Source organism: Actinocorallia longicatena (assembly GCF_039534125.1).
GTDB lineage: Bacteria > Actinomycetota > Actinomycetes > Streptosporangiales > Streptosporangiaceae > Actinocorallia > Actinocorallia longicatena.
The window spans coordinates 1-44,388 of record NZ_BAAAUV010000040.1; the positions used below are offsets into that span (position 1 = coordinate 1).

44 protein-coding genes are annotated in these 44,388 nt (G+C 71.4%); 16 read left to right on the plus strand and 28 right to left on the minus strand.

All coding sequences use genetic code 11. The annotated features are described in order from the left end of the window. The 4 genes from ptsP to ABD785_RS38065 all read right to left on the minus strand — a co-directional run. Positions 1-1,656, minus strand: a 1,656-nt coding sequence (gene ptsP, locus ABD785_RS38050; RefSeq protein ID WP_344838770.1) for a phosphoenolpyruvate--protein phosphotransferase, incomplete at its 3' end; no start/stop codon positions are given. Further along, positions 1,649-1,912: an HPr family phosphocarrier protein gene (locus ABD785_RS38055; protein WP_344838773.1), complete on the minus strand. Its 264-nt coding sequence runs from the start codon at positions 1,910-1,912 to the stop codon at positions 1,649-1,651. The genes ptsP and ABD785_RS38055, both read right to left, overlap by 8 nt. Continuing rightward, complete coding sequence (locus tag ABD785_RS38060) at positions 1,905-2,354, minus strand: PTS sugar transporter subunit IIA (RefSeq protein ID WP_344838775.1); 450 nt, start codon at positions 2,352-2,354, stop codon at positions 1,905-1,907. The genes ABD785_RS38055 and ABD785_RS38060 overlap by 8 nt, the downstream gene beginning before the upstream one ends. Positions 2,355-2,356: 2 nt before the next feature. After that, positions 2,357-2,587, minus strand: coding sequence for a PTS sugar transporter subunit IIB (locus ABD785_RS38065; protein WP_344838777.1), 231 nt, complete (start codon positions 2,585-2,587; stop codon positions 2,357-2,359). Between the two features lie 171 nt (positions 2,588-2,758). Here ABD785_RS38065 and ABD785_RS38070 point away from each other — a divergent pair, with 171 nt between their 5' ends. Continuing rightward, positions 2,759-3,493, plus strand: coding sequence for a GntR family transcriptional regulator (locus tag ABD785_RS38070; RefSeq protein ID WP_344838778.1), 735 nt, complete (start codon positions 2,759-2,761; stop codon positions 3,491-3,493). A 3-nt stretch (positions 3,494-3,496) separates the two neighbouring features. Here the strand turns inward: ABD785_RS38070 and ABD785_RS38075 are convergent, their stop codons facing one another. After that, complete coding sequence (locus tag ABD785_RS38075) at positions 3,497-4,168, minus strand: Uma2 family endonuclease (RefSeq protein WP_344838779.1); 672 nt, start codon at positions 4,166-4,168, stop codon at positions 3,497-3,499. Between the two features lie 116 nt (positions 4,169-4,284). Between ABD785_RS38075 and ABD785_RS38080 the strand changes: the two genes are divergently transcribed. Together ABD785_RS38080 and ABD785_RS38085 are read left to right on the plus strand one after the other, a co-directional pair. Beyond that, on the plus strand, positions 4,285-5,397 hold the full coding sequence (locus ABD785_RS38080) for a PTS transporter subunit EIIC (protein WP_344838781.1): 1,113 nt from the start codon (positions 4,285-4,287) through the stop codon (positions 5,395-5,397). A gap of 95 nt (positions 5,398-5,492) precedes the next feature. After that, the gene (locus ABD785_RS38085; protein ID WP_344838783.1) at positions 5,493-5,975 is read left to right on the plus strand and encodes an Rv3235 family protein; all 483 of its coding nucleotides are present in this window, start codon (positions 5,493-5,495) and stop codon (positions 5,973-5,975) included. A 62-nt stretch (positions 5,976-6,037) separates the two neighbouring features. Here the strand turns inward: ABD785_RS38085 and secA are convergent, their stop codons facing one another. The 8 genes from secA to ABD785_RS38125 all read right to left on the minus strand — a co-directional run bounded on the left by secA (position 6,038) and on the right by ABD785_RS38125 (position 15,553). After that, positions 6,038-8,782, minus strand: coding sequence for a preprotein translocase subunit SecA (gene secA / locus ABD785_RS38090; RefSeq protein WP_344838785.1), 2,745 nt, complete (start codon positions 8,780-8,782; stop codon positions 6,038-6,040). A gap of 229 nt (positions 8,783-9,011) precedes the next feature. Beyond that, positions 9,012-9,869, minus strand: coding sequence for a maleylpyruvate isomerase family mycothiol-dependent enzyme (locus ABD785_RS38095; protein WP_344838787.1), 858 nt, complete (start codon positions 9,867-9,869; stop codon positions 9,012-9,014). Beyond that, the gene (locus ABD785_RS38100) at positions 9,866-10,432 is read right to left on the minus strand and encodes an RNA polymerase sigma factor (protein ID WP_344838790.1); all 567 of its coding nucleotides are present in this window, start codon (positions 10,430-10,432) and stop codon (positions 9,866-9,868) included. The genes ABD785_RS38095 and ABD785_RS38100 overlap by 4 nt, the downstream gene beginning before the upstream one ends. Before the next feature lie 104 nt (positions 10,433-10,536). Beyond that, the gene (locus tag ABD785_RS38105) at positions 10,537-11,829 is read right to left on the minus strand and encodes a DUF58 domain-containing protein (RefSeq protein WP_344838793.1); all 1,293 of its coding nucleotides are present in this window, start codon (positions 11,827-11,829) and stop codon (positions 10,537-10,539) included. 4 nt (positions 11,830-11,833) lie between these two features. Beyond that, on the minus strand, positions 11,834-12,805 hold the full coding sequence (locus ABD785_RS38110; RefSeq protein WP_344838794.1) for an AAA family ATPase: 972 nt from the start codon (positions 12,803-12,805) through the stop codon (positions 11,834-11,836). Continuing rightward, entirely contained in the window at positions 12,802-13,965 is a 1,164-nt protein-coding gene (locus ABD785_RS38115; RefSeq protein WP_344838796.1) for a DUF4350 domain-containing protein, read from the minus strand. Before ABD785_RS38115 ends, ABD785_RS38110 begins: the two co-directional genes overlap by 4 nt. Next, on the minus strand, positions 13,962-14,597 hold the full coding sequence (locus ABD785_RS38120) for a DUF4129 domain-containing protein (RefSeq protein ID WP_344838799.1): 636 nt from the start codon (positions 14,595-14,597) through the stop codon (positions 13,962-13,964). The genes ABD785_RS38115 and ABD785_RS38120 overlap by 4 nt, the downstream gene beginning before the upstream one ends. Continuing rightward, positions 14,594-15,553, minus strand: coding sequence for a hypothetical protein (locus ABD785_RS38125; protein ID WP_344838801.1), 960 nt, complete (start codon positions 15,551-15,553; stop codon positions 14,594-14,596). The genes ABD785_RS38120 and ABD785_RS38125 overlap by 4 nt, the downstream gene beginning before the upstream one ends. A 302-nt stretch (positions 15,554-15,855) precedes the next feature. Between ABD785_RS38125 and mtrA the strand changes: the two genes are divergently transcribed. The 6 genes from mtrA (at position 15,856) to ABD785_RS38155 (ending at position 22,579) form a co-directional block, all read left to right on the plus strand. After that, entirely contained in the window at positions 15,856-16,533 is a 678-nt protein-coding gene (mtrA, locus tag ABD785_RS38130) for an MtrAB system response regulator MtrA (RefSeq protein ID WP_344838804.1), read from the plus strand. A gap of 23 nt (positions 16,534-16,556) precedes the next feature. Then, positions 16,557-18,155 (plus strand): MtrAB system histidine kinase MtrB, encoded by a 1,599-nt coding sequence (mtrB, locus tag ABD785_RS38135; RefSeq protein ID WP_344838808.1) that lies wholly within the window; start codon positions 16,557-16,559, stop codon positions 18,153-18,155. Further along, positions 18,152-19,951 carry an LpqB family beta-propeller domain-containing protein gene (locus ABD785_RS38140; protein WP_344838811.1) on the plus strand — a complete coding sequence of 600 codons (1,800 nt, stop codon included), beginning with the start codon at positions 18,152-18,154 and terminating at the stop codon, positions 19,949-19,951. The genes mtrB and ABD785_RS38140 overlap by 4 nt, the downstream gene beginning before the upstream one ends. Then, the gene (locus ABD785_RS38145) at positions 19,948-20,595 is read left to right on the plus strand and encodes a ComF family protein (protein ID WP_344838813.1); all 648 of its coding nucleotides are present in this window, start codon (positions 19,948-19,950) and stop codon (positions 20,593-20,595) included. The genes ABD785_RS38140 and ABD785_RS38145 overlap by 4 nt, the downstream gene beginning before the upstream one ends. Positions 20,596-21,122: 527 nt before the next feature. Beyond that, positions 21,123-21,797, plus strand: coding sequence for a ribosome hibernation-promoting factor, HPF/YfiA family (gene hpf, locus ABD785_RS38150; protein WP_344838815.1), 675 nt, complete (start codon positions 21,123-21,125; stop codon positions 21,795-21,797). Between the two features lie 71 nt (positions 21,798-21,868). Further along, on the plus strand, positions 21,869-22,579 hold the full coding sequence (locus ABD785_RS38155; RefSeq protein ID WP_344838818.1) for a response regulator: 711 nt from the start codon (positions 21,869-21,871) through the stop codon (positions 22,577-22,579). A 3-nt stretch (positions 22,580-22,582) separates the two neighbouring features. On the opposite strand, the gene ABD785_RS38160 is transcribed toward ABD785_RS38155, so the two are convergent. After that, the gene (locus ABD785_RS38160; protein ID WP_344838821.1) at positions 22,583-23,578 is read right to left on the minus strand and encodes a stage II sporulation protein M; all 996 of its coding nucleotides are present in this window, start codon (positions 23,576-23,578) and stop codon (positions 22,583-22,585) included. Between the two features lie 44 nt (positions 23,579-23,622). Here ABD785_RS38160 and ABD785_RS38165 point away from each other — a divergent pair, with 44 nt between their 5' ends. Together ABD785_RS38165 and ABD785_RS38170 are read left to right on the plus strand one after the other, a co-directional pair. Further along, entirely contained in the window at positions 23,623-24,549 is a 927-nt protein-coding gene (locus ABD785_RS38165; RefSeq protein WP_344838824.1) for an RDD family protein, read from the plus strand. A gap of 67 nt (positions 24,550-24,616) precedes the next feature. Further along, positions 24,617-25,993 (plus strand): cellulase family glycosylhydrolase, encoded by a 1,377-nt coding sequence (locus tag ABD785_RS38170; RefSeq protein WP_344838827.1) that lies wholly within the window; start codon positions 24,617-24,619, stop codon positions 25,991-25,993. Between the two features lie 10 nt (positions 25,994-26,003). Here the strand turns inward: ABD785_RS38170 and ABD785_RS38175 are convergent, their stop codons facing one another. From ABD785_RS38175 to ABD785_RS38185, 3 genes are all read right to left on the minus strand, one after another. Next, entirely contained in the window at positions 26,004-26,963 is a 960-nt protein-coding gene (locus tag ABD785_RS38175) for a hypothetical protein (protein ID WP_344838829.1), read from the minus strand. Between the two features lie 42 nt (positions 26,964-27,005). Next, positions 27,006-28,295 carry a hypothetical protein gene (locus tag ABD785_RS38180; RefSeq protein ID WP_344838832.1) on the minus strand — a complete coding sequence of 430 codons (1,290 nt, stop codon included), beginning with the start codon at positions 28,293-28,295 and terminating at the stop codon, positions 27,006-27,008. A gap of 293 nt (positions 28,296-28,588) precedes the next feature. Continuing rightward, complete coding sequence (locus ABD785_RS38185; RefSeq protein ID WP_344838833.1) at positions 28,589-29,134, minus strand: hypothetical protein; 546 nt, start codon at positions 29,132-29,134, stop codon at positions 28,589-28,591. Positions 29,135-29,192: 58 nt separating this feature from the next. Between ABD785_RS38185 and ABD785_RS38190 the strand changes: the two genes are divergently transcribed. Beyond that, entirely contained in the window at positions 29,193-29,348 is a 156-nt protein-coding gene (locus ABD785_RS38190) for a hypothetical protein (protein ID WP_344838836.1), read from the plus strand. A 5-nt stretch (positions 29,349-29,353) separates the two neighbouring features. Here ABD785_RS38190 and ahcY (ABD785_RS38195) read toward each other — a convergent pair whose 3' ends face one another. Next, a complete protein-coding gene (ahcY, locus tag ABD785_RS38195) occupies positions 29,354-30,604 on the minus strand; it encodes an adenosylhomocysteinase (protein ID WP_344838838.1) in 1,251 nt (416 codons plus the stop codon). 12 nt (positions 30,605-30,616) lie between these two features. Next, positions 30,617-32,041, minus strand: coding sequence for an adenosylhomocysteinase (gene ahcY / locus ABD785_RS38200; RefSeq protein WP_344838840.1), 1,425 nt, complete (start codon positions 32,039-32,041; stop codon positions 30,617-30,619). 93 nt (positions 32,042-32,134) lie between these two features. Here ahcY (ABD785_RS38200) and ABD785_RS38205 point away from each other — a divergent pair, with 93 nt between their 5' ends. Beyond that, the gene (locus tag ABD785_RS38205) at positions 32,135-32,488 is read left to right on the plus strand and encodes a MerR family transcriptional regulator (protein WP_344838842.1); all 354 of its coding nucleotides are present in this window, start codon (positions 32,135-32,137) and stop codon (positions 32,486-32,488) included. Beyond that, positions 32,485-32,862, plus strand: a complete 378-nt coding sequence (locus ABD785_RS38210) for a hypothetical protein (RefSeq protein ID WP_344838845.1) — start codon at positions 32,485-32,487, stop codon at positions 32,860-32,862. The genes ABD785_RS38205 and ABD785_RS38210 overlap by 4 nt, the downstream gene beginning before the upstream one ends. 16 nt (positions 32,863-32,878) lie before the next feature. Here the strand turns inward: ABD785_RS38210 and ABD785_RS38215 are convergent, their stop codons facing one another. The 3 genes from ABD785_RS38215 to ABD785_RS38225 form a co-directional block, all read right to left on the minus strand. Next, positions 32,879-34,408 carry a serine/threonine-protein kinase gene (locus ABD785_RS38215; protein WP_344838848.1) on the minus strand — a complete coding sequence of 510 codons (1,530 nt, stop codon included), beginning with the start codon at positions 34,406-34,408 and terminating at the stop codon, positions 32,879-32,881. Positions 34,409-34,435: 27 nt separating this feature from the next. Beyond that, positions 34,436-35,107, minus strand: a complete 672-nt coding sequence (locus tag ABD785_RS38220) for a response regulator (RefSeq protein WP_344838851.1) — start codon at positions 35,105-35,107, stop codon at positions 34,436-34,438. Positions 35,108-35,182: 75 nt separating this feature from the next. Next, positions 35,183-36,706 carry a sensor histidine kinase gene (locus tag ABD785_RS38225; protein WP_344838854.1) on the minus strand — a complete coding sequence of 508 codons (1,524 nt, stop codon included), beginning with the start codon at positions 36,704-36,706 and terminating at the stop codon, positions 35,183-35,185. Between the two features lie 359 nt (positions 36,707-37,065). Between ABD785_RS38225 and ABD785_RS38230 the strand changes: the two genes are divergently transcribed. Further along, the gene (locus tag ABD785_RS38230) at positions 37,066-37,971 is read left to right on the plus strand and encodes a hypothetical protein (RefSeq protein ID WP_344838857.1); all 906 of its coding nucleotides are present in this window, start codon (positions 37,066-37,068) and stop codon (positions 37,969-37,971) included. On the opposite strand, the gene ABD785_RS38235 is transcribed toward ABD785_RS38230, so the two are convergent. The 5 genes from ABD785_RS38235 to ABD785_RS38255 all read right to left on the minus strand — a co-directional run bounded on the left by ABD785_RS38235 (position 37,968) and on the right by ABD785_RS38255 (position 41,979). Beyond that, positions 37,968-38,909: a cation diffusion facilitator family transporter gene (locus ABD785_RS38235; RefSeq protein WP_344838860.1), complete on the minus strand. Its 942-nt coding sequence runs from the start codon at positions 38,907-38,909 to the stop codon at positions 37,968-37,970. The two genes, ABD785_RS38230 and ABD785_RS38235, sit on opposite strands and share 4 nt — an antisense overlap. Continuing rightward, positions 38,910-39,947, minus strand: coding sequence for an SIS domain-containing protein (locus tag ABD785_RS38240; RefSeq protein ID WP_344838863.1), 1,038 nt, complete (start codon positions 39,945-39,947; stop codon positions 38,910-38,912). An 8-nt stretch (positions 39,948-39,955) separates the two neighbouring features. After that, the gene (locus tag ABD785_RS38245) at positions 39,956-40,102 is read right to left on the minus strand and encodes a Trm112 family protein (RefSeq protein ID WP_425547867.1); all 147 of its coding nucleotides are present in this window, start codon (positions 40,100-40,102) and stop codon (positions 39,956-39,958) included. Between the two features lie 22 nt (positions 40,103-40,124). Then, positions 40,125-41,492 carry a phosphomannomutase/phosphoglucomutase gene (locus ABD785_RS38250; RefSeq protein WP_344838868.1) on the minus strand — a complete coding sequence of 456 codons (1,368 nt, stop codon included), beginning with the start codon at positions 41,490-41,492 and terminating at the stop codon, positions 40,125-40,127. A 121-nt stretch (positions 41,493-41,613) separates the two neighbouring features. Then, the gene (locus ABD785_RS38255; protein WP_344838871.1) at positions 41,614-41,979 is read right to left on the minus strand and encodes a DUF3499 domain-containing protein; all 366 of its coding nucleotides are present in this window, start codon (positions 41,977-41,979) and stop codon (positions 41,614-41,616) included. 136 nt (positions 41,980-42,115) lie between these two features. On the opposite strand from ABD785_RS38255, the gene ABD785_RS38260 reads away from it, so the two are divergent. Continuing rightward, the gene (locus ABD785_RS38260; RefSeq protein WP_344838874.1) at positions 42,116-42,523 is read left to right on the plus strand and encodes a metallopeptidase family protein; all 408 of its coding nucleotides are present in this window, start codon (positions 42,116-42,118) and stop codon (positions 42,521-42,523) included. A gap of 204 nt (positions 42,524-42,727) precedes the next feature. Here ABD785_RS38260 and ABD785_RS38265 read toward each other — a convergent pair. Beyond that, a partial coding sequence (locus tag ABD785_RS38265; protein WP_344838877.1) for a DUF5719 family protein occupies positions 42,728-44,388 on the minus strand: 1,661 nt, incomplete at its 5' end.

The following is a 44,388-nucleotide window of genomic DNA, read 5'->3' on the forward strand; positions in this document are numbered from 1 at the left end:
CCCGAGGGCGCGGAGCTCGGCGAGGGCGGCGGCGCGGGCGGCCGCGGCGGTGCGGGCCTTGCGGGCGGCGGCCGCGGCGGCCTGGCACTCGGCCAGGGTGTGGGCGGCCAGCGCGTCCCTGACCAGCGGCAGCGAGGGCGCGCTCATCGACAGTGAGGTCACGCCGAGCCCCGCCAGGACACAGGCCATGATCGGGTCGGCGGCGGCCTCGCCGCAGACCCCGCAGCCCTTGTCCGCGGCGCGGGCCGCGTCGGTGGCGATGCGCATCAGGTCCAGCAGCGCGGGACGCCACGGGTCCTGGAGCCTGGTCAGGCTCGAGACCTGGCGGTCCACCGCGAAGACGTACTGGGCGAGGTCGTTGGTGCCGAGGCTGAAGAAGTCGACCTCCTCGGCGATGTCGCGGGCGCGGATCGCCGCCGCGGGAACCTCGATCATGATCCCGGACTGGGTGAGCCCGGCCTCACGGCAGGCCGCGGTGAAGAAGCGGGCCTCCTCGGCGTCGGTGACCATGGGGGCCATGACCCGGAGGCGTCCCGGCAGGCCGTCGGCGGCCTTGGCCAGCGCGCTGAGCTGCCCGCGGAGCACCGGCGGATGGCGGCGCAGCAGCCGCAGCCCGCGTTCGCCGAGGGCCGGGTTCGGCTCGACCGCGGCGGGCGGCAGGAACGACAGGGGCTTGTCGGCGCCCGCGTCCAGCACCCGGACGACCACCCGCGGGAAGGCCTCGAGGACCTTCCGGTAGGCGTTGATCTGCTCGGCCTCGGTCGGCGGGATGTCGGCGTCGAGGAAGAGGTACTCGCTGCGGTACAGGCCGACGCCCTCGGCGCCGCTGGCCAGCGCCGCCGGGATGTCCTTGGGGCCGCCGATGTTGGCGAGCAGCGGGACGGGATGGCCGTCCTTGGTCGCGCCGGGGCCCGTCGCGCTGCCGACCGCCTCCGCCCGGGCCAGAGCGGCGGCCTGCGCCCTGGCGACCTGCTCGTCGGCCGGGTCGACGATCAGGCGTCCCGAGGCGCCGTCGACCAGGACGTGGTCGCCGTCCTTCAGATGGAGCACGCCGGGGCAGGACACGATGGCGGGGATGCCCATCGCGCGGGCGAGGATGGCGGTGTGGCCGATCGGCCCGCCCTCCTCGGTCACGAACGCGACCACCCGCGCCGGGTCGAGCAGGGCCAGGTCCGCGGGAGCGAGGTCCTGGCAGATCAGCACGTAGGGCTCGTCGGCGACGGGCATGCCGGGGACGGCGACCGACATCAGCCGGGCCACCGTACGGTCGCGGACGTCGTCGAGGTCGGCGACGCGCGCCGACATGTAGCCGCCCGCGCCCGCCAGCAGATCGCGGAAGAACCCGAACGACTCGTACACCGCCCGCTCGGCCGTCAGGCCGGCGGAGACGCCGACCGTGACCTCGCCCGCGAGATCGGGGTCGCGCGCCATGAGGGCCTGCGCGGTGAGGATGTCCCGGGCGTCGCCGCCGGCCGCGTCGGCCCGCGACTCCAGCTCGCTCCCGACGTCCTCGAGGGCCGTGAGAGCGCGCGCCGTCTCGGCGACGCGGTCACCGCGGAACGGCTCGGCGGGGGGTTCGGGAACGTCGCCGCTCACCACCCGGACGGGGCCCACGCCCACGCCCGGGCTCACCCCGGTGCCGAGAAGCTCACGCATCCGGCTCCGCAATGACCTTCGCGAGCGCGTCGAGGATCTCCTCCGCGCCGTCGCCCTCGGCCCGCAGCCGCAGCTGCTCGCCGTGCCGCGCGTCCAGCGCCAGCACCGCGAGGATGCTCTTGGCGTTGACGGACTCGCCGGTGAACCGTCCTATCGAGACGTCCATCGGCGCCTTCGCGGCGGTCTTGACGAACTCCGCGGCCGGGCGGGAGTGCAGGCCCACCACGGACTCGACCTTCACATGACGCTCAGCCATGATCCTCCTTCGAGGGTGAATTGTTCCAGACGAACAGCCGGTCGCCGACCTGGACCGTTCCCGCGGCGGTTCGGGTCACCTCGGGAGCCTCCAGTGCGATCACCGGGCACAGCGGGGACCGTCCGGCCAGGGCCGTCAGGTTCCAGCGGGTGACCGGTTCGCCCACGCGGATCCGGTCGCCCTTGGCCCGCAGCCGCGTGAACCCGCCGTCACGCAGCCCGGCCGTGTCGATCCCCAGATGGACCAGGACCGCGCGGCCCTGATCGTCCAGGATGGCGAAGGCGTGTGAACGCAAGGTGAGCAGCGTCCCCGAGATCGGTGCGCGGGCGGTGACCTCTCCTTGACCGGCCGGCTCGACGGCGACTCCGGCGCCGAGCAGCCCGAAGGCCGGATCCGGGACCTCCGCGAGAGGGATGACGGAACCTGCCAGGGGCGCGTACACGTTCAGAGCAGGCTCTTGATCCTCGTCGCGACCGTGTCGGCCTCGAGACCGAGCACGACCTGGACGATCCTGCCGGACCTCAGCACCCCGACGGCACCGGCCTTCTTCAGTGCCGCCGAGTCGACCAGGGCCCCGTCGCGCACCTCAGTGCGCAGCCGGGTCACACAGGCCTCGAGGTCGACGATGTTCGCCTTCCCGCCGAGCCCTGCCAGGATCGTTTCCGCCCTGCTCACCGATTCCTCCGGGATCTTGGGACCCCAGGGTATACGCCCGTCTGCACGAGGATGTCCTTCACGCGTTGACACCCCGGACGACTCATGGTCCAGTCCGGACTAGACCGGTATGAACCATACCCTTGTGGTAGCAATATCCGAAAGTCCCCGACCCACCCGAGGCGGCCCCCTTTGCCCGCGATCGACGCGTCCAGCCCGGTGCCGAAGTACGTCCAGCTCCGCGGCCTCCTCCTGGACCTGGTGGACGAGGCCGACCTCCAGGTCGACGCCCCCATGCCCTCCGAACGCGACCTGTGCGTCCGGTACGCGCTGTCGCGGATGACGGTCCGGCAGGCCGTCGACCAGCTCGTCGCCGAGGGACGGCTCTACCGGGTCCCCGGCAAGGGCACGTTCGTCGCCCGGCCCAAGATCGACATGCCGCTGCGGCTGTCCAGCTCGTTCACCGCGGAGATGCGCTCACGCGGGCTCGCACCGGGCGCCGTCGACCTGTCCCACCGCACGATCCCCGCCACCGGCCACATCGCCCGCGGCCTCAATCTCCCCCAGGGCGCCTCCGTGCACGTCCTGGAGCGCCTGCGCACCGCCGACGGCACGCCCATGGCCATCGAGCGCTGCCACATCCCGGCCGCCCTGGCCCCCGGGCTGCTCGACATCCGCCTCACCGGCCAGTCCCTGTACACCGTCCTCGAACGGACGTTCGGCATCGTCTTCGACTCCGGCGACCAGACCGTCGAGGCCGCCATCGCCGATCCCGCCGACGCCGACCTGCTGAACCTGCCCCACCCCAGCGCGGTCCTGCTGCTCCGCCGCCGCTCCTACCAGGCCGCCACCTGCGCCGAACTCACCGAGTCCACCTACCGCGCCGACCGCTACCAGCTCCACACGGCCCTGGAACACCGCCGCTGAGGCTTATTGCCAGTCGTACCACTTGCTCGTAGGGATCTCGAGGTTGAACGGCTCGGGCAGGGAGATCGTCTCGCCGAACGCCCAGGACTCGTTGAGCGCGTAGATCTGCCGAGCCGGGTCCGGCACCGAGTAGAGCGTGGTCCGCCGCACCTTCGGATCGCGGTCGATCAGCAGGTAGTAGGGGATCTCCATGCTGACGTACCCCTCCCACTTCCCGCCGCCGGACTTCGGGCGCGGCCGGTCGTTCTGGGCCGATCCTCCGGAGGTCACCTCGACCACCATCTCGATCTCGTCCGACGTCAGCCGCCGGACCTGCGCCTCGGCCGCCGCATAGTAGATCGACGACTCGACGACGACCAGGTCGGGGATGTAACCCGCGAGAGCGTCGGGGAACACGATCCCGCTCGTGCCGACCGCCTCCCACGTCGACTCCGCCGCGGTGCGGGCGAGGCACTTGGTGAGCTCCAGCGCGATGAAGTTGTGGCCGAACTCGGGGGCGGTGGTCACGACGATCTTCCCATCGATGATTTCGACTCGGGTTCCGTCATGAGGGAGGTTCAGGAGGTCGTGCAGTTCGCCGCGTTCCCACAGCGCCAGCGCCGAGTCGGGCAGCTCGAACTGCACTCCGGCCTCGAATTCCACGGCGACCTTCACTTTGGGCGACCCTTCTCTCACGATCAGCTCCCATATCGTAGAGAAAACCTCGACTCAGAGTAGCGGGGTATGTGGAAAACCGGATCGGATCCGCGTGCCCGGCTCCCGGCCGGCGGGCCTGCTGGGAGAGTGGGCGCGTGGAGGCTCTGCTGGGGGTGCTGCAACGGCTCGGGCGGAGCCTGGTGACGCCCGTCGCCGTGCTGCCCGTGGCCGTGCTGCTGGTCCGGCTCGGCCAGCCCGACCTGCTGGACGTCGCGGTGCTGCGGGCCGCCGGCGAGGGGATCCTCGGGGCGCTGCCGCTGCTGTTCGCGCTCGGAGTCGCGGTCGGGTTCGCGCGCAGGGCCGACGGGACGACCGCGCTCGCCGCCGTGGTCGGGTACCTCGTGTTCGACGGGGTCGCCGAGGAGGTCGGGGGCGGGCCGAGCCCGGCGGGGATCCTCGGCGGGATGGTCATGGGGCTGGTCGCGGCGGTGCTCTACGAGCGGTTCCACGCGGTCGAGCTGCCCTCGTGGCTGGCGTTCTTCGGCGGGCGGCGGTTCGTGCCGTTCGCCACCGCGCTCGCGGGCCTCGTGCTGGGGATCGCCGCGGGACTGGCGGCGCCGCCGCTGGTGACGGCCCTCACCGGACGGCCCGACCCCGGATGGCCGATGGCCGGGCTGTACGGGCTGGTCAACCGGGGGCTGCTGCCGTTCGGGCTGCACCATCTGCCGAACTCGGTGGTGTGGTTCGTCTCCGGGAGCTACGAGGGGACCGAGGGCGAGATCCCCCGGTACTTCGCGGGCGACCCCCACGCGGGCGGCTACCTGGCGGGGTTCTTCCCGGTGCTGATGTTCGGGCTGCCGGGCGCGGCCCTGGCCATCTGGCACTGTGCGGAACCCGCGCGGCGCAAGCGGGTGGGCGCGATGATGGGGGCGGCGGCGCTGGCGAGCTTCGTGACGGGTGTCTCCGAGCCGATCGAGTTCGCGTTCGTCTTCGCGGCGCCGCTGCTGTACCTCGTCCACAGCCTGTTGACGGCCCTCTCGATGGGCCTGCTGAACGCGCTCGGGGCGCAGCTCGGTTTCGGGTTCTCGGCCGGCCTGATCGACCTGCTGCTGAACGCCACCGCGCCGAACACCCGGCGGCTGCCGTTGATCGTCGCGCTCGGGGTCGTGTACTTCTTCGCCTACTACGGGGTGTTCCGGCTGCTGATCACCCGGTTCGACCTCCCCACTCCGGGAAGGGCCGCAGACGAGGAGGAGAGCGAGGACTAGCCGTCCCGCCACACTTGGGCCGCCCAAGGTATCAAACGGGCCGCCCGGGCCTCTTGTGGGTGCGCAGATCGCGCATCGACGAGAGGAGGCCGCCCATGCCGCGGTCGCGAGTGCTCCGCCTGGTCTCGGCCGACGAGGTCCAGGCCGATCTGGAGGCCGTCCCGACGGCGTCCGGTTCGCCGACGTTCGGTTCGCTGGCGCTCCGGCTGGAACCCGCCCCCGGAAGCGCGCGCGGCACCCCTCCGGGACCACCCGACGACGACCTTCCGGCGGCCGCCGACAGGATCCTCTGGATCACCGCCGAGATCTTCGCGGGCCGCCGGGCGTTCCGGCAGCTCGCCGCCCTGTCGACCGCCGAGCTCGCCGAGGTCCTCCAGCGGCAGGAGCAGCCGGCCATCCCCACCAGGCCGGGCCCGCCGCGGATCAGGAACCGCCGGATCCAGCGCCCCGGCGACGGCGTCGCCGAGGTCACCGCCACCGTCATCATCGGCGGCCGCATCCAGCCCATCGCGGTCCGCCTCGTCCTCCTGCGCGGCCGCTGGCGCTGCGCCGCCCTGGAGACCGCCATCCCCTCCTGAACGGGGAACGGCGAAGGCCGCCGCCCCGTGATCTTCACGGGACGGCGGCCTTCGGCGTCGAGCTAGCGGCCGCCGTGGCAGCGCTTGAACTTCTGGCCCGAGCCGCAGGGGCACGGGTCGTTGCGGGAGACGCCCTCGTACTTGTCGGCGCCCTCGGTGTGGTGCTCGACCGAACCGTCCTCGGCCGGGCCCGAGTAGTCGAGCTTGCCGGTGTCGGGCTTCTCGCCGACGGCCGCGGAGCCCGCGATGGTCTTGGGCGCGATGGCGACCTTGGCCTCCGGCTGCTCCTCGACCTCGACCTCGAGGTGGTAGAGGTAGCCGACCGACTCCTCCTTGATGGCCTCCATCATGGAGACGAACATGTCGTAGCCCTCGCGCTGGTACTCCACCAGCGGGTCGCGCTGCGCCATCGCCCGCAGGCCGATGCCCTCCTGCAGGTAGTCCATCTCGTACAGGTGCTCACGCCACTTGCGGTCGAGGACGGTCAGGACCACGCGCCGCTCGAGCTCGCGCATGACCTCCTCGCCCAGCTCCGACTCGCGCTTGTCGTAGGCGGCCTGCGCGTCCTCGCGGATGCGGTCGGCGAGGGTCTCGGCGTCGAGCTTCTGGACGTCGCCGCCGATCTCCTCGATCACGTCGTCGGACGACAGCGCGATCGGGTAGAGCTGCTTGAACGCCTTCCACAGCTTGTCGAGGTCCCACTCCTCGGCGAAGCCCTCGGCGGTGGCGCCGGCGACGTAGCCGTCGACGACCTCGTCGATCATGTGGCGGATCTGCTCGTGCAGGTCGGCGCCCTCGAGCACCCGGCGGCGCTCGGCGTAGATGACCTGACGCTGCCGGTTGAGGACCTCGTCGTACTTGAGGACGTTCTTGCGGATCTCGAAGTTCTGCTGCTCGACCTGGTGCTGGGCCGACTTGATCGCCGAGGAGACGATCTTCGCCTCGATGGGCTGGTCGTCCGGGATGTTGAGACGGGTCATGATCATCTCAACGCGCGCGGAGTTGAACAGGCGCATCAGGTCGTCCTCGAGGGACAGGTAGAACCGGGACTCGCCCGGGTCGCCCTGACGGCCGGAGCGACCGCGCAGCTGGTTGTCGATGCGGCGCGACTCGTGCCGCTCGGTGCCCAGCACGTAGAGGCCGCCCGCCTCGACGACCACCTCGTGCTCGCCGGCGACGGCGTCCTTGGCCTTCTCCAGGGCGGCGGGCCAGGCGGCCTCGTACTCCTCCGGAGTCTCCAGCGGGGACAGGCCGCGGGCGTGCAGGTCGAGGTCGGCCCGGAACTCGGGGTTGCCGCCGAGCATGATGTCGGTGCCTCGGCCGGCCATGTTCGTCGCGACCGTGACGGCGCCCTTGCGGCCCGCCTCGGAGACGATCGCCGACTCCTTGTCGTGGTACTTGGCGTTCAGCACCTCGTGCGGGATCCCGCGGCGCTTCAGCAGCTTCGACAGCCGCTCGGACTTCTCGACCGAGGTGGTGCCGACCAGGACCGGCTGGCCCTTCTCGTGCCGCTCGGCGATGTCGTCGACCACGGCGTCGAACTTGGCCTGCTCGGTCTTGTAGACCACGTCGGCGACGTCGTCGCGGAGCGGCGGCTTGTTCGTCGGGATCGGGATCACGCCGAGCTTGTAGATCTTGTTGAACTCGGACGCCTCGGTCTGGGCGGTACCGGTCATGCCGCCGAGCTTGGCGTAGAGGCGGAAGTAGTTCTGGAGGGTGATCGTGGCGAGGGTCTGGTTCTCGTCCTTGATCGCCACTCCCTCCTTCGCCTCGATGGCCTGGTGCATGCCCTCGTTGTAGCGGCGTCCGTGCAGGATGCGGCCGGTGAACTCGTCGACGATCAGGACTTCGCCGTTCATGACGACGTAGTCCTTGTCCTTCTTGTAGAGCTCCTTGGCCTTGAGGGCGTTGTTCAGGAACCCGACGAGAGGGGTGTTGGTGGCGTCGTAGAGGTTGTCGATGCCGAGCCAGTCCTCGACCTTCTCGACACCGGACTCCAGGATGCCGACGGTGCGCTTCTTCTCGTCGACCTGGTAGTCGCCGTCGTCGCCCTCTTTGTCGGTGGTCTTCTTGAGCCGAGGGACGATCTTGGCGAACTCGCCGAACCACTTCGAGTTCTGGTCGCCCGGGCCCGAGATGATCAGCGGCGTGCGGGCCTCGTCGATGAGGATCGAGTCGACCTCGTCGACGATCGAGAAGTAGTGCCCGCGCTGGACGCACTCGTCGAGCGACCACGCCATGTTGTCGCGCAGGTAGTCGAAGCCGAACTCGTTGTTCGTGCCGTAGGTGATGTCCGCGTTGTAGGCCTTGCGGCGTTCCTCGGGGTTCATGTTGCCGAGGATCACGCCGACCTCGAGGCCGAGGAACTGGTGCACGCGGCCCATCCACTCGGCGTCGCGCTTGGCCAGGTAGTCGTTGACCGTGACCACGTGCACGCCCTTGCCGGCGAGCGCGTTGAGGTAGGCGGGCAGCACGCAGGTGAGGGTCTTGCCCTCGCCGGTGCGCATCTCGGCGATGTTGCCCAGGTGGAGGGCGGCGCCGCCCATGACCTGCACGTCGAAGTGCCGCTGCCCGAGCACGCGCTTGGCGGCCTCACGGGCGGTGGCGAAAGCCTCGGGAAGCAGGTCGTCGAGGGTCTCGCCGTCGGCGAGACGCTCCCGGTACTTCTCCGTCAGGGCGCGCAGCTCGGCGTCGCTCATGTCGGTGAAGTCCTCTTCGATGGAATTCACCTGGGCGGCGATCCGCTTGAGCTTGCGCAGGACCTTGCCTTCGCCCGCGCGAAGGATCTTGTCGAATACAGCTGGCACTCTCGGAAGCTCCTTGCAGATCGGATAGCCGCACAGTGAGTGATGGGGCCCACTGTCGCGCATACCACTCGTAGCCCATCCATCTTAGGTGAGCTACAGGATGGTGCAGCTCACGCTCGTGCGCAATTCGCGGCCACATTCCAGCGTCTCAACGTCGTTCCCTCCGTTCTGGTTCCCGCACCGGCGTCCCGCCTCCGGGCGTGGCCCGGACCCCGGGGCCCTGGAGTCCCTAGGGGCCGGACAGGGCCGGAGCGGCCTCCAGGAGCGTGCGGGCCAGGAGGGTGTCGCCGGTGATCGTGACCGGGAGGGCGGAGGGAGGAATCCGGTCACCCATGAGAAGACAGAAGTCGATCACGTCGAGGCGCAGGGAGAAGGCCGGGGTGAGCGGGGCGTCGGGGGCCAGGGCGATCGTCCAGGTGCCGCCGCCGGGGCCGTCGAGGGTGATCATCGCACTCGCGGGTGCCGCCGCTCCGGTGGCCACGCTCAGTGCGCTCGGCAGGAGCCGGACGCCCAGGTCGGCCAGGGGATGCAGATGCTCGGGGAGCGGCGGCGGCAGGCTCCGGCCGACGGCGTCGGCGATGTCGGTGGTGTGGACCCAGGTCTCGAAGGCCCGGGACGTCATCAGATCGGCCAGCGGAAGCGGCAGCACGAGATCCGTCGGCAGGTCCTGGGGGCGGCCGGCGAGCGCGCCGCAGAGCGCGGCGGCGCCGTCCCGCCAGTGGCGGTGGGTGCCGTCCGGGCTCCTCGTGGAGGACTGGGCCGCGGCCGTGCGGCGGTCCAGCTCGGCCTGGCCGTTTGCGGCCAGGGGGCCCGCCAGGAGCTCGGCGACGGCCTCGTCGACCGCGCCCAGATGTTCCACCAGGTCCCGTACGGTCCAGTCGTAGATCACCGGCGTGGCCCACTCGCCGGGCGTGAGCTCGGTGAGCAGGGCGTCCAGGACGGCGATCCGCACGGCGTACGGCAGCGCGTAGGAGGGCGCCACCGGGCGGCGGCGCCTGGCACCGGCCATGATCCGGCCGCGCAGGGCGGGCGGAGGGGTCCCGGTGTGCTCGGCGAACGCGTCGTCGATCAGTCGGTCGGGGTTCACGGTGTCACTCCCTCCTCGGCGAGGTCCTCGGCGATCTGCTTGAGCGCGGCCCTGATCCGCGACTTCACGGTGCCTTCGGGCGAGCCGAGCTCGGCCGCCACCTGACGGTACGTGCGGCCCTTGTAGTACGCCAGCTCGACGACCTGCCGCAGGGGCTCGGGCAGCCGGGCGACGGCCTCGGCGACCCTCCCCCTGATCTGCTCCCGGTAGAGCTCCTCGGTGACGGCCTCGTCCACGCCCGGCAGCGGCATGTCGTCGGAGGCGGCCGGCCTGCGCCGCAGCTCCTCGCGCCGCACGGTCTCCACCGAGCGCCGGTGCGCGAGCAGCCCCAGCCAGCTCCGCAGCGTCCCCTTGCCGGGGTCGAAGGCCGCGGGCCTCTCCCACAGGAAGGAGAAGACCTCCTGCACGACGTCCTCGGCCAGCTCCCTGCTGCGGGTCAGCCGCAGGGCGAGACCGTAGACGAGGCCGCCGTAGGCGTCGTAGATCTCGCCCAGCGCGGCCTCGTCGCCCGAGACCAGCCGTCGCGCCCACACCACATCGGACGGGATTTCGTCCACACCCATCTCCGCGATCCGTGCATATGTGACAGGTCCCAACATGTCACCCCCACTGATCCACGGCCACCGCTTCACCGACCATTCGTCCGAAGCCGCGGGACGGATGAAGATCAGAGGCGTCCGGCGGCCTTGAGGGCCAGATAAGCGTCCGCGAGGGCGGGGGCGAGATGCTCGGGCGGCGCGTCGACGACCTCGACGCCGTGCCCGCGGAGCTCGGCGGTGAGGCGGCGCCGCTCCCCCCTCGCCCGCTCGGCCGCCGCGGCGTCGTACACGGCCGCCAGATCGCCCCGCGCCGCGGCCATCTCGTCGACGCGCGGATCCGAGACCGCCGCGATCATGACGAGGTGCTTGGCGGTGAGGCGGGGCAGCAGCGGCAGGAGGCTCTCCTCCATCGCCGCGGTGTTCAGCTCGGTCAGCAGCACGACCAGGCTGCGCTGGCGGGTCCGCGCCAGCAGCGTCGAGACCATCCCGGCGGCGTCGGACTCGATCAGCTCCGGGTCGAGGGTCGCCATCGCCTGCACCATCGACGGGAGCAGGTCGGTGCGCGAGACGCCCTCGACCCTGGCCCGCACCTGACGGTCGTAGGCCAGCAGATCGACCCGGTCCCCCGCACGGGAGGCGAGCGCCGCCAGCAGCAGGGCGGCGTCCATGGAGCAGTCCAGGCGCGGGATGTCGCCGACCCGCCCGGCCGAGGTGCGGCCCGTGTCGAGGATCAGGAAGATGCGCCGGTCGCGTTCGGGCCGCCACGTCCTGACGACCACGTCGCCGCGGCGGGCGGTGGCGCGCCAGTCGATCGAGCGGACGTCGTCACCCGGCACGTACTCGCGCAGCGAGTCGAACTCGGTGCCCTGGCCGCGGATGAGGGCCACGTGCTGGCCGGTCAGCTCGCGGAGCTTGCGCAGCTTGGCGGGCAGATGGCGGCGCGAGGGGAAGCCGGGCAGCACCCGGACGGTCCACGGCGCCGGCCGCGAGAGCTGCCGGGCCGCCAGCCCCAGCGGGCCCGTCGACCGGACGGTCACGGTGACGGACCGCCGGTCGCCGCGCCGGGTGGGCGTCAGCGTCAGGTCGAGCCGCCGCCGCTCCCCCGCCGGAACCGACAGGTCCGAGGTCCTGGGCGAGGCCCCGGCGCTGGGCGGCCAGGCGTCGCGGACGACCGCCCGCACCCGCCGGGTCCCGGGGTTCTCCACGATCAGCCCGACCGTGGCCGTCTCCCCCAGCCGCACGCTCCGGTCGCCGGCCCGGTGCAGCACGAGCCTGCGGACGTTCCCCGCCAGCGCGAAGTCGGTGACGACCAGCGAGATCAGCACCGCGGCGATCACGAGCAGCACCCAGGCGTGCGGCACGAAGATCGGGATGATCGCCGCCAGCAGGGCCAGGAGGCCGACGCGTCCGGTCAGAGCCACCGGATCACCGGGGGGTCGGGACGGTCGTGAGGACGCCCTCGAGGACGCCGTCGGCGGTCGCGCCCTCCAGCTCGGCCTCGGGCCGCAGCTGGACCCGGTGCCGCAGGGTCGGGCGGGCCAGCGCCTTGACGTCGTCGGGCGTCACGTAGTCGCGCCCCGACAGCCAGGCCCAGGCCCGCGCGGTGTTCAGCAGCGCGGTCGCCCCGCGCGGCGAGGCCCCGAGCTGCAACGACGGCGACTCGCGGGTCGCCCGGCACAGGTCCACCACATAGGCGATGACCTTGGGGTCGACGTGCAGGGTGCGCACGGCGTCGCGACCCGCCTCCAGGTCCTGGAGCCCCGCCACGGGGTTGATGTCCGACAGGTCGCGCGGGTCGAAGCCCAGCGCGTGCCGCTGCACGACGCCGATCTCCTCCTCGCGGGTCGGCAGCGGGACGGTCAGCTTCACCAGGAACCGGTCGAGCTGCGCCTCCGGCAGCGGATAGGTGCCCTCGTACTCGATCGGGTTCTGGGTCGCGCACACGACGAACGGGTCGGGCAGCGCGAACGGCGTGCCGTCGACCGTCACCTGCCGCTCCTCCATGGCCTCCAGCAGCGACGCCTGGGTCTTCGGCGGCGTCCTGTTGATCTCGTCGGCGAGCAGCAGGTTGGTGAAGACGGGGCCGCGCCTGAACTCGAACTCCGAGGTCTTGGCGTCGTAGATCAGCGAACCCGTGACGTCGCCGGGCATCAGGTCGGGCGTGAACTGCACCCGCTTGAACTCCAGGTCCAGCGCCTGCGCCAGGGTCCGCACCAGCAGCGTCTTCGCGACGCCCGGCACGCCCTCCAGCAGCACGTGCCCCCGGCACAGCAGCGCGATCACCAGGCCGGTGATCACCGCGTCCTGGCCGACGACGGCCTTGGCGACCTCGCCGCGCAACGCGGCCAGGGACCGACGGGCGTCGCCCAGACCGGTGTCGACGATGGTCTCGCTCATTGATCTTCCTTAAGGGAGAGGACGCGGCCCTCGAGGTCGTCGAGGACCTCCGACAGCCGCACCAGTTCGGGGTCGTCCGCGGGATCCGGACCGTACAGCGCCCACCACGACGTCTGCTGGTCGAGGCCCGACCTGGCCGCCACCAGCCCGACGACCTCCCCGATCCGCGAGGAGTCGTCCGCCGCCGTGCGCGGCAGCCCGAGCAGCGGCATCAGCCGGGAGCGGGCCGAGTCGCGCAGCGCGATCGCCGCCCGGTCCCTGGCCCGCCGCGCCCGGTACAGCCGGGCCCGCCCCTCGACGGTCTCCGCCGACCTGACGACCACCGGCAGCCGCTCGGCGACGACGGGGCCGAGCCGCCGGGCCCGCCACAGGGCCAGCAGCACGACGGCGATGAGGACCTGCCAGAAGAACAGCTTCGTGCCGGCCGGGACGAGGTCTTCGAGGGAGGTGTCGCCCGCGGTGCCCGGCTCGGAGGGCAGCGGCGGCATGAACCACACCGCCGACGGCCGCGCCCCGATGAGGTTCATGGCGAACGCGGCGTTGCCGTCGTCGGCCAGCCGGTCGTTGGTCAGCGGCAGGCCCGAACCCAGCACGGTCACGAGCCGCCCGCCGGTGCTGATCTGCACGACCCGGCCGAGCTTGTTCTCGGTGTCCGCGAAGCACACCACCGCGCCCTGGGGGGCCGCGTAGGTCCAGGAGGCGTCGAAGGAGACCTCGCCCGCGGCCTCGGCGAGCGGGCAGCCCGGCTCGGCCGGCCCGCCGACGGTCTCGGCCTGGGTGACACCGGGCGCGAGCGCCTCCAGCGCGGCCCTGCCCGGCTCGACCAGCACCAGATCGCCCGGACGGCCGGCCAGCTCGGCGAGATCATCGGCGGTCAGGCGCTCGGAGCGCACGACCACGACGACCCCGCCGGGCAGCGAGGCGGACCCGGCCGACCTGACGACGTTCACGGGCGTCCCGTGCTGCCGGAGGATCTCGGCGAGGGCGCGCGAACCGTCCTTCGCGGGCGACTCGGGGTCGAGGTAGCCGCCGGTCTTGACCGGGCGCAGCGCGGCGAGCGCCACCGCGACCACGATCATGGCCAGCACGAAGACGACCACCGCCCGCCAGCGCCGCACCCTGCGGCCCACGACCGCCGCCGTGCTCTCGGCCGCCGTCACGGGACCCGCTCCAGCGGGCGCGGCCTGGCCGCCCGCACTTCCTCGTCCAGCGCCACCAGCAGCGCGTACCCCTCGGGGGTGCCGGGCCGGTCGCCGTACCAGACGTCGTCGAACACCCCGACGCCCTCGCTCAGATCGACGGGCATCGCCCGCAGCGTCTCGTGGGCCAGCTCACGCGCGGTCCGTCCGGGCCTCGGGTCGAGGATCGCGCGCTCCTCCAGGTCGCGGGCGATCGCCCGCAGCCGTTCCCTGATCGCCTCGGCGAACCGGCCCTCGGCCGCGAACGCCGCGGCGGCGGAGCGGTGGTCGGTCGCGCTGGACGGCACGTCGTCGAGCAGCGCCGCCCCGGCGGCCTTGGTGTTGCCGCGCCCGCGCATCCACCAGACCACCGCGACGGCCAGCAGCACGAACAGCACGACCAGGATGAGAAGGGTGAAGTCGCCTCCGCCGCCACCCGGCCTCTTGACGCCGTCCGGCGTGAGCTTGTCGAACCACTCGCGGATCTGGTCGATCATCTTGTCCAGGAACGACGGCCGCTCCCGGTGGTAGATCGGTTTCTCCAGCTCGTCCCTGGCGAGATCGCGCGCCTGGTCGCGGGTCACCGGCTCGGAGAAGAGCCCTGGGAAGATCATCTTCCCCTCCACAGGTCCATGAATCCGGCGGGCGGCTCGGCCAGGGTCTGCAACCTCAGGTCGACGCCCTCGCGCCGCATCCGCAGATCGAAGTAGACGAGCGCGACGACCAGCGCGTCGAACGGCACGGTGATGGTCCAGCTCACGATCCGGCCGAGGGTGTTGACGGCCAGCGCCCACAGCTCCTCCGCGCCGCTCGGCTCGGTCCCGAACGCGAACAGCTCGATCAGCAGGAACGGCACCCGCAGCGCGATGAACCCCATGAACACGGTGATCAGCCCGGTCAGCACCAGCACCAGGAAGGTCTTCCACCACCGGCGCCGGACCAGCCCGGACGCCCTGCGGAAGGCCTCGGCGAACGGCGCCCGCTCCATCACGACCGCGGGCCCCGCCAGCACGACGAGGACGTAGATCCAGGCGGCCAGCGCGGCGCCCGCGGGGAATCCGGCGAACCCCAGCAGGATGCCGAGCCCGGCAGAGCCTCCGGTGTTGGCCACCAGCACGAACGGCACGAGCGGGAGCGCGAAGGCCAGGAGCGGCCCGACCATCCCGGCCAGGGCGACGAACACCAGCCTGACGCGGCTCGGCCGGCCGTCCGCCCAGGGCTCGGGCGGCAGGCCGAAGAACGACCGGGCGACCACGGGGGCGTAGAAGCCGGCGAGCACGAGGATCGCGAAGCCGGTCACGAACATGCCGATCACGGTCAGCACCAGCTGGTTACCGACCGACCGCAAAAGCTCTTCCGGAACGTCGGAATCCGTCGGCGAGGTGCCGATGAAGTAATAGGAGATCAGCGTCAGGCAGACCTGAACGAAGGTGACGACGGCCGCCGCGGGCCCGAGAACGGCCCGCGGGCAGCGCCGCATGACGGCCACAGCCGTGTCCAGCATTTCGGCAACACCGACCGGCCGCAGCGGGATCTCCCCACCCAGCAGCTCCGCCCGGTCAACGTGCACGCGGACATCCTGCCACGCCGCATGTGCGACATGACCGACTGATGCCTGGCCGCCTATATCCAGGAGATCCCCATACCCGCCCTCCCCAGGTGGTACAAATCTCGCGTGTCGTAGGCGAATCGGAACGCAGCGTACATCGCCGCATGGTGAGATCGTCGAGGTTTCCCGTGATTGGGGGCGCGGCGAGTCGGCAATCGCGGGTAACCTTCTGGCCTGGGCAAGCCCTGGCCAAGCACTCGCCAAGCCGGGCAATGATCAGGGGATCCCCCACCTAACCTCCAAACGAACGGCGATGAGGGCGCATGAGAGGACGTGTACTGGTCGTCGACGACGACCTGGCGCTCGCGGAGATGCTGGGCATCGTGCTGCGGGGCGAGGGCTTCGAGCCGTCGTTCGTGCATGACGGCGACAAGGCGCTCGAGGCGTTCCGCGAGACCAGACCAGATCTCGTCCTGCTGGACCTGATGCTTCCGGGGGCGGACGGCATCGACGTGTGCAGGCAGATCCGCGCCGAGTCCGGCGTGCCGATCGTCATGCTGACGGCCAAGAGCGACACCGTCGACGTGGTCCTCGGCCTGGAGTCCGGTGCCGACGACTACGTCGTCAAGCCGTTCAAGCCGAAGGAACTCGTGGCACGGGTCCGCGCCCGGCTGCGCCGCACCGACGAGCCCGCTCCCGAGACCCTGCAGATCGGCGACATCGCGATCGACGTGGCGGGCCACTCGGTCAAGCGCGGCGACAAGCACATCCCGCTGACCCCGCTGGAGTTCGACCTCCTGGTGGCCCTGGCCCGCAAGCCGCGCCAGGTCTTCACCCGCGAGGTCCTGCTGGAGCAGGTCTGGGGCTACCGGCACGCCGCCGACACCCGCCTGGTGAACGTGCACGTCCAGCGGCTCCGGGCGAAGATCGAGAAGGACCCCGAGCGTCCCGAGATCGTCGTCACGGTCCGCGGTGTGGGTTACAAGGCCGGGCCGGCGTAACGGGCCATGACCTCCGACCGGCTGTGAACACCGTGCTCCGCTCCGCCCGCCGCCTGATGCGCGGCGTGTGGAACCGTTCCTACGTCTCCTGGCGGCGCTCGATCCAGGTGCGGGTCGTCACGATCACCCTGCTGATCTCGGCGATCGTGGTGGCGGTGCTCGGTGTCTTCCTGATGCAGCAGATCACCGCCGCGCTGCTCAAGGGCAAGTCGGAGACGGCGATGCAGCAGCTCGGCGAGGGCGTCAGCATCCTGCGGGGCAAGTACCAGGCCTACTCCACGGGCGGCACCGACCTCACCGAGGAGGTCGCGGGCGAGCTGACCGGCCGGTCCGCGCCGACCGGGCTCTACCAGGTGTACGTGGTCAACTCCGGCCGCGACGACTACCGGGGCATCGCGAGCAACAGCGTCCGGGAGAGCAGCGTCCCGACCCGGCTGCGCGAGACCATCGCCAAGGACCCCAACGCCCGCGCCTGGACCCTCGGCACCCTCCAGACCCTCTACGAGGAGGACCAGCCCGCGCTGATCGCGGGCGCCCGGTACGGCGACTACCAGATCTACTATCTCTTCCCGCTGACCCAGGAGGAGAACACCCTCAGCCTGGTCCAGAAGACGCTCGTCGGCGTCGGCGCGGCCCTGGTGCTGCTGCTGGCCGCGATCGCCTCGGTCGTGACGCGGCAGGTCGTCATCCCGGTCAGGCTCGCCGCCCAGTCGGCCGAACGGCTGGCCTCGGGACGCCTGGAGGAGCGCATGAAGGTCCGCGGCGAGGACGACCTGGCCAAGCTCGGCCGCTCCTTCAACGACATGGCCACCACGCTCCAGGAGAAGATCTCCGAGCTGGAGGGCCTGTCGCAGGTCCAGCGCCAGTTCGTCTCCGACGTCTCGCACGAGCTGCGCACCCCGCTCACCACCATGAAGATCGCCGCGGACATGCTCTACGAGCACCGCGAGGACTTCCAGTCGATGGTCGGCCGCTCCGCCGAGCTGCTCCAGTCGCAGATGGAGCGGTTCGAGTCGCTGCTGTCGGACCTGCTGGAGATCTCCCGGCACGACGCGGGCGCCGCCACCCTGGACTCCGAGCCGCTCGACATGCGCGATCTGGTGCTGGCGGCCGTCGGTGACGTCGAGGACGTCGCGGAGCGCCGCGGCAGCAAGATCGTCCTTCAGCTTCCCGGCGAGGCCACGGTCGCCGAGGTCGACCGCAGGCGGGTCGCGCGGATCCTGCGCAACCTGCTGTTCAACGCGGTCGAGCACGGCGACGGCAAGGAGATCGTGGTGACCGTCGCCGCCGACCGCGACGCCGTGGCTCTGGCCGTGCGCGACCACGGCACCGGGCTGAAGCCGGGCGAGGCCCAGATGGTCTTCGACCGGTTCTGGCGCGCGGACCCCTCGCGCGCCCGCACCATCGGCGGCACCGGGCTGGGCCTGTCGATCTCCCGCGAGGACGCCCAGCTGCACGGCGGCTGGCTCCAGGCCTGGGGCGAGTCCGGCGTGGGCTCGCAGTTCCGGCTGTCGCTGCCGCGGGTCGCCGGCGAGGAGCTGCGCGGCAGCCCCCTTCCGCTGGTCCCGGCCGAGGTCGAGCTCACCAGGACCTACCTCGTCGATCTGGAGGTGGCCGAATGAGCCGCCGCCCCAGGACCGGCCGTCCCGCCCTCCCCCTGCTGGCCGCCGTGTGCGCGGTCGGCCTCTCCGGGACGGGCTGCGCCTCCTTCCCCACCGGCGGAAGCGTCAACACCAAGCCCGACCAGGACGGCAAGCGCTCCTTCGACGACCCCTACGTCCGGATCATCCCGACCAAGCCGCAGGACGGCTGGGGCCCGGAAAAGGTCGTCCAGGGCTTCCTCAAGGCGATGGCCAACTTCGACGACGGCCAGGTCCTGCTGAACTCCTACCTCGCCCCCGGCGTCACCTGGGACTCCAATCTCCACCAGGTGCAGGTCGTCGACGACCCCAAGGACGACCTCGCCTACAACACCACCGAGAGCAAGGACACCGCGGTCGTCAAGGTGACCGGCAACCTGCTCGGCAAGATCACGAGTGCGGGCAGCTACGAGGCCAAGGACGGCAAGGCCACCCCCTACACGTTCACCCTGAAGCAGGTCGCCGCGGGCCGGTGGCGCATCGTCGACAAGCCCAACGACCTGCTGCTGCGCCGCAGCGCGGTCGACCGGGCCTTCCGGACGACCAACCTGTACTTCTTCGCGCCCGACCACAAGGTCCTGGTGCCGAGCTCGGTGTTCCTCCCGCTGGTCAACCGGGCCTCGCTGCCGACCCAGCTCGTCAAGGCCCTGCTGGACCGCGCCTCCCTGCCGGGCCCCTCCGTGCAGACCTCGCTGCCGCCCAAGACCACGCTCAGGGGCGACGGCATCGAGATCTCCGACGACGGCACCGCGACGGTCGACCTCAGCAAGGAGGCCGCGAGCGGCTCCGTGCGGGAGATGTCGGCCCAGCTCATGCTGACCCTCCAGCAGGTGACCGAGATCCAGAACCTGCGGCTGAAGATCGACGGAAGGATCAGGAAGACCGCCGACGGGCAGGAGATCCAGACCCGGGCGAGCTTCGCCGAGCTCAACCCCGACGGGCCGCCGAGCGGTCTCACCGGCGACTCCTTCCTGCTCAACCGCGACGGCAAGCTGGTGCAGCTCTCGGTTCCCGACCAGCCGTTCCCCGTCCTGCAGGACCGGAAGATCGAGCACCCGGCCGTCTCCCTCGACCTCCAGCTGTTCGCGGGCGTGTCCGGCAAGGCCATCGTGGTCGGGCGGCGCGGCACCGTCACCTCCACCGAGGTCATGAAGGTCTCCGACCAGAAGAACTCGCTGCTGCGCCCCTCCTGGGACCGGCACAACAACCTGTGGATCGTCGAGACCGGGCCCGCGGGCTCGCGGCTGTGGCTGTGGCGTGAGGCCGCGCCGGAGGCCGTCGAGGTGCAGGGGTGGGGCTTCGGCGGCTCGCACGTGCGCGCGCTGCGGGTGGCCAGGGACGGCGTCCGGGTGGCCGCGCTCATCGACGGCTCCGGCCCCAAGACCGAGATCCAGCTCGGCCGGATCACGCCCGAGGAGAACGGCGCCCCGACCATGGGCGAGTTCAAGCCGATCAACGCCGAGCTGGCCGAGGTCCGCGACCTGGCGTGGCTCGACGCCGACACCCTCGCCGTGCTCGGCCGCAGCACCGACACCGACACCGAGACCTACATCCCCTACCAGGTGCCGATCAGCGGTGGGGCGGTCCGGTACATCGCCGGCAGCATCTCCGGCAAGCCGATGACGATCGCCGCCACCTCGGGCAGCAAGAAGGAGATCCTGCTGGGGGTGGTCTCCAAGGACGGCATGGAGATCCTCCAGCGGCTGCCGGGCGACGATCCCCAGTACAGCGAGTGGAAGTCGGCGGGCGCCGGCGCGGAACCGGTCTATCCGGGGTGATCTCCGAGCTGCTCGGCCTCGTCCTCCCCGCGCACTGCGCGGGATGCGGGGCGCCGGGCGGACCGGTCTGCCCGGCTTGTGGCGCTCTGCTCCACCGCAGGCCCTGCCGCGCGGGACGCGCCTGGGCGATGACCGCCTATCGCGGCCCGGTCCGATCGATGATCGTGGAGTACAAGGACCGCGGCCGCTCGGGCCTGGCCGCCCCGCTGGCCCGGGCCCTCGCCTCGGTGATCACCGAAGGGGTTCTCCCCGAGGCCGCCGTGCGCGGCGGGGTCCTGCTGATCCCGGTGCCCTCCGCGCGGCGCTCGGTCCGGCGCAGGGGCGGCGACACCATGCTCGGACTGGCCCGCCTGGCGGCCGCCGAGCTGCGCTCTCAGGGGATCGACGCCGCGGCGCTTGGAGTTTTGCGCAGAATGCCGGGAACACCCGATCAGGGCGATCTGGGGGGCGCCCAGCGCCGCACCAACCTGAACGGCGCCCTCCGGGCGACCGGAGCCGTCTCCGGGACCGTGATCGTCGTGGACGACGTGACGACGACCGGGGCGAGCGTCGCGGCCGCGTGGTCGGCGCTGACCTCGGCGGGGGCGCATGTCGTCGGGGCGGCGACCGTCGCGGCGGCCCGCTTGGACACGGACAAACCGTAACAATCAGCAAGGTATTTCGTACTCATCTCGCAAACTAACCGCGAGGCCACAGCCTGCTGACCTGCCGCGAAAACGCTTCCCACACGGCGCTGACGTGGCAATTCGTCACTCACGCCATCACCGACGGTGAGTTTTGCCGCAGTTCACCCCCATGACATTCGGGTCGGGAGGGGCTAGCGTTCTGACATGGCACCCGCCCGGGTCCGTGGTTGCGCCGGATCGTCGCTCCTCCTCGGAGGCGCACGAGCCGTGCAAGCCGATGCCAGCCGCAGGCCAAACGGTCCACGTAAGCCGACTTTTCGTCGAGTGATCACGGTGCGGCTTAGAAGTAAGTCCTGCCCCGCCGCCGGATCAGATATCCGGCGTCACGGGAGAAGAGCAGTAGTGGCATGGGCTGCGAGACTCTCAGCAGGCGATTGTGGGGTCGAAGACCAGGTCGGCCGGGTGGGTGCTCCTCCATCGACGGAAACAGCTGGAACCTTGTTTTCCGGTCCGTCCGTTATCTCTGTAGAGAAGGGGGGTCCCCAGTGGACATCATCGTGAAGGGCCGCCGGACCGAGGTGAACGACCGTTTCAAGCGGCACCTCGACACCAAACTCGCCAGGATCGAGAAGCTCGACTCGAAGATCATCCGTATCGACGTGGAGGTCACCGAGGAGCGCAATCCCCGGCAGGCGGACCAGCGGGAGAGGGTGGAGCTGACGCTCCACTCGAAGGGCCCGGTCATCCGGGCCGAAGCCGCGGCCGATGACCGCTATGGAGCGCTGGACCTGGCGCTCGACAAGCTCGACGCCCGGCTGCGCAAGACCGCCGACCGGCGGAAGGTGCACACGGGCCGAGGACACGGGAACGGGCACGGCAACGGTCACGGCAGGAACGCCGCGATCGACGTCCTGCCCGAGGTTCCCCCCACCCCCGTCGCGGTGGCCGTCAAGGAGGCGGCCGACGAGGAGCAGGGCTACGAGCCCGCTCCCGATTTCGACGAGCACCTGGTGCCGATCGCCATGGACGGCGACGGGCCCGTGGTCGTCCGCGAGAAGGTGCACAAGGCCGCTCCGATGGACACCGAGCAGGCTCTGTACGAGATGGAGCTTGTCGGACACGACTTCTTCCTGTTCTGTGACAAGGAGAGCGGCAAGCCCAGCGTCGTCTACCGGCGGCGCGGCTGGGACTACGGGATCATCCGTCTCATCGAGGAGTGATCTGACGTAAGCGTCCCGTCACCGCTCCCGTCATGCCATGATCTAGGCGTTCCCACAAAGGGGAGGAACGAGTGAGCGCATCAGCGCCCAGCCCACGCGAGCCACGTGAGTCTCGTACCGAACCGATCCGGGTCCTGATCGTGGACGACCACGCCCTGTTCCGCCGGGGACTGCAGATGGTCCTCTCCCAGGAACGGGACATCCAGGTGGTCGGCGAGGGCGGTGACGGCCATGAGGCGGTCACCAAGGCGGCGGAACTGCTGCCGGACGTGCTCCTGATGGACATCCGGATGCCGCGCCGCAGCGGCATCGAGGCGTGCGCGGCCATCAAGGAGGCCGTGCCCACCACGAAGATCGTCATGTTGACGATCTCCGACGAGGAAGAGGACCTGTTCGAGGCCCTCAAGGCGGGAGCCTCCGGCTACCTGCTCAAGGAGATCGCGATCGACGAGGTCCCGCAGTCGGTGCGGGCGGTCCACGGCGGGCAGTCACTGATCAGCCCGTCGATGGCCTCGAAGCTCATCAACGAGTTCACCTCGCTGGCCAAGCGTTCGGAAGAGAAGCAGCAGCAGGTGCCGGCGCCCCGGCTGACCGACCGGGAGATGGAGGTCCTCCGGCTGGTCGCCCGCGGGCTCGGCAACCGGGAGATCGCCAAGGAGCTGTTCATCTCGGAGAACACGGTGAAGAACCACATCCGCAACATCCTCGAGAAGCTTCAGCTCCACTCGCGGATGGAAGCGGTGGTCTACGCCGTCCGGGAGAAGCTCCTGGAGATCACCTAGACGTCAGGCCGCGGTGGGGGCCAGGTCGGGGACGTCAGGCGCGTCCCCCCTGTCCCCCGCCGCGATCGCCTTGCGGCCGAAGTACCAGACATAGGCGAGGAAGAAGATCTCGGCGACCACGCCGATGCCGATCCGCAGCCAGGTCGTGTGCACGTAGCCCGTCACGAAGCCCTCGATCGCGCCCGAGACCAGGAGCACGCCGATCAGGCCCAGGACGATGCTCATGGCGGCGCGTCCCTCCTCGGCGAGCGCCTGGCCGCGCGGCCTGCGGCCGGGGTCGATGACCGTCCAGCCGAGTTTGAGCCCCATCCCGCACGCCACGTAGACGGCGGTGAGCTCGAGCATTCCGTGCGGCAGGATCAGCCCGAAGAACAGCTCGGTCTTGCCGTGCGCGGCGAGCAGCCCGCCGTTGATCGCGATGACCTTCTGGTTCATGTACAGCATGTACAGGGTCGGGGCGCCGAGCAGGATGCCGGAGGTCAGGCCGAGCGCCGCCACCCAGACGTTGTTGACCCACACCTGGAAGGCGAACGCGCCGGCGTCGTGCTCGGTGTAGTAGTTCGCGAAGTCGTGGTCGACGAGCTGCTGGATCTGGTGCGGGGTGCCGATACTGGCCTGCACCTCGGGGTTGTTGACGATCCAGATCGCGAAGACCAGCGAGAACAGGTTGCCGATGACGGCGCAGCCGATCCACCAGAACCTCGTCCGGTAGACCGTCCCGGGGAACGAGACCGTGACGATGCGGAACAGGTCGCGCCAGAGCGGCGCGTTCGCCCCGCCGACGGCCGCGCGGGCCCGGGAGACGAGCGACGAGAGGCGTCCGATGAGGGCGGGGTCGGGCGAGGCCGAGCGGACCACCGAGAGATGCGTCGCGGCGCGCTGGTACAGCTCGACGAGCTCGTCCGCCTCCGTGCCGGTCAGCTTCCCGCCACGGTTGATCAGATACTCGAGCCGGAGCCATTCCGCGTTGTGCGCGGCCACGTACGCGTCGACGTCCACAGCCGAGAATCTACCGGTTCGCTCCAACCGGCATACTGGGCCTCATGACGGTTCCCGGCGACCTGGTCACAGGTGAAGCGGTCGCGCTCGACATCCGGCCCGCCCGGCTCGCGAGCCGGGCCAGCGCGCTGGCGATCGACCTGCTCATCATGGCCTCGCTGTCGGCGATGCTGGGGCAGCTGGTGCAGATCATCGCGCTGTACGCCGACGAGGCGGTCGTGGCCGGGGTCGCGATCCTGGTGACGGTGGCGGTGTTCGTCGGATATCCGGCCACGATGGAGACCCTGACGCGCGGGCGCACCGTCGGGAAGATGGCGATGGGCACCCGCACGGTCTCGGTCGACGGCGGGCCCGTCCTGTTCCGGCAGGCGCTGATGCGCGCGCTGGCCGGGGTGGTGGAGTTCCTGATGTTCACCGGGGCCCCCGCGCTGCTGTGCTCGCTGTTCAACCGGCAGGGCAGGCGGCTCGGCGACCTGTTCGCCGGAACCCTGGTGATCCAGGACCGCACGCCCTCCCTGGCCTCCTACAGCCCGGTCGCGCAGATGCCGATGCACCTGGTGCCGTGGGCGCAGTCGCTGGAGCTGTCGCGGATCACCGACGACCTCGCGCTGAGCGGGCGCCAGTACCTGCAGCGGTTCTGGGAGCTGCTCCCCGAGGTCCGTGACGAGCTGGGCTGGGAGCTGATGCGGAGCTTCGGCCCGCTGCTGACGCCGCCGCCTCCGCCCGGCGCCCGTCCGGAGGTCGTCATCTCGGCGGTGCTCGCCGAGCGGCGCCGCCGCGAGTCGGTGCGGCTGTCGGCCCAGCGCCACCGGCGGGAGGAGCATCTGCGCCGGATCGGGCAGCACGTGCCGGCCGACCCGCCGCCGCCCCCGGTCTTCCAGCAGCGCGGGCCCGCGTTCCAGGCGGGTCTGCTGCCTCCGCCGCAGTTCTACGGGCCGCCTCCTGCGGGTTCCGCGCCTTACGGACGTTAGGTCTTTACAGGGCCTCGGCGACCGGCCAATAATCCGAAGATCTTTCATCTTCTTCGGAGGTTCCGGTATGCGCTCCTGGCGGCGGTTCGGTCTGGTCGCGGCCCTCACCGGTGCGCTCGTCGTGCCGGGGCAGGCCGCGCGGGCCCTCGAAGGACGCTCCTGGATCACCGACGACCAGGGCAGGGCCCTGATCCTGCACGGGCTGAACACCGCGAGCTCGGCGAAGAGCGCCTCCGGGCTGCCGTGGATCGGGCCGGACGACGTGGCCCTGGAACGGCGCCTGCTGGGGACGGACTCGGTCCGGTACCTGATCCAGTGGAAGAACGTCGAGCCGTCGCCGGGCGTCTACGACGAGGAGTACCTCGACGCCGTCGCCGTCCGGCTGCGCTGGTACCGCGACCAGGGCATGCACGTGATCCTCGACATGCACCAGGACATCTACGGCCCGGCAGCCTGCGCGGGCGCGGGCAACGGCGCCCCCTCCTGGGCGACCTTCACCGACGGGCTGGCCTGCGCCCCGCAGAGCCCCTGGGTGCTGACCTACCTCCAACCCGCCGTGCTGCGCGCCTACGACCACTTCTGGAACACCACCGGACGGCACCCGGAACTCGGCGAGCGGTACGCCGCGATGTGGCGGCACGTCGCGGACAGGTTCCGGGACGAGCCCGCCGTGCTCGGCTACGACCTGATGAACGAGCCGTTCGGCGGGACGCGCCAGTTCGGGTTCTTCGAGGGCCCGATCCTCACCCCGTTCCACCAGCGGATCATCGACGCGATCAGGACCGTCGACGCGGCGAACTGGATCTTCGTGGAGCCGCAGTCGCTGGGCGTCAACCAGGGCGCCGAGAGTTCGCTCGGCGCTCTGGACGGCGACCGGATCGTGCTCGCCCCGCACTTCTACCCCGGCGCGGTCGATCTCGGCGGCAGCTACAGCGGGCTGACGAAGCTGCTGGTCCAGGGTGAGTTCGCGTTCTGGAAGCACAACATGACCAAGCTGGCCGCCACGCTCGGGAGACCGCTGTGGATCGGCGAGATCGGCGCGATGGACATGAGCGTCCCCGGCGGGCCCGCCTACACCACCGACTGGCTGAAGATGACCGAGGACCTGATGATCGGCTACGCCTACTGGTCGCACGAGGGCGGGACCGGGCCCGACACCTCGATCAACCCGATCCTGAACGGCGGCCTCACCCAGGTCGGGCGGATCATGGCCCGCCCGCGCCCGCGGGCCGTCGCCGGGGTGCCGACCGCGATCAAGGCGGCTCCCGGCTCGCTGACCGTCTCCTGGACCGCCTCGGACGCGACCGGCCCCACCGACATCTGGTTCCCCGGCACCACGGCGCCGAAGGTCGTCGCGACCGACCCCTACACCTGGGATCCGGCCACCCGGACGCTGCTCGTCTGGCCGGGCCCCGGCCGGGACCACACCGTCACCGTCACCTGAGCCGGACGGGTCAGCGGACCTGGCCGGAGTTCTTGGAGACCCTGAGACGGACGGCGTCCACGGCCTCGAAGTCCGATCCCCTGACGCCGCCCAGGGCGCGGAGGGCGTCGTTGTTCCAGCGCTTGTCCTGGGTGCCGCTGAGGTACCAGGCCGACCCGATGTCGGCGATGATCGCGCCGTGGACCTGGAGGGCGCGCAGGATGGGGCGGACCGAGCGGGGGAACTTCGCCAGGTTCACCGAGGACTTGAGGCGGAGCCACGTGCCGAGCGGGGGCAGGGACGCCGACGTCGCGCCGCCGACCCTGTGGCGGGCGGGCCAGACGTAGGTGTTCCGGACCCGGGGGACCGTGAGGCGCAGGACGTGGTCGATGCTCCCGCGCTTGGTCTCGTCGTACTTGACGAGGGGCGCGGCGATCGACAGGCCCGCGGCGTCGGCGGAGGTCCAGCCGGCGGGGCGGAGCCGGTTCGAACGCAGATTGAAGATCGCGCCGGAGCCCGCGCGCCAGGTCCCCCCGGCCTTGGGGTAGGCGGCGAACAGCTCGTACAGGACGCACGCGGCCGGGTCGACGGCCAGGACGTGCCGGTCTCCGGCGGCGCCGCGGCCGCCCTCGACCTTGGCGTTCTTCGGGATCGCGTAGGGACCCTCGTCGCTCTCGGAACGGTAGGTGAAGGAGACCTTGACCTTCGGCGTGCCGGGCGCGACCTTCGTGATCGGGATGCCGAACGGGCGTCCCTCCCAGGTGCCGGAGCCGAAGTCGGCCTTGAGCCGTCCCGTGGATCCGATCGAGCGGACGAACGCGGCACTGCGCGGATGGCGGGGGAGCTTGCGGACGTCGGCGTGGTAGAAGCCGTTCGCCGGGAACCACGTGCACTTCGCCGCGCGGGCCTGCGCCGCCGGACGCGCGGTCCCGGCCGTGCCGCACCCGCTCACCACCAGCGCCACGAGCGCCACGGCCGCCGTTCTCTTCACTCCGCCTCCAGAAGGGGGACCACGGGACGAACCGGGAGGATTCTAGAACGCCGCGGAGGCGCCCGGGAACAGATCGTTCAGCAGGGCGAGAGAGGCCGTGTAGGGAGACTCGTAGAAGCCGAAGGCGGTCCTCCTGCGGCCGTCGTCGATCAGGTAGCGGCCGCAGCCGTAGGCGTGGAGCGCCACGGTCGTTTCCTTCCCGGCGATGAAGGTGATCAGGCCGTCGGGGACGGTGCCGCACCGGGCGGCCCGGCGCCCGGAGACCGGCTCGGCACCGCGCAGAAGCGTGGCCATCGCGACGGCCGCCCTTCCGGTCAGGCGCACCGAGTGCTTGATGATCACCTGGTCGCCGCCGCGGGCGGCGGTGTAGGCGCAGATCAGCACGGAGTCCGGCCGGGCGGGGACGGGACGGCGGGTGGGGCCGTGGGCGGCGAGGCGGCTCGCGAAGCAGCCCGCCGCGTCGACGTCGACGAGGCGCAGCGTGTCGAGGATCCGGGTGACGGTCGCCGGGTCACCGGCCCGGACCGTGGCCACGATCCGGCGCGAGGCGATCCGGACATAACCGGCGTACATCCCGTCGGGGAGGCGGCTCTCCATCCGCTCGCCGGGCAGGCCCAGGACGGTCACCGGCTCGGCCTTGAAGGTGGTGTATCCGGCGGCGGGACCGAGATGGGTCCTGCCGATGGACGACAGGTAGACCGCGGGACGGCCGGGCTCCTCATCGAAGTACTCGTGGTCGCCCGCCTCGATGAAAAGCCTCTTCTTCGCCCAGGCACCGGGCACGGCGATCTCCGCGCCGCCGGTTCCGGCGTAGACCCAGGTGACCGGCACCGGTTCGGGCGTCCGGACCTGCGTCGGCACGGGTCCCGGAACGACCGGATCGTCCGTGGTCCGCAGCATCGCATAGGCCGCCAGGGGCACCGCGACCAGCACCGCGACGGCCGCCGCCCACCGTCCGAGGCGGCGCGGCGCGGTCCTGCCCGCGACGGCGGGGAGCTCCTCGGGCGCCCCGGCCAGGATCGCCGCGACCCGGCCACGACCGATGCCGGTCATCGCGGCGATCTCCTCGGGCGGCGCCTGGTCGTGGCGGTGCAGGACGAGCACCGCACGCTCCTCGGCCTCGCGCCGTCCGGCGAGGAAGGCGGTGACGATCAGCCGTCGGGCGCTGCGCTCGGGATCCCCGGCCTCGGCCTTCTTCCACCGCCGGCCGATCTTCGCCAGCGCGTCCTCGGCGAGCTCGGCCGCCCAGACGGGATCGCCGCACAGCTCCAGTGCGAGCCTCCGCAGCGCCGCCCCCCTGGCCGCCGCGAAGCCCTCGAACGATTCCCCCATAAGGGAGGAACGTAGCCGACCGGGCACACAGCGGAGAAGGGCCGCACGGCCCGCCGGCCGATCACCGAGAGGTAGCCCGGACCGAGCGGTCCGGTGATCGCCTCCCCCTCCGGCTCCACAGACCCCGAGCCTGACATCGAGCCGTGGCGCGCCCTCGACACCGCAGGAAGCCCCCTGGAACGGCTCGAAGAGCTCGTCGGGCAGAAAGAACTCGCCCCCGTCGAACGTCTCGGCGTGCCATTCCCCGGGCACGTCCCGGTCAGGCCGGTCCAGCACTCAGAGTCCGGAATCGATCAGAGATTGGGCGGGGATTCCAGTGAGGCCAGCTCGATGCCCTCGGCCGCGAGGACGACGTCCCCCGCGAGATGGAACTCCTCCTGCTCGGCCGTCTCCAGGTCGGTCACGGCCCACTGCTGGACGGGCAGCCCTCCGAGCTCGGTCGCGTGCTCCTCGACCGAGACGAGCGTCCACCGCTGCCTGACGGTCCGCGCGGCCAGGGATCCCCCCTCGAACGCGACGAGAGGCACGTCCCGGAACTCCCCCGCCTCCAGCCCGAGCGACCGTGCCACGGCGACCAGGAAACACGGCGACTCCCCGAGGAACCCGAGCGCCTCCGCCGAGTGCTCGACCCCGTCCCGCACCCAGAGCAGCTCCCGCCCGAGCGCCCCACCTCTGATCACCCGCTCCCCCGCTCCCAGCTGCAGCCGCGCCGGCCGCCACCGCGAGTCGACCGCCAGATCGACGCCCTCGGCGACATAACGCCACCCGGCGGGCCCCGGGGCACACTGAAAGCGCTCCTCACGACCGGACTTCAGATGGACATAGGCTCCACGCGGCATGCAAGGAGACTACGGCCGGCCCCGTCTCCCCCGGTGCCCAGCCCAGCAGGCTCGGGTCATGGCCCCGCCGATCCGGGCGACGGACCCTCAGTCGCCTCTCCTGGCCGAAGAGCAGTACAACGAGCTGCCCGACCACGTCCGGCGGTCGATCGAGGTGATCGACGGGCATGTCGTCTTCCTGCGCTTCGGCTTCGCCGAGCCCGACGCTCCCTGAGATCGTCAGGAGCCTGAGCGCCAGGAGGAGAGGTAGTCCTCCTGGTCGGGGGTGAGGGTGTCGAGGGTGATCGACATGGAGGCGAGCTTGAGGCGGGCGACCTCGGAGTCGATGGATTCGGGGACCTGGTGGACGCCCGGGGGGAGGGTGGGGGCGGCGGTCGCGAGCCATTCGCAGGTGAGGGCCTGGTCGGCGAAGGACATGTCCATGACGGCGGCGGGGTGGCCCTCGGCGGCGGAGAGGTTGACCAGACGGCCCTCCGCGAGGAGGACGAGGCGGCGGCCGTCGGCCAGGACGTACTCGTCGGCCTGGGCGCGGACGCGCAGGACGTCGACCGCGAGGGACTGGAGGGCGCGGACGTCGATCTCGACGTCGAAGTGGCCGGAGTTGGCGAGGATCGCGCCGTCCTTCATGACGGTGAGATGCTCGGCGCGGATGACGTCGCGGTTGCCCGTCACGGTGATGAACACGTCGCCGTGGCCGGCGGCCTGGGCCATCGGCTCGACGCGGTAACCCTGCATGAGGGCGTCGAGGGCCTTGACCGGGTCGATCTCGGTGACGACGACGCGCGCGCCGAGCCCGCGGGCTCGCTCGGCCAGGCCGCGGCCGCAGTACCCGAAGCCCGCGATCACGACGGTCTTGCCCGCGATGAGGATGTTGGTGGCCCGGACGATGCCGTCGAGGGTCGACTGGCCGGTCCCGTACCGGTTGTCGAACATGTGCTTGGTGGCGGTGTCGTTGACCGCGACGACCGGGAAGCGCAGCGCGCCCTCGCGGGCCATCTGGTGCAGCCGGATGACGCCCGTGGTCGTCCCCTCGCAGCCGCCGGTGACGCCCTCGAGCAGGTCGGCGCGCTCGGTGTGCAGGATGTTGACCAGGTCGCAGCCGTCGTCGACGACCAGGTGCGGCGCCAGGTCCAGCGCCTGGTGGATGTGCCGGTAGTAGGTGTCCATGTCGACGCCCGCCCGGGCGAAGACCGCGATGCCGTCGGCCACCAGCGCGGCGGCCGTGTCGTCCTGGGTGGACAGCGGGTTCGACGACGCCACCGCCACCTCCGCTCCCCCGGCCTTCAGGGTGAGGAGCAGGTTGGCGGTCTCGGTCGTGACGTGCATGCACGCGGCGATCCGCAGCCCCGCGAGGGGCTTCTCGTCGCGGAAGCGGGACCGGATCCGGCGGAGGACGGGCATCGACCGGTCGGCCCAGTCGATGCGCCGGACCCCGGCCTCAGCGAGGCCGGGGTCCGTGATGTCAGACATATGCGCCGAGGCCTAGTACCGGTAGTGGTCCGGCTTGTACGGGCCCTCGACGTTGACGCCGATGTACTCGGCCTGCGCCTTGGTGAGCGTGGTGAGCTTGACGCCCAGCGCGTCCAGGTGGAGGCGGGCGACCTTCTCGTCCAGGTGCTTGGGCAGCACGTAGACGCCGACCGGGTACTCCTCGGTCTTGGTGAACAGCTCGATCTGCGCGATCACCTGGTTGGTGAAGGAGTTCGACATGACGAACGACGGGTGGCCGGTGGCGCAGCCCAGGTTCATCAGGCGGCCCTCGGCGAGCACGATGATCTGCTTGCCGTCCGGGAAGACCCAGGTGTGGACCTGCGGCTTGACCTCGGTCTTCTCGGCGACCTTCGCCAGGCCGGCCATGTCGATCTCGTTGTCGAAGTGGCCGATGTTGGAGACGATCGCGTTGTGCTTCATCTTCGCCATGTGGTCGGCGGTGATGATGTTGAAGTTGCCGGTCGTCGTCACGAAGATGTCGACGATCGAGACGACCTCGTCCAGGGTGGTGACCTGGTAGCCGTCCATGGCGGCCTGGAGGGCGCAGATCGGGTCGACCTCGGAGACGATGACGCGCGCGCCCTGACCCTTGAGGGCGTCGGCGCAGCCCTTGCCGACGTCGCCGTAGCCCGCGACGAAGGCGACCTTGCCGCCGATCAGGACGTCGGTGGCGCGGTTGAGGCCGTCCAGGACGGAGTGGCGGCAGCCGTACTTGTTGTCGAACTTCGACTTGGTGACCGAGTCGTTGACGTTGATCGCCGGGAAGGCGAGCTGACCGGCCTTGTGCATCTCGTAGAGGCGGTGCACGCCGGTGGTGGTCTCCTCGGTGACGCCCTTGATCGAGGCGGCGGCCTCGGTCCAGCGGCCCGGCGTCTCGCCGATGGTCCGCTTGAGGGTGTCGATGATGATGTGCCACTCCTCCGGGTCCTCGTCGGTCGCGGAGGGGACGGCGCCGGCCTTCTCGTACTCGGCGCCCTTGTGGACGAGCAGCGTGGCGTCGCCGCCGTCGTCGAGGATCATGTTCGGCGGGGTGCCGTCGGGCCAGCGGAGCGCCTGGTCGGTGCACCACCAGTACTCCTCCAGGGTCTCGCCCTTCCAGGCGAAGACCGGGACACCGGCCGGGGCGTCGACGGTGCCGTTGGGGCCGACCGCGATGGCGGCGGCGGCATGGTCCTGGGTGGAGAAGATGTTGCAGGAGACCCAGCGGACCTCCGCGCCCAGCTCGACCAGCGTCTCGATGAGGACCGCGGTCTGGATGGTCATGTGCAGCGAGCCCATGATCTTGGCCCCGCGCAGCGGCTTGGAAGCCGCGTACTCCTTGCGAACGGACATCAGACCGGGCATCTCGTGCTCGGCGAGCTTGATCTCCCTGCGACCGAAGTCAGCGAGCGAAAGGTCGGCGACCTTGAAATCCATGAAGTGACTCCTCTGTAGCGACGCCCCGAGTTTAGGCGCGGCCACCCCCCTGAGGCACGCTGGAACGGCCGAATCTGACATAGAATTGTCAGAATGAGGATCACGGAGGCCGCGCAGCACCTGGGAACGTCACCTCGAATGCTGCGATACCGGGAGAAACTAGGACTTCTCCCTCCCCGGTTCTCCGGCGTCCACCGCCAGTACAGCGATCTCGATCTCCGTGCCGTCGCCCTCGGGCTCTCCCTCGAACAGCGCTACGACATCGGCCCGTCGGAGCTGGCGTTCGCCCTCCGGGTCCTCGCCGAGCCCGAGACCCGCCTCCGCATCCAGGATCTCGGCGAGCGGATCGGACGGCTCACCGCCCAGCCGGCGCGGGCGCTGGACTTCGAACAGCAGAAGGCACTACGACTTCTCCGGAGGAACCCCCCGTACGGAGGCAGAAAGTGAGCTGGAGACCCGGTCCCTGGACCTACGGTGCCGTGGGATTCGCCCTCGGCGGCGGCATGCTGTTCACCGCCGTCACCACGGCGACCGGGCCGGTGCGGTGCCATGGCCGTCCGCTGGCCGAGAACGAGATCTGCCACCGGGTCGACGTCGGCACGCGCCGCTACAGGGACCTCGGCTATGCCGCCAAGAAGGAGCGCGACCACCGCAAGGTCCTCTGGCTGACCCCGCTCGGCGCGCTGTTCGTCGTCGGCGGCGGCCTGTCGATCGGCTTCCGGCGGCGCTTCGGGGAGTCCCTCAAGGGCGTCGACGAGCAGCGCGAGCGCATCCGCTACGGCGAGACCCTGGCGGAGATGAAGCGCCGCCAGGGCTTCTGAGCACCGTCGGCCGGGCTCAGGGGAGCCTGAGGCGGTGCGGGTTCTCCAGGGCCCTGAAGCGCAGGGAGTAGATGTAGAGGCCGATGTCCTCGGGGGCCACGTCACCGGCCGGGCGGCGGGCGGTCACGCGCAGGAGGTAGCCCGCCCCGACCGGCAGGTAGCGGTCGGCGCCGTCGGAGAGCAGCGGACGGGAGCCGCCGACCGGGCCGACGACCTCGGTCCTGCTCCTGATCGAGCAGATCTTCGGGTCGAGCCGGCCCTGGACCTGGCAGGGCTGGCCGTCCTTCTCGGCCTCGGGGATGAACAGCTCGACGACCTCCTCGACGGGGGCCTTCTTGGAGTCCACGTTCGTCAGCACGTATTCGGCGAAGATCCTGCCGTCCTCGAGCGTCCCGGCCTGGACGGCCGCGAACCGGTAGTCGAAGCCGCTCGCACTGCGCAGCGGCAGCGCCGGGCCCATCGCCTTGACGCTCACCGGGGCGGCCGGCTCGCCCGCGAGCGGTGTGGTCACCGGGTTCCCGTGCGTCGCCTGCGCCGCGGGGACCCGCCGCTCCCGGTCGTCACCGTCCGGACCACCGGTCCGCGCGAGCAGCGCGGCAACGGCCAGAACGCCCAGCAGCCCCGCCCCGGCCGCCAGCGGAACGCGCCGGTCCGCGAGCAGGACGGGCAGGGCCGACAGGACGGGCAGAGCGGACAGACCGGGCAGGCGTCGGCGCGGGACGGAGTTGCGCGGCGAGCTGCCGCCGGTGATCAGGGTGAAGAGGATCTCCTCGGCGCTGGGCCTGGCCGCGGGACTGCGGCGCAGGCAGCGCTTGGCCAGATCGCGCAGGCGGCCCTCCAGCCGTCCCAGGTCGGGTTCCTCGCCCAGGATCCGGCCCATCACGACCGAGATCGAGTCGTCCCCGAACGGCGGCCGGCCGTTCGCCGCGTAGACCAGGGTCGCCGCCCAGGCCCAGACGTCGACGGCCGTCCCGACCACGACCGCCTCGAGCTGCTCGGGCGCCATGAAGACCGGGGTGCCGACCGCGGTGCTGGAGTGGGAGGCCTCGGGATCGAGGACCTGGGCGATGCCGAAGTCCACGACCCGCGGGCCCTCGGTGCTGAGCAGGACGTTGCTCGGCTTGAAGTCGCGGTGGACGATCCCCGCCTTGTGGATCGCCACGAGCGCGGTCGCGGTGCCGATGGCCAGCCGGTCCAGCTCGCCGCCGGACAGCGGGCCCTCCGCCTGGACGCGCCGCTTCAGCGACACCCCGTCGATGAACTCGCTGACGATGTAGGGCAGCTCGCCGTCGACGTCGGCGTCGATGATCCGGGCGGTGCAGAACGGGTCGATCTGGCGGGCGGCCCGCAGCTCACGGGCGAAGTCCCGGCGGGCGCGCTCGTTCCCGGTGAACCTGTGGTGCAGGACCTTGACGGCCACCCGCTCCCCGTAGGGCCCGACCCCGGCGTAGACGATCCCCTGGCCGCCCTCCCCCAGCACTCCGGTCAGCCCGAACCCGCCCACCCAGGACGGGTCGCCGGGTCCCAGCGGTTCGATCACGGGCATGGCCCGTCCCCCCAGCCGCGTCGATTCTCAGGAAAGCGATTCGCCCGGCACGACCAGGCCCGACTCGTAGGCCAGCATGACGGCCTGGGCCCGGTCCCGCAGGCCGAGCTTGGTGAACACCCGCGCCACATGGGTCTTGACCGTGTGCTCGCTGACCACGAGCCGGGCGGCGATCTCGGCGTTGGACAGGCCGCCCGCCATCAGCACCAGGACCTCGTTCTCGCGGGCCGTCAGGGAGCCGAGCGCGGGCGGGGCCTGCGGGCGGGAGCGCCGCTGCTTGGCGAACTCCCGCACCAGCCGGCCCGTGACCTGGGGGGCCAGCAGCGCGTCCCCGCGGGCGACGACCCGGACCGCCGACACGAGCTCCTCGGCGGTGGCGTCCTTGAGCAGGAATCCGCTCGCGCCGACGGCCAGGGCGTCGTAGACGTACTCGTCGATGTCGAAGGTCGTCAGGACCAGGACGCGCAGCGCCTCCATCCCGGGCTGCGCGAGGATCCTGCGGGTGGCCTCGATGCCGTCCATCCCGGGCATCCGGATGTCCATGACGACCACATCCGGCCGCTGGGCCATCGCGAGCTGGACCGCCTCGCGGCCGTCACCCGCCTCACCGACCACGGTGATGTCGGCCTGAGCCCCCAGCAGTGCCGCGAACCCCGCACGGACGATCGTCTGATCGTCCGCGATCACCACCTTGATCACTGTGAGCCCCCTTCGAGAAGGCGATTGTCCCAGAATCGGCCCTCCGGGATAGGGCTCTCACCCGGATCTTCCCTTTCAGGTACGGAACGGGAGCTCAGCCGCGATCATGAAGCCGCCGTCCTCGGACGGGCCCGCGTGGAAGCGCCCGCCGAGCATCGCGGCCCGCTCCTGCATACCGATCAGCCCGTGACCGCCCTGCGGATCACCCGGCGCCGCCTCGCCCGGTCCCTGCTGGGCGTGCCCGCCGGTGCCGCCGGGCGGCGGGGGCGCGGCCTGCGGGTCGACGGCCGGGAAGCCGTCGATGCGGGTCTGGGCGGTCATCGCGCGCCGGTCGATGACCCGGGTCATGACATGGGCCGGGTCGTTCTTCACCCGGACGGCCAGCCGATCGGGGTGGTAGACGAGCTCGACCTGGACCGGGGCGCCGGGCGCGTGCCTGCGGACGTTGGTCAGCGCCTCCTGGACGATCCGGAACGCCGACAGCTCGAGAGTGGCCGAGAGGGGATGTTCCTCTCCCCTGATGGAGAGGCCGGCATTGCCACCGGTGCCGCGGTGCTGGTCGATCAGCTCGGGGAGGCGGTCGAGGCGCGGCTGGGGAGTGATCTCGGCGCCGTCGCGGGCGTCCGAGCGCAGGACCCCGAGCAGGCGCCGCATCTCGACCAGGGCCTCGCGGGCGGTCTTGGCGATCTCGGCGTAGCCGTCCCTGGCCTCGGCCGACAGCTCGCGCATCGTGTACGGGGCGGTCTCGGCCTGGACGGCGATCATCGAGACCGAGTGGGCGACCACGTCGTGGAGCTCCCTGGCGATCCTGGCCCGCTCCCGCATGACGGCCTGCTCCTTCTGCGCCATGTCCAGCCGGACCAGGGTCTCGGTGTTCTGCTCCCGCGCCTCGGCCTCGGTCGCCGCGACGACCCGCCGGGCGTCCCCGAGGCCGATGGCGGCGATCACCGCGAGCACCGACGCGGGCCACGGCACGGAGTCGAGGCCCGTCCCGGCCAGGTAGACCACCCCGACCACGGCCAGGCTGCTGCACGCCATCACCCCGGTGGAGTGCCGGGGAAGCTGCTGGGCCAGCAGATAGAGCGCGCACAGCGCCGCGATCATGATCGTCACGAGGAACGCCTGGCCGGACAGCAGCGAGCCGCACGCCGCCCCCAGGACGATCGCCGCGACCGGCTTCAGGACCTCACGCCGCCACACCAGCGGCAGGGTCGCCGCGATCGCGAAGCCCGCCGGGACGCTGAACAGCGTGTCGTGATTGGTGCCGACCTCCCAGATCGCGGCGAGCGTCAGGGCGAGGCCGGTGACCGGGGCGTAGATCCACGAGGCGGTGAACCGGCGCCACGCCCCCAGCCAGCGGGGCATCGGCGCGGTCGTGTCCAGCGGGGCGATCATCGTGCCGTAGGGCCCGGCGACGGGAGCGCCCTGCCGCGACGGCCCGTACAGCCGCCGGAGGATCTTGTCCTGGACGGGCTTCAGCAGCCTGCCGACCCCCTCCAGCACCCAGAGCAGCAGCTGGCCGACCCCGGCGACACCGCGTCCGGACAGCCTCCACAGATGTTCCGCCGCCCCTGTGCCCAGGTTCTTCTCACTGCTCACCGTTCCATCCTGCCCTCCGGACCCTGAGGTCGGCCTCACCTCACAGGGCGATACCCACCCGTGATGTACGACTTGCGGATGAGGTTGATTCCCTCCTCCAGCGGGACGTCAAGGCCCCGGTCAGGGCCGTAGTGTTCTACCTGTGACCAGGGCGGTGGCACCCCCGGGGTCGGGGGTCCCGGCGGTGCCACCGCCGGTCACACGAGGACTGGAGATGGGGGTCTCCTGAAAGCCCTCCGCCCGGCAGATGAGGGGATCTGCCCGGCGGAGGGCTTTCGCTTCTTTGCCCAGCCTTGACCGCGACCGGGCGCATGATCCGGCGGCCCTTTGGTTGGCTCGGTCCCATGTGGGTTCTGGGGATGATCGCAACACTTCTGGTGGCTCCCGGCGGCGACTGGCGGGAGCCGGACACCGGCGTTCCCGGCGAGCTCACCGAGATCACCTCCCCCGGTTACGGCACGGCCTACGCGCTCGGCACGAGCGCCGCGAAACCGCTGCTGCTGACCTGGGCCGGGCACCAGTGGAAGCGCGCCGCCCCGCCCCTTCCGGAGAACGCGCTGCTGACCGGGGTCTCGGCCGCCGCCCCCGACGACGCCGACGTCACCGGGTTCTCCGGCCAGACGCCCCTCGCCCTGCACTGGGACGGCGCGTCCTGGACCCCGCGCCCGTTCGCCGAGCCGCTCCCGGGCTTCCCCCGCGCGATCGACGCCGGATGGATCGTGGGCAGCACGTCCGGCTTCGCCGGAACCCAGGCCGCGGCCTGGCGCCGCACCGGCGGCACCTGGACTCCGGTCACCGTTCCCGGCGGCCCCGGCAGCGGCCTCGTCGCGATCGACGGCGGCAACGCCGTCGGGACGCGCCTCGACCACGCGCTGATCGTCCGCTGGGACGGCACGCGCTGGATCGAGGAGACCCCGGATCTGGGCCCGGACGCCGAGCTCACCGATGTCGCGGGCGACTACGCCGTCGGCACCCGGCGCAAGGCGCCCCTGGTACTGCACCGCGAGAACGGAACCTGGAAGCCCGTCACCGCCCCCAAGACCCTGTCCGCCGGGCTGACCTCGGTCGCCCCCGACGGGTCCGGCGGCATCTGGGCGGCGGGCCGCGCCGGATTCCACCACTACGACGGCACGGCCTGGACCCTCTCGCCGGAGCGCGGGACGGTCCGCGCCCTGGCCCTCACCCGCGGCACCTCGTTCCTGTGGGCCGCGGGCGGCAAGGACGGCAGGGCCGTCACCTGGACGACCGCGCCGCGTCCCCGTTAGAGGCTCTTGACGGCCTCGGTGTCGCGCTTGGGCTCGTCGAGGGCGGGCTCGAGGTAGATCAGCCGGGCGACCGGGAAGAGCTCGCGGACCCTGGCCTCGGCGGCGTCGATGCCCTTGGCCACGTCGGCGGCGGTGTCGTCGTGGTTGACCGCGATCTTCGCCGCGACCAGCAGCTCCTCGGGGCCGACGTACTCGGTCCTGATGTGGATCACGTGGTCGACCTGCTCGACCGACTCCAGCGACTCGACGATCCGGCGCTCCATCTCGGGGTCGGCGCCCTCCCCGAGCAGCAGGCTCTTGGTCTCGACGGCCAGGACCACAGCGATGACGCCGAGCAGGAGGCCGATGGAGATCGTGCCGATGCCGTCCCAGACGCCGTCACCGGTGGCCACCGCGAGGCTGACGCCGACCAGCGCGAGCACGAGGCCGACCAGCGCGCCCAGGTCCTCCAGCAGGACGACCGGCAGCTCGGGGGCCTTGGACCTGCGGATGAACTGCACCCACGACAGCTCGCCGCGCAGCCGGTTCGACTCGACGATCGCCGTCCGGAACGAGAAGCTCTCCAGCACGATCGCGATGATCAGCACGCCGAACGCCCATCCGGCGGACTTCACGGGCTCGGGATGCTGCACCTTGTGGATGCCCTCGTACAGGGCGAACATCGAGCCGACCGTGAACAGCACGAGGGCGACGATGAAGGCGTAGAAGAACCGCTCCCGCCCGTACCCGAACGGATGCTGCGGAGTCCTGGCGCGTTCCGACCGCTTCTTGCCGAGCAGCAGGAGCCCCTGGTTGCCGGAGTCGGCGACCGAGTGGATCCCCTCCGCCAGCATCGACGACGATCCCGTGAAGGCGAACGCCACGAACTTCGACACCGCGATCCCCAGGTTGGCCGCGAGGGCCGCGACGATCGCCTTGGTTCCGCCTTCTGCTGACATCTATGCGGTCCTCGCCTTGAATTCCGAGACGGCGGCCACGGGGGTCGGGTCGATCCCCAGCGACAGCGCCAGATAAACGGACACATAATCGCACACCGTGATCAGCGAGGCGACGCGCTCCAGCGGATGGGTTCCCTCCGCCTTGAACTCCGTGACCGCGAGTGATCGCGCCCTGGCCACCTCCCCGACCGCCGGACGCCGTTCCCCCGTGTCCTCGAAAATCACCACATGGAGCGCGGTCTCCGGATCGTCGCCGCGGTCGCGGAAGAAGTCGTCGGCGTCCTGCGCGGGCGGAGTGGCGTCGAGCGCGCCCAGCCGCGGCACGGCCGAGGCCCGCTTGGCGTTGTCGGCGAGCTGCTCGGTGAACCGGCGGGCGGCGGCCCACGTCAGCGGGCCCGTCCCCCAGGCCATCGGCAGCGCGTCCTTCAGCTCCAGCGCGATCTGCTTGGCCGGGTTCACGAACGGCTCGCTGGACGGCCGCAGCCGGTGGGCCAGGTCCTCCAGCAGCGCCGCCGTCGACTCGAGGGTCTCGTCGGAGAGCTGGAGCAGGCCGAGACCGCGCACGACCAGCAGCACCGGCACGAGCCTGGCCCACAGCTCGGTCCTGGCGGGACCGGTGTTCGGCACGGGCAGGTGCAGGGACCGGCTCTGGATCGCGAACTGCGACAGCCGGCCGTCGGGGAGCCCGACCGTCACGACCGACATCCCGCGCCGCAGCGCCTGGTCGGCGAGGGCGAGCGAGTCCTCGCCGACGGCGAACAGCAGGTCGGTGGCGCCGATCCAGCCGGGGAGCGGGCCCTCCGGCGGGCTGATGACCGGGATCGGGCAGCCGATCCCGCACACCGCCGCGACGATGTCGCCCACGAGGCCGTCCCCGGCGATCACGATCGAGCGGGGCCGCTGGGCGTGCTCGAGCGCCACGTCGATCCCGGCCTCGGCCGCCAGTCGCTGGGCCTGGCGGATCTGGGCCGCGCCCCCGGCGAGCCGCCGGAGCATCCCCGCCGGATCGGCGGCCTCGAGCGCGTCAACGTCTTCCAACGCCGACGTCATGCCTGAGGGGCCCGCGCTTCGTCGACCAGCAGGACCGGGATTCCGTCGCGGACGGGATAGACGTAACCGCACTCGCCCTTGCAGGTGAGCTCGTCCTCTCCCTCGAGGGCCCCCTTGCAGTTCGGGCAGGCCAGGATCTCCATCAGCCAGGAATCGAGCTTCACTTCATCCTCCTCTGACGATCGCGAGGACCTCGTCGCGCAGGGCGGCCATGGTCGTCGCGTCGGTGGCCTCAGCGTTGAGGCGCAGTAGCGGTTCGGTGTTGGAGGCGCGCAGGTTGAACCACCAGCCGGGGTGGCTGCCCGCTCCGGAAAACGTGAAAGTCGTGCCGTCGAGCTCGTCGATGCTGACGCCGTCGCGCCCGGCGAAGACCGCGCGGACCCGGGCGACGGCGGCCTCCTGGTCGGCGACCTCGCTGTTGATCTCGCCGGAGGCCGCGTAGCGGTCGTAGGACTTCAGCAGGGCGCTCAGGGTGCCGTCCTGCTCGCCGAGCGCCGCGAGGACGTGCAGGGCGGCCAGCATGCCGGAGTCGGCGAACCAGAAGTCGCGGAAGTAGAAGTGGGCGGAGTGCTCTCCGCCGAAGACCGCGCCGGTGTCGGCCATGGTCTTCTTGATGAAGGAGTGCCCGACCCTGGTGCGGATCGGCGTGCCGCCGTTCTCCCTGATGACCTCGGGGACGGCCAGCGACGTGATCAGGTTGTGGACGATGTTCGCGCCGGGGTGCTTGGCCAGCTCCCGCTCCGCGACGAGCGCGGTGATCGCCGACGGGGAGACGATCTCGCCCCGCTCGTCGACGGCGAAGCAGCGGTCGGCGTCGCCGTCGAAGGCCAGGCCCAGGTCGGCACCGTGCTCCAGGACGGCCTTCTGCAGGTCGCGGAGGTTCTCCGGCTCGATCGGGTTGGCCTCGTGGTGGGGGAAGGTGCCGTCCAGCTCGAAGTAGAGCGGCACCACGGTCAGCGGCAGCCCCGCGAGGACCGCGGGGACGGTGTGGCCGCCCATGCCGTTGCCCGCGTCGACGACGACCTTCAGCGGGCGGATCCCGCCGAGGTCGACGAGCCCGTTGAGGTGGTCGGCGTAGCCCTGGAGCAGGTCCCGCGACCGGACCGAGCCCCGCGGCCCGTCGAAGCCGGGGACGCCCGCGATCACGAGGTCGCGGATGTCGCGCAGGCCGGTGTCCTGGCCGATCGGCCGGGCGCCCGCGGTGCACATCTTCATGCCGTTGTACCGGGCGGGGTTGTGACTGGCCGTGAACATGACGCCGGGCAGGTCGAGCACGCCGCTGGCGTAGTAGAGCAGGTCGGTGGAGCCGAGCCCGGCCTCGATGACGTCGGCGCCCTGGGCGGTGGCTCCGCGGGCGAACGCGGCCGCGAGGGGGACGCTGGAGGCGCGCATGTCATGGGCGGTGACGATCTCGGTGGCGCCGGTGACCCGGACGAAGGCGGCCCCGGCGGCCTCCGCCGTGGCCTCGTCGAACTCCTCGGGCACGACGCCCCGTACGTCGTACGCCTTGAAGATCTTTGCCGGGTTCCCCACTCGGCTGCCCCTCTGGTAGTTCGAATTGCCTAGTGGCTGTCTAGTGCGCTTCGAGCCTACCGGTGCGGGCCGGGCCGACCGTTACGAGGTTGTTTCGGCCCGCCGCGGGTTCATCCGGCCTTCACTGGCGCGGCTGGTCGGAGCGGAGCACCCGGAGATGACCGCGCCGGCCGACCTCCTTGCCGTGGCCGACGGGCTCGCCGCGGGGGCCCGCGGGTCTGGCGGCCTCACGGACGGCGTCCGCGAGGGCCTCCAGGTCGTCGGAGGAGGGCTGTTCGGGGACCTCTTCGGCGGGCAGGCGCAACAGCTCCCACCCCATGGGGGCGGTCAAGCGGTCGGCGTGTTCCGCGCACAGGTCATAGCAGTGCGGCTCGACGTACGCGGCCAGCGGACCCAGGACCGCGGTGGAGTCACGGTAGACGTACGTGAGCGTGAACACTGCGGACGCCTTGCAGGCGGTGCGGGAGCAGATGCGGACGGGGCTCACAGGGGCTGAACGTACGCCTTTCCGGGCCCCTCCGCCACTATCCGAGTGATCGTGTCTCGCGTATCCCCCCAATATGGCCGATCTTCCCTCCCCGGACGCGGGTTCCGGGCCTCGTGAAGGTCGGTAATCTGTTCTGGTGAGCCGAGCCAAGCGACGCGACCGGCACGGCCGCGGGCTGCGCGGCCCCCTGGCGCCACCCGAGATCCCGATCTCCCTCACCCGTTCGGAGAAGTTCGACGATCTGGTGCGCGACGAGGTCCAGCGGATCGTCGCGCCCTGGACCGAGGAGCTGGCCGGGGTCGAGTTCGCCGTCGAGGACGTCCCCGAGGTGCCCGCGGACGAGACCAGGGTCCCGCTGAGCGCCCTCAGGCACGTCGACGGGAACCCCCGGGTGATCATCTATCGGCGGCCGGTCGAGGCCAGGTCCACCGGCACGCCGGAGAAGACCGACCGCGAGCTGTCCCGGCTGATCCACGACCTGGTCGTCGACGAGCTGGCCGGGCTGCTCAACCTGCCGCCCGAGACCATAGACCCCGAGGACTAGGGGCTGTTTCAAAGTCGGCGCCCGTGGCGAGCGGCGTCCAGGTGCGTGCCTCGCGGGGGCGGAGGAGGGAGTCGACCTGGTTGGGTCGGCGACCGACGACAACCTCGCGAGGTGCGCACCTGGACGCCGCGCAGTAGGGCAGTTGACTTTGAAACAGCCCCTAGACGGCGAAGTCAGCGGAACGAGGGCAGCGGGAACGGCCGTTCAGCGGACGATCGCGGTCAGGGAGTCGGCGACCGGCGGGAGCCGGTAGGCCAGCGGGGTCGGGGTCAGGGGCTGGACGGTCACGAACCGCTCCTTGCCCTTCTTGCCGCCCTTGATCGTGATGACCCTGGCGCCGTAGACGGTGCCGGAGACGGGCTCCACGATCAGGCCGTCGGAGTCCTGGGGGATCTCCAGGGTGCGGCCCCCCTGGACGTCGAACTCGCGGGGCTCGCCCCGGCCGGTCTTCGTCAGCGGGGTGACCCTGACCTTCGCGGGGCCCGTGGTGGCCGTCAGAAGCAGCGAGGAGCCCTCGCGGGCGTCCGCGAGGGTGGCGGCCCCGGTCAGGGGTTCCGCGCCCGCTCCGAGGCTCACATCGTCGCCGCCGGACTGGAATCCGGCCACGATCGGCCGGTCCGAGGTCAGGATCAGCGCCGCGGGCTTGCCGACCAGAGCGTCCTCGAGGTCGAGGGGGGTGACGGTCTGGGCGGGGGCGTCCAGGACGTCCTGGCCCTCGGGGACGAAGGTGCCGCTGGCCGTCACGGCCTGGACCTTGACCCGGGCGTCGTTCTCGCCGGGGACGTCCACGTAGAGGGTGCGGCGGCCGCTGCCGCCCGGCACCCCGGGCAGGACCACGGTCGTCGCGGGCGCGACGGACTCGGGAGCCCAGTCGAAGCCCTTGTCACCCAGGTCGGCCTTGACGCCCGCCACCACCCGGCCGCTCGTGGAGCTGACCTTGATCCCCAGCATGTGGGAGTCGGCGGCGAGGAGGCCGAGGCCGTCGGCGCTGCGGCCCATGCTGACGATCCGGGTGCTGTGCGGCTCGACCTGGAGGGCGCGGCCGTCGGGCGTGTCGAGGGAGCCGGTGTCGGAGACCGCGATGACGTCGACCGAGGCCTCCCGGTCGTCGATGTTGGTCAGATAGAGATCGATCTTGCCGTCGCCCGCGCCCGGCGTCATGAACCAGTGCTCGGTGGCGGGCGCGCCGCAGCGCATCCCGCCGATGCCGTTCTTGCCGCGGACGGTCACGTCGGCGGCGAGCCCGACGGCGGCCCCGCCGGTGGACCGCACGACGACCCCGCCCTTCTTCACGCCGTCGGCGCTCCAGACGCCGCCGGCGCCGACCTTGCCGAGCGCGCCGCCGTTCAGCGCGCCGACCTGGCTCTCGCCCGCGCCGGTGCCCGCCGACACCACGCCGACGCGGCCGCCGCCGCTCTCCGGGCAGGCCAGCAGCCCCGCGTCGACCGGGGCGGTGCCACCGGCGGGCGTCCGGGCCGGGTCCGGGCGGGAGATCTCCGCTATCCCGTAGATCGCGAGCGCGGCGACCAGGACGATCACCCCGGCCCCGTACCGGTGCCCGGCCACGCGCATCGCGGTGGCGACGGCCGGATGGGCGGTGATCCCGCGTCCGTCGCGGCGGCGGCGCGGCTCGGGCACGAACGGCTCGTCCGGCAGGTCCTGCGGGCCGGACTGCTCGGGACCGGACTCATCGAGGTGGCGAGGGGCGGGCTCCGGCGCCCTGCGGCGCGGGGCGGGCCGGGGTTCGGGCTCCTGCGGCTCCTGGCGCCTGCGGCGCGGGGCGGACGGCGGGGCCTGCTCCTGGGCGTGCCTGCGCTGGACCGGCTCCGGCTCCGGGGGCTGCGCGGGGGGCCGTTCGGCGGGGG

Excerpts from the sequence above, each read along its gene's own strand:
- ABD785_RS38215 (WP_344838848.1), bottom strand. The coding sequence starts at position 34,408 with ATGCCCGTGATCGAACCGCTGGGACCCGGCGACCCGTCCTGGGTGGGC.
- mtrA (WP_344838804.1), top strand. The coding sequence starts at position 15,856 with ATGAGAGGACGTGTACTGGTCGTCGACGACGACCTGGCGCTCGCGGAG.
- ABD785_RS38165 (WP_344838824.1), top strand. The coding sequence starts at position 23,623 with ATGACGGTTCCCGGCGACCTGGTCACAGGTGAAGCGGTCGCGCTCGAC.
- ABD785_RS38120 (WP_344838799.1), bottom strand. The coding sequence starts at position 14,597 with ATGATCTTCCCAGGGCTCTTCTCCGAGCCGGTGACCCGCGACCAGGCG.
- ABD785_RS38185 (WP_344838833.1), bottom strand. The coding sequence starts at position 29,134 with ATGCCGCGTGGAGCCTATGTCCATCTGAAGTCCGGTCGTGAGGAGCGC.
- ABD785_RS38055 (WP_344838773.1), bottom strand. The coding sequence starts at position 1,912 with ATGGCTGAGCGTCATGTGAAGGTCGAGTCCGTGGTGGGCCTGCACTCC.
- ahcY (WP_344838838.1), bottom strand. The coding sequence starts at position 30,604 with ATGTCTGACATCACGGACCCCGGCCTCGCTGAGGCCGGGGTCCGGCGC.
- ABD785_RS38230 (WP_344838857.1), top strand. The coding sequence starts at position 37,066 with ATGATCGCAACACTTCTGGTGGCTCCCGGCGGCGACTGGCGGGAGCCG.
- ABD785_RS38245 (WP_425547867.1), bottom strand. The coding sequence starts at position 40,102 with ATGGAGATCCTGGCCTGCCCGAACTGCAAGGGGGCCCTCGAGGGAGAG.
- ABD785_RS38190 (WP_344838836.1), top strand. The coding sequence starts at position 29,193 with ATGGCCCCGCCGATCCGGGCGACGGACCCTCAGTCGCCTCTCCTGGCC.
- ABD785_RS38100 (WP_344838790.1), bottom strand. The coding sequence starts at position 10,432 with ATGGGTGTGGACGAAATCCCGTCCGATGTGGTGTGGGCGCGACGGCTG.
- ahcY (WP_344838840.1), bottom strand. The coding sequence starts at position 32,041 with ATGGATTTCAAGGTCGCCGACCTTTCGCTCGCTGACTTCGGTCGCAGG.
- ABD785_RS38235 (WP_344838860.1), bottom strand. The coding sequence starts at position 38,909 with ATGTCAGCAGAAGGCGGAACCAAGGCGATCGTCGCGGCCCTCGCGGCC.
- ABD785_RS38110 (WP_344838794.1), bottom strand. The coding sequence starts at position 12,805 with ATGAGCGAGACCATCGTCGACACCGGTCTGGGCGACGCCCGTCGGTCC.
- ABD785_RS38085 (WP_344838783.1), top strand. The coding sequence starts at position 5,493 with ATGCCGCGGTCGCGAGTGCTCCGCCTGGTCTCGGCCGACGAGGTCCAG.
- ABD785_RS38170 (WP_344838827.1), top strand. The coding sequence starts at position 24,617 with ATGCGCTCCTGGCGGCGGTTCGGTCTGGTCGCGGCCCTCACCGGTGCG.
- ABD785_RS38180 (WP_344838832.1), bottom strand. The coding sequence starts at position 28,295 with ATGGGGGAATCGTTCGAGGGCTTCGCGGCGGCCAGGGGGGCGGCGCTG.
- ABD785_RS38140 (WP_344838811.1), top strand. The coding sequence starts at position 18,152 with ATGAGCCGCCGCCCCAGGACCGGCCGTCCCGCCCTCCCCCTGCTGGCC.
- ABD785_RS38205 (WP_344838842.1), top strand. The coding sequence starts at position 32,135 with ATGAGGATCACGGAGGCCGCGCAGCACCTGGGAACGTCACCTCGAATG.